This window comes from Kitasatospora sp. NPDC041988 (assembly GCF_055588525.1).
On the sequence record NZ_JBVJCO010000013.1, the window covers coordinates 121,956 to 169,989 of the forward strand.

General features: G+C 72.2%; 44 protein-coding genes and 1 tRNA gene (1 of these 45 running past the window's edge). 35 read left to right on the forward strand and 10 right to left on the reverse strand.

Features of this window, described 5'->3' with window-relative positions; translation table 11 throughout:
- From tmk to ACZ6NC_RS15870, 6 genes are all read left to right on the forward strand, one after another.
- A protein-coding gene (gene tmk / locus ACZ6NC_RS15845) for a dTMP kinase (protein ID WP_465732975.1) crosses the window boundary here: on the forward strand, positions 1–1,688 show its 3' portion. 1,753 nt of this gene lie to the left of the window's left edge; the window shows 1,688 of its 3,441 coding nt (coding positions 1,754–3,441); its start codon lies beyond the left edge, outside the window; its stop codon occupies positions 1,686–1,688.
- 231 nt (positions 1,689–1,919) lie between these two features.
- Positions 1,920–3,131 (forward strand): DNA polymerase III subunit delta', encoded by a 1,212-nt coding sequence (locus ACZ6NC_RS15850; protein ID WP_465732977.1) that lies wholly within the window; start codon positions 1,920–1,922, stop codon positions 3,129–3,131.
- A gap of 307 nt (positions 3,132–3,438) precedes the next feature.
- Entirely contained in the window at positions 3,439–4,596 is a 1,158-nt protein-coding gene (locus tag ACZ6NC_RS15855) for a hypothetical protein (RefSeq protein WP_465732978.1), read from the forward strand.
- A 127-nt stretch (positions 4,597–4,723) separates the two neighbouring features.
- Positions 4,724–6,382 (forward strand): alpha/beta hydrolase, encoded by a 1,659-nt coding sequence (locus ACZ6NC_RS15860; protein WP_465732979.1) that lies wholly within the window; start codon positions 4,724–4,726, stop codon positions 6,380–6,382.
- Positions 6,383–6,497: 115 nt separating this feature from the next.
- A complete protein-coding gene (gene leuE, locus ACZ6NC_RS15865) occupies positions 6,498–7,157 on the forward strand; it encodes a leucine efflux protein LeuE (protein WP_465732981.1) in 660 nt (219 codons plus the stop codon).
- 81 nt (positions 7,158–7,238) lie between these two features.
- Positions 7,239–7,312 (forward strand) — tRNA-Thr (locus ACZ6NC_RS15870).
- 183 nt (positions 7,313–7,495) lie between these two features.
- Here ACZ6NC_RS15870 and ACZ6NC_RS15875 read toward each other — a convergent pair.
- Together ACZ6NC_RS15875 and ACZ6NC_RS15880 are read right to left on the reverse strand one after the other, a co-directional pair.
- Complete coding sequence (locus ACZ6NC_RS15875; protein WP_465732983.1) at positions 7,496–8,164, reverse strand: TetR/AcrR family transcriptional regulator; 669 nt, start codon at positions 8,162–8,164, stop codon at positions 7,496–7,498.
- Between the two features lie 143 nt (positions 8,165–8,307).
- Entirely contained in the window at positions 8,308–8,925 is a 618-nt protein-coding gene (locus ACZ6NC_RS15880; protein WP_465732985.1) for a TetR/AcrR family transcriptional regulator, read from the reverse strand.
- Positions 8,926–9,149: 224 nt separating this feature from the next.
- On the opposite strand from ACZ6NC_RS15880, the gene ACZ6NC_RS15885 reads away from it, so the two are divergent.
- The 11 genes from ACZ6NC_RS15885 to ACZ6NC_RS15935 all read left to right on the forward strand — a co-directional run bounded on the left by ACZ6NC_RS15885 (position 9,150) and on the right by ACZ6NC_RS15935 (position 22,247).
- Positions 9,150–9,737, forward strand: a complete 588-nt coding sequence (locus ACZ6NC_RS15885; RefSeq protein ID WP_465732987.1) for a hypothetical protein — start codon at positions 9,150–9,152, stop codon at positions 9,735–9,737.
- A gap of 34 nt (positions 9,738–9,771) precedes the next feature.
- The gene (locus tag ACZ6NC_RS15890) at positions 9,772–10,314 is read left to right on the forward strand and encodes an ester cyclase (RefSeq protein WP_465732989.1); all 543 of its coding nucleotides are present in this window, start codon (positions 9,772–9,774) and stop codon (positions 10,312–10,314) included.
- Complete coding sequence (locus ACZ6NC_RS15895) at positions 10,311–10,871, forward strand: ester cyclase (RefSeq protein WP_465732991.1); 561 nt, start codon at positions 10,311–10,313, stop codon at positions 10,869–10,871. The genes ACZ6NC_RS15890 and ACZ6NC_RS15895 overlap by 4 nt, the downstream gene beginning before the upstream one ends.
- Before the next feature lie 90 nt (positions 10,872–10,961).
- On the forward strand, positions 10,962–13,280 hold the full coding sequence (locus ACZ6NC_RS15900) for an MMPL family transporter (RefSeq protein ID WP_465732993.1): 2,319 nt from the start codon (positions 10,962–10,964) through the stop codon (positions 13,278–13,280).
- 20 nt (positions 13,281–13,300) lie between these two features.
- Positions 13,301–14,860: an MFS transporter gene (locus ACZ6NC_RS15905; RefSeq protein ID WP_465732995.1), complete on the forward strand. Its 1,560-nt coding sequence runs from the start codon at positions 13,301–13,303 to the stop codon at positions 14,858–14,860.
- Entirely contained in the window at positions 14,857–15,840 is a 984-nt protein-coding gene (locus tag ACZ6NC_RS15910) for an ester cyclase (RefSeq protein WP_465732997.1), read from the forward strand. Before ACZ6NC_RS15905 ends, ACZ6NC_RS15910 begins: the two co-directional genes overlap by 4 nt.
- Before the next feature lie 107 nt (positions 15,841–15,947).
- A complete protein-coding gene (locus ACZ6NC_RS15915) occupies positions 15,948–17,054 on the forward strand; it encodes an FAD-dependent oxidoreductase (protein ID WP_465732999.1) in 1,107 nt (368 codons plus the stop codon).
- 120 nt (positions 17,055–17,174) lie between these two features.
- Positions 17,175–18,689 carry a phytoene desaturase family protein gene (locus ACZ6NC_RS15920; RefSeq protein ID WP_465733001.1) on the forward strand — a complete coding sequence of 505 codons (1,515 nt, stop codon included), beginning with the start codon at positions 17,175–17,177 and terminating at the stop codon, positions 18,687–18,689.
- Positions 18,690–18,752: 63 nt separating this feature from the next.
- Positions 18,753–19,301, forward strand: a complete 549-nt coding sequence (locus ACZ6NC_RS15925; RefSeq protein ID WP_465733003.1) for an ester cyclase — start codon at positions 18,753–18,755, stop codon at positions 19,299–19,301.
- 28 nt (positions 19,302–19,329) lie between these two features.
- Entirely contained in the window at positions 19,330–20,724 is a 1,395-nt protein-coding gene (locus ACZ6NC_RS15930; RefSeq protein WP_465733005.1) for a cytochrome P450, read from the forward strand.
- Positions 20,724–22,247, forward strand: coding sequence for a cytochrome P450 (locus ACZ6NC_RS15935; RefSeq protein WP_465733007.1), 1,524 nt, complete (start codon positions 20,724–20,726; stop codon positions 22,245–22,247). Before ACZ6NC_RS15930 ends, ACZ6NC_RS15935 begins: the two co-directional genes overlap by 1 nt.
- 69 nt (positions 22,248–22,316) lie before the next feature.
- Here ACZ6NC_RS15935 and ACZ6NC_RS15940 read toward each other — a convergent pair whose 3' ends face one another.
- Both ACZ6NC_RS15940 and ACZ6NC_RS15945 read right to left on the reverse strand, forming a co-directional pair.
- Positions 22,317–22,649: a non-heme iron oxygenase ferredoxin subunit gene (locus ACZ6NC_RS15940; RefSeq protein ID WP_465733009.1), complete on the reverse strand. Its 333-nt coding sequence runs from the start codon at positions 22,647–22,649 to the stop codon at positions 22,317–22,319.
- Positions 22,650–22,727: 78 nt separating this feature from the next.
- Entirely contained in the window at positions 22,728–24,035 is a 1,308-nt protein-coding gene (locus tag ACZ6NC_RS15945) for an ABC1 kinase family protein (RefSeq protein ID WP_465733011.1), read from the reverse strand.
- 278 nt (positions 24,036–24,313) lie between these two features.
- Between ACZ6NC_RS15945 and acpS the strand changes: the two genes are divergently transcribed.
- The 11 genes from acpS to fabD all read left to right on the forward strand — a co-directional run bounded on the left by acpS (position 24,314) and on the right by fabD (position 34,905).
- Complete coding sequence (gene acpS, locus ACZ6NC_RS15950) at positions 24,314–24,781, forward strand: holo-ACP synthase (RefSeq protein WP_465733013.1); 468 nt, start codon at positions 24,314–24,316, stop codon at positions 24,779–24,781.
- Complete coding sequence (locus tag ACZ6NC_RS15955; RefSeq protein WP_465733015.1) at positions 24,766–25,230, forward strand: hotdog family protein; 465 nt, start codon at positions 24,766–24,768, stop codon at positions 25,228–25,230. Before acpS ends, ACZ6NC_RS15955 begins: the two co-directional genes overlap by 16 nt.
- Positions 25,227–26,504, forward strand: a complete 1,278-nt coding sequence (locus ACZ6NC_RS15960) for a beta-ketoacyl-[acyl-carrier-protein] synthase family protein (protein ID WP_465733017.1) — start codon at positions 25,227–25,229, stop codon at positions 26,502–26,504. Before ACZ6NC_RS15955 ends, ACZ6NC_RS15960 begins: the two co-directional genes overlap by 4 nt.
- Entirely contained in the window at positions 26,501–26,947 is a 447-nt protein-coding gene (locus ACZ6NC_RS15965; protein ID WP_465733019.1) for a 3-hydroxyacyl-ACP dehydratase FabZ family protein, read from the forward strand. The genes ACZ6NC_RS15960 and ACZ6NC_RS15965 overlap by 4 nt, the downstream gene beginning before the upstream one ends.
- The gene (locus ACZ6NC_RS15970) at positions 26,944–28,245 is read left to right on the forward strand and encodes a beta-ketoacyl-[acyl-carrier-protein] synthase family protein (RefSeq protein WP_465733021.1); all 1,302 of its coding nucleotides are present in this window, start codon (positions 26,944–26,946) and stop codon (positions 28,243–28,245) included. Before ACZ6NC_RS15965 ends, ACZ6NC_RS15970 begins: the two co-directional genes overlap by 4 nt.
- Positions 28,246–28,464: 219 nt before the next feature.
- A complete protein-coding gene (locus ACZ6NC_RS15975) occupies positions 28,465–30,855 on the forward strand; it encodes a beta-ketoacyl synthase N-terminal-like domain-containing protein (RefSeq protein WP_465733023.1) in 2,391 nt (796 codons plus the stop codon).
- Positions 30,852–31,619 (forward strand): 3-oxoacyl-ACP reductase family protein, encoded by a 768-nt coding sequence (locus ACZ6NC_RS15980; protein WP_465733025.1) that lies wholly within the window; start codon positions 30,852–30,854, stop codon positions 31,617–31,619. Before ACZ6NC_RS15975 ends, ACZ6NC_RS15980 begins: the two co-directional genes overlap by 4 nt.
- 73 nt (positions 31,620–31,692) lie before the next feature.
- Positions 31,693–32,097 carry an acyl carrier protein gene (locus ACZ6NC_RS15985; protein ID WP_465733027.1) on the forward strand — a complete coding sequence of 135 codons (405 nt, stop codon included), beginning with the start codon at positions 31,693–31,695 and terminating at the stop codon, positions 32,095–32,097.
- Between the two features lie 48 nt (positions 32,098–32,145).
- Positions 32,146–33,228 carry a 3-oxoacyl-ACP synthase III family protein gene (locus tag ACZ6NC_RS15990; protein WP_465733030.1) on the forward strand — a complete coding sequence of 361 codons (1,083 nt, stop codon included), beginning with the start codon at positions 32,146–32,148 and terminating at the stop codon, positions 33,226–33,228.
- Positions 33,228–33,779, forward strand: coding sequence for a flavin reductase family protein (locus tag ACZ6NC_RS15995; RefSeq protein ID WP_465733032.1), 552 nt, complete (start codon positions 33,228–33,230; stop codon positions 33,777–33,779). The genes ACZ6NC_RS15990 and ACZ6NC_RS15995 overlap by 1 nt, the downstream gene beginning before the upstream one ends.
- A gap of 112 nt (positions 33,780–33,891) precedes the next feature.
- Complete coding sequence (fabD, locus tag ACZ6NC_RS16000) at positions 33,892–34,905, forward strand: ACP S-malonyltransferase (RefSeq protein ID WP_465733034.1); 1,014 nt, start codon at positions 33,892–33,894, stop codon at positions 34,903–34,905.
- A gap of 271 nt (positions 34,906–35,176) precedes the next feature.
- Here the strand turns inward: fabD and ACZ6NC_RS16005 are convergent, their stop codons facing one another.
- Entirely contained in the window at positions 35,177–35,809 is a 633-nt protein-coding gene (locus ACZ6NC_RS16005; RefSeq protein WP_465733036.1) for an RNA polymerase sigma factor, read from the reverse strand.
- Between the two features lie 311 nt (positions 35,810–36,120).
- Between ACZ6NC_RS16005 and ACZ6NC_RS16010 the strand changes: the two genes are divergently transcribed.
- The gene (locus ACZ6NC_RS16010; protein ID WP_465733038.1) at positions 36,121–36,885 is read left to right on the forward strand and encodes a TetR/AcrR family transcriptional regulator; all 765 of its coding nucleotides are present in this window, start codon (positions 36,121–36,123) and stop codon (positions 36,883–36,885) included.
- A 174-nt stretch (positions 36,886–37,059) separates the two neighbouring features.
- On the opposite strand, the gene ACZ6NC_RS16015 is transcribed toward ACZ6NC_RS16010, so the two are convergent.
- Positions 37,060–38,571: an MFS transporter gene (locus ACZ6NC_RS16015; protein ID WP_465733040.1), complete on the reverse strand. Its 1,512-nt coding sequence runs from the start codon at positions 38,569–38,571 to the stop codon at positions 37,060–37,062.
- A 128-nt stretch (positions 38,572–38,699) separates the two neighbouring features.
- On the opposite strand from ACZ6NC_RS16015, the gene ACZ6NC_RS16020 reads away from it, so the two are divergent.
- A complete protein-coding gene (locus ACZ6NC_RS16020; RefSeq protein ID WP_465733042.1) occupies positions 38,700–39,701 on the forward strand; it encodes an Lrp/AsnC family transcriptional regulator in 1,002 nt (333 codons plus the stop codon).
- Positions 39,702–39,881: 180 nt separating this feature from the next.
- Positions 39,882–40,718 carry a sterol desaturase family protein gene (locus ACZ6NC_RS16025; protein ID WP_465733044.1) on the forward strand — a complete coding sequence of 279 codons (837 nt, stop codon included), beginning with the start codon at positions 39,882–39,884 and terminating at the stop codon, positions 40,716–40,718.
- 77 nt (positions 40,719–40,795) lie between these two features.
- Here ACZ6NC_RS16025 and ACZ6NC_RS16030 read toward each other — a convergent pair whose 3' ends face one another.
- Together ACZ6NC_RS16030 and ACZ6NC_RS16035 are read right to left on the reverse strand one after the other, a co-directional pair.
- Positions 40,796–41,371: a TrmH family RNA methyltransferase gene (locus ACZ6NC_RS16030; protein WP_148644107.1), complete on the reverse strand. Its 576-nt coding sequence runs from the start codon at positions 41,369–41,371 to the stop codon at positions 40,796–40,798.
- Positions 41,368–42,009, reverse strand: a complete 642-nt coding sequence (locus ACZ6NC_RS16035; protein ID WP_396322017.1) for a class I SAM-dependent methyltransferase — start codon at positions 42,007–42,009, stop codon at positions 41,368–41,370. Before ACZ6NC_RS16035 ends, ACZ6NC_RS16030 begins: the two co-directional genes overlap by 4 nt.
- Positions 42,010–42,288: 279 nt before the next feature.
- Between ACZ6NC_RS16035 and ACZ6NC_RS16040 the strand changes: the two genes are divergently transcribed.
- A complete protein-coding gene (locus ACZ6NC_RS16040; protein ID WP_465733047.1) occupies positions 42,289–42,483 on the forward strand; it encodes a hypothetical protein in 195 nt (64 codons plus the stop codon).
- Between the two features lie 22 nt (positions 42,484–42,505).
- On the opposite strand, the gene ACZ6NC_RS16045 is transcribed toward ACZ6NC_RS16040, so the two are convergent.
- Entirely contained in the window at positions 42,506–45,100 is a 2,595-nt protein-coding gene (locus ACZ6NC_RS16045; RefSeq protein ID WP_465733049.1) for a lysylphosphatidylglycerol synthase domain-containing protein, read from the reverse strand.
- Positions 45,101–45,242: 142 nt separating this feature from the next.
- Positions 45,243–46,004 (reverse strand): SDR family oxidoreductase, encoded by a 762-nt coding sequence (locus ACZ6NC_RS16050; protein ID WP_465733051.1) that lies wholly within the window; start codon positions 46,002–46,004, stop codon positions 45,243–45,245.
- A gap of 221 nt (positions 46,005–46,225) precedes the next feature.
- Here ACZ6NC_RS16050 and ACZ6NC_RS16055 point away from each other — a divergent pair, with 221 nt between their 5' ends.
- The 3 genes from ACZ6NC_RS16055 (at position 46,226) to ACZ6NC_RS16065 (ending at position 47,852) form a co-directional block, all read left to right on the forward strand.
- The gene (locus ACZ6NC_RS16055; RefSeq protein ID WP_465733053.1) at positions 46,226–47,098 is read left to right on the forward strand and encodes a helix-turn-helix transcriptional regulator; all 873 of its coding nucleotides are present in this window, start codon (positions 46,226–46,228) and stop codon (positions 47,096–47,098) included.
- A 72-nt stretch (positions 47,099–47,170) separates the two neighbouring features.
- Positions 47,171–47,437, forward strand: coding sequence for a UBP-type zinc finger domain-containing protein (locus ACZ6NC_RS16060; protein ID WP_465733055.1), 267 nt, complete (start codon positions 47,171–47,173; stop codon positions 47,435–47,437).
- A gap of 148 nt (positions 47,438–47,585) precedes the next feature.
- Positions 47,586–47,852, forward strand: coding sequence for a hypothetical protein (locus tag ACZ6NC_RS16065; protein WP_465733057.1), 267 nt, complete (start codon positions 47,586–47,588; stop codon positions 47,850–47,852).
- The last annotated feature ends 182 nt before the right edge of the window (positions 47,853–48,034 follow it).

Consider the following 48,034-nt stretch of genomic DNA (forward strand, 5'->3'; position numbering starts at 1 on the left):
ACGTCGGCAACACCGGCCTGTCGCACCGCGCCGAGGCGCTGATCTACGCCGCCGACCGCGCCGAGCACGTCGAGAACGTCATCCGCCCGGCGCTGGCCCGCGGCGCGGTGGTGATCACCGACCGCTACATGGACTCATCGATCGCCTACCAGGGCGCGGGCCGGGATCTCGCCGCCACCGAGGTGGCCCGGATCTCGCGCTGGGCGACCGGCGGGCTGGTGCCCGACCTGACCGTCGTCCTGGACGTCGACCCGACCAGGGCCCGGGAGCGGTTCACGGAGGCGCTGGACCGGCTGGAGTCCGAGCCGACCGAGTTCCACCAGCGGGTCCGGTCCGGCTTCCTCGCCCTGGCGGCCGCCGACCCCGCGCGCTACCTGGTCGTCGACGGCAGTCAGCAGCCCGGTTTCGTCACCACCGCGATCCGCCACCGGCTCGACCGCGAGCTGCCGCTCTCCGAGCAGGAGAAGGCCGCCCGCGCCGAGCAGGAGCGGCTCGCCCGCCAGGAGGCCGAGCGCCGCGCGGCCGAGGAGGCGCGGCAGAAGGCCGAGGCGGAGGCCGCCGAGCGCAAGCGGCAGGAGCTGCTGGAGCAGCTCCGGGCCGAGCAGGCGGAGAAGGAGCGCCTCGCCAAGGAGGAGGCCGAGCGCATCGCCGCGGAGGCGGCGCGCAAAGCCGCCGAGGAGGCCCGCCGCAAGGCGGAGGAGGAAGCCCGCCGGCGTGCCGAGGAGGAGGCGAAGCTGCGTGCGGCCGAGGAGGCCCGGCTCGCCGCCGAGGCTGCCGAGCGCAAGCGGCTCGCCGACGAGGCGGCCGCCCAGGCGGAGCTCCAGCGGCAGCGGGAGCTGGCGCGCGAGGAGCAGCGGCGGCGTGCGGAGGAGGCGCTGCAGCGGGCCGAGGAGGCCCGGCTGGCACAGGCCGCGGCGCTCGCCGCGGCGGCTGCGGCGGCCGAGAGCGCGGCCGACCGGGCTGACCGGGCCGACCGTCCGGTGCCGGGGGATGCGGTGACCACCGAGCTGCGGATGGTGAAGGACCCGGACGACGTCACCCAGGAGATCTCCGAGCGGGACCGCCGGGCGGCGGTCCGGGCGGCGGAGGCGGGCGGTGCGGACGCCTCCGGTACGTCCGAGGTCGACGCGACGACGAAGCTGCCGGTCGTTCCCGCCGCTCCGGCGGACGAGACGGCCGTGCTGCCCCGGGTGCCCGCGGCGGACGCCGGCCGGGGCCCGGGCGACCGTTCTGTGGCCGACCGTTCCGTGGCCGACCGGACCGAGGTGCTGCCGCGGGTCGAGCCGGCCGGACCGGCCGACCGGGTGCCGCCGGGCCTCTGGCGGGACGACCAGGCCGGCCGGGCCGCGCAGGAGCAGCCGGTCGACAGCACCCGGGAGCTGCCGGTGGTCGACGAGCCGCAGCAGGCCCCCGAACCGCGTCCGCGGCCGTCCTGGGCCGAGGAGACCCCGATGGACGACCTGCCGAGCCTGACCGACACCCTGCTCGGCTCGCGCGACGAATGGGCCCGCTGGGATCACACCGGCCCGGCCGGGCCGGGCCCGCAGGACCCGCGCCTCGCCTACGGCGGCGACGCGGCCGGTCACGGCGGCGCCGATGGCGGCGGTCCGGATGGTCAGGACGGCCAGGACGGTCCGGACGACCAGGGTGGCAAGGGCAAGGGCCGGCGCTGGCGGCGCCGGGGCTGACCCGGCCGGGGCGGACGTCCCAGGGCGGTCACCTCAGGGCGGTCACCTTTCACGACGGACGGATGGACGGATGGACGGACGGCGGGCGGTGCGGCCGGGGCGGTGCTCCGGCGGCACCGCCCGCCGTCGTACCGGGCACGTATGCTCGACCGCGGGGAGCGGAGACCGGGCCGGGCAGTGGGCACCGGGGCGGTCCGCACGAGGCAGTCCGTACCGAGCTTGGGAGCAGCAGTGGCCGTCTGGGACGACCTGGTGGGCCAGGAGCGGGTGGTCGAGCAGCTGACCGCCGCCGCCCGGGCGGCCGGGGCGACGGTCGCCGCCGGCCGCGGGACCGCGGCCGAGCCGGGCGGCAACGCCTCGCTGATGACACACGCCTGGCTGTTCACCGGGCCGCCCGGGGCCGGCCAGACCACCGCCGCCCGCGCCTTCGCCGCCGCCCTCCAGTGCACCAGCCCGGACCTCGCGCTCGGTGGCACACCCGGCTGCGGGTTCTGCGACAGCTGCCACACCGTGCTGGCGGGCAGCCACGCGGACGTGAAGTACGTGCGCACCGACGGCCTGTCGATCGGCGTCGGTGACATGCGAGACCTGGTGCTGCGCGCCTCCAGCTACCCGACCGGCGGCCGCTGGTCGGTGATCCTGATCGACGCCGCCCACCGGCTCACCGAGGCCGCCGCCAACGCCCTGCTCAAGGGCGTCGAGGAGCCCTCGCCGCGCACCGTCTGGCTGCTCTGCGCGCCCTCCGTCCAGGACGTACTGCCCACCATCCGCTCGCGCTGCCGCCTGCTGGTGCTGCGCCAGCCCGCCGCCGAGGCCGTCGCCGACATGCTGGTCAGCCGCGATGGCGTCGACCCTGGGACGGCCCGGCTGGCCGCACTCGCCGGCCAGGGGGACATCGAGCGCTCCCGCCGGCTCGCCGTCGACGACGAGGTCCGGACCCGCCGGGCGGAGGTGCTGCGGATCCCGCTGGAGGTCGCCGACATCGGCGGCTGCCTGGCCGCCGCCCAGCGGCTGGTCGACACCGCCAAGGCCGACGCCGAGGCGCTCGCCGAGACCCAGGACGCCAAGGAGACCGACGACCTCAGGGCCGCGTACGGCGCCGCCGAGGGCAGCAAGGCGCCGCGCGGCATGGCCGGGGCCGTCAAGGAGCTGGAGAAGCGGCAGAAGAGCCGCGCCACCCGTACCCGCCGGGAGACGCTCGGCGTCGCCCTGCTCGACCTGCTGAGCTTCTACCGGGACGTGCTCGCCCTGCAGCTCGGCTCGACCGGCGCGCTGGCCAACGAGGACCAGCGGCCAGCGCTGGACCGGGTCGCGCAGGCCGGTCCGCCGGAGGGCACGCTGCGCAGGATCGAGGCGGTGCTCGCCTGCCGGCAGGCGCTGGACCGCAACGTCGACCCGCTGCTCGCCGTCGAGGCGATGACGGTCGCGCTGCGGGCGGGTTAGCGCGCGACGCCTCGCGGCGGGCTGCGGGGCTCCACGGGCCCGACAGCGCTCAACGGTGCGTCAACGGTCTCCCCAGGACTCCCCAGGGCTCAGCGGGACTCGGCGGCGCTCCGGGGTAGGGCTTCCCGCGCTAGTGGCGTGTCCCACCTTCGAGTGAACGGGCCGTACGCGCCGAGCACACCCACGTGTGACCGCCGGGTCGTCTTGCACGCTGGGGCCGACTGCGCCCCGACGCCGGGGCCGTCGCGTCCCGTCCGGCACCGGGCCCCACCGGTCGTCCGGCCCTCCTCCCGAGGCGGTGCGTTCCATGGTCCGTTCGCTCCTCGTCGTTCCCCTGCTGGCCGCCGCCGGGGGCGGTGTCTGGCTCGCGCGCGGCGCCCTGCTGCGCTGGCGCGACCTGCGGGCCGCCGAGACCTACGAGCTCACCGGTGACCAGCGGCCGATGCTGGTGCGCGCGGCCGGGGCGATGGTGTGCGGTGTCTGCGTCACGGCGCTGACGCTGCTGACGGCCCTGGGGACGTTCGGCGGCCTCGGGTCCCAGGACCCGCGCTCCGGCTCCGCGGAGTTCGGCGCCGATTCCGACGCCGCGCCGGGCAGCGGCGCCGAAGGTGGGCGGCCGGCGGCTCCGCCGGTCCCCGAGACCGCGCCGGTGACCGCCTCCGCCGCCCCGGCCGGTGCCACGACTCCCGCCCCCGCGCCGGTGCCCAGCCGGTTCGACAGCGTCGGCCACCCGGCCGGCGGCGAGCTGCTGCAGTCCGCCGTGCTCGGCCCGGACGGCCACCCGCGCAACGTCCGGGTCTGGCTGCCGGCCCAGTACGCCAAGGACCCGGACGCGCGCTTCCCGGTGGTCGTGATGCACGCCGCCACCCCGCGGAAGACCGCCGACGTCGAAGTCCCCGACGTCTTCGAGGGCCTCGGTTCCGCCGTCCAGACCGGCAAGGCCCGCCCGTTCATCCTGGTCGCCCCGGAGGCGCCGAACGGCACCGCGCACCCCTGCGAGCTGGTCGCCGCCGCCCCGCAGGCCGTCGCCGACGACGCGGTGCTGCGCACCACCATCGCCGCCACCTTCCGCACCCTGCCGCCCGGCCCGGCCTCCTGGGGCACGCTCGGCGTCGAGGGCGGCGCACCCTGCGCCGCGGCCGCCGCCCTGGCCCGCCCCGACCTGTACGGCGCGGCCGCCGCGGTCTCCGGCCGGTACGACACCGCCGCGCTGGCCCAGACGGGTGCCGAGGCCCCCGCCAACGCCGCCCCCAAGCTGCTGCTGGCCGCGGCCAAGGCCGACAGCGCCGGGCTGGACGCGGCCCGCAAGCTGCAGGCCGCGCTGCGCGGCGGCACCGGCGCGGCGGCCCGCGCCGACGTGCGGATCTCCGACAACGTGCAGGACTACACGGCGGACCGGGAGCGGCTGCGGCTGGTCCGGCAGGCCGCGCAGTACCTGGCCGAGACGCTGGCCAAACCGTCCTGAGCTGCGGCCGAGCCGTCCTGGGCAGGGCGCCGGCGGGCACTACGCTTCGCCGTACCCGGACGCCGGCAGCGGCCGCGTTCCCGTACCCGAGTGCCGAGGGGAACAGATGAGGGCGGAGCGGGACCGGATGAGGGCGGAGCAGGAGCGGATGAGGGCGGAGCGGGACCGGCGCGGGCGGGCGGTGGCCGCGGTGCTGGCCGCCGGGCTGCTGATCGGCGGGTGCGGCTCCGGCTCGTCCACGCCGCACGCCTCCTCCTCGGACACCGTCGCGCCCCGCTCGCCCTCGTCCCCGTCCTCCCCCGGTGCGGCGACCGCCTCCCGGCCCGGGGTCACACCGCTGGAGCCGCTCCCGGCGGCCGTCCCCGCCGCGCTGGCGCCGTACTACGGGCAGCGGCTCGCCTGGCAGCCGTGCGACGACGGATTCGAGTGCACCACCTTCACGGTGCCGCTGGACTACGAGCACCCGGCGGGCGGGGACCTCACCCTGTCGGCCGTCCGCGCCCCCGCCGTCCCGGCCGGCTCCGGTACGGGCGCCGCCGGCCGGCTCGGCTCGCTGCTGCTCAACCCCGGCGGCCCCGGCGGCTCGGCGGTCGACTACGTGGAGGCCGTCGCCAGGACGTACGACAGCGGGGTGCGCGCCCGGTACGACCTGGTCGGCGTCGACCCGCGCGGCGTCGGCCGCAGCTCCCCGGTGACCTGTCTCGGCGGCGACCGGATGGACGCGTACACCGCCGCCGACATCACCCCCGACGACCAGGCCGAAATCGACGCCCTGGTCGCCGCCGACAAGGAGTTCGCCCAGGGCTGCCGGCAGCGGGCCGGCGACCGGCTCGGCCATCTGAGCACCGTCGAGACCGCCCGCGACCTGGACGTGCTGCGCGCGCTGCTCGGCGACGAGAAGCTCAACTACGTCGGCAAGTCGTACGGCACCTTCCTCGGCGCCACCTACGCCGGGCTCTTCCCGGGCCGAACCGGCCGGATCGTGCTGGACGGCGCGATGGACCCGTCACTGGACGCGCTCACCGGCAACCGCACCCAGGCCGGCGGCTTCGAGACCGCCTGGGCGGCCTTCGCCAAGGACTGCGCCAAGCGTGAGGACTGCCCGCTCGGCCGGACCGAGCAGCAGGCCGGCGAGCAGCTCACCGCCCTGTTCAGGACGATCGACGCCCAGCCGCTGCCCACCACCGACGGCGGCCGCCGGCTCACCGAAGCCCAGGCCACCACCGGCGTGATCCAGGCCATGTACGCCGACTTCCTCTGGCCCAGGCTGCGCACCGCGCTCGCCGACGCCAAGACCGGCGACGGCACCGGCCTGCTCAAGCTGTCGGACTCGTACTACGAACGCGGCTCGGACGGCTCGTACCCCAACCTGATGTTCGCCAACATGGCGGTGAACTGCCTGGACCTGCCCGCGCCGTTCGCCGGACCGGCCGGCGTCCAGCAGGCGGTGCCGCAGTTCGAGCAGACCTCGCCGCAGTTCGGCCGCGTCATGGCCTGGATGGCGCTGACCTGCACCTACTGGCCGGTGAAGGCCACCGGAGCGGCGCACACCATCCGCGCCGCCGGCGCCGCGCCGATCGTCGTCGTCGGCACCACCCGCGACCCGGCCACCCCGTACGCGTGGGCGCAGTCCCTGGCCGGGCAGCTGGAGTCCGGCCGGCTGCTGACCTACGAGGGCGACGGGCACACCGCGTACGGCCGGCACGACGCCTGCGTGGACGGCGCGGTCAACCGGTACCTGCTGGGCGGGGAGGCACCGGAGCAGGGGAAGCGCTGCGGCGGGTAGGGCGGGCGTTGAGCGCGGCGCGGCCCGCGGGGTAATTTCCGCTTCAACTGTCGGCCGGTGCGAAGTTACGATGAGCGGCCCCCTGCCATCCCGCCACCCTCACCGGAGCCCCACCGTGCTCGGAGTCAACGACCTGGCGACGTACATCCTCGGCGCCCTCGTCATCATCCTCCTCCCCGGCCCCAACTCCCTCTACGTGCTGTCCGTCGCCGCCCGCAAGGGCGTCCGGACCGGCTACACCGCCGCCGCCGGCGTCTTCGTCGGTGACCTCACCCTGATCAGCCTCACCTCGCTGGGCGCCGCCTCGCTGCTGGAGGCCAACCCGGCGGTCTTCGCCGTGGTGAAGTTCGGCGGCGCCGCATACCTGCTCTGGATCGGCATCGGCATGCTCCGCGCCGCCCGCCAGCTCTGGCGCGAACGCCGCGCCGCCGCCACCGCGGACCCCGACGCCACCGCGCCCGCCGCCGAGCCCACCGAGCGTCCGTTCCGCCGCGCCCTGGTGATCAGCCTGCTGAACCCGAAGGCGATCCTGTTCCTCCTTTCGTTCTTCACCCAGTTCGTGGACCCCTCCTACGGGCAGCCCGCGCTCTCCTTCGCCCTCCTCGGCGGCATCCTGCAGACCTTCAGCCTGCTCTACCTCTCCATGCTGATCTTCGCGGGCACCACCCTCGCCACCGCCTTCCGTCGCCGCAGGCGACTCTCCGCCGGTCTCACCAGCGGCGTCGCCGTCCTCTTCGCCGGCTTCGCCGCCAAACTCGCCGTCTCCTCCGCCTGACCGCCCACCCCGGCAACCCGTTACGGATCACCCGCGAACCTGTGTAGACTGGCCCGCGTTGCGACCACGCGTTGCAGCGGCGCCGCCTTAGCTCAGTTGGCCAGAGCAACGCACTCGTAATGCGTAGGTCATGGGTTCGAATCCCATAGGCGGCTCAAGATGAACCCCAGGTCAGGTCTCTGATCTGGGGTTTTCTCGTTCTCGTGACCATGGGGGCGCCCAGAGCCGGCGCGGTGAGGCTGTTCGTGGCGCGCGTAGGCGACGCCTTTCGGACGCTCGGTTGCGGTGGAGCTGATTCCTGCGCCGGACTGTCGAGCTTGACCCGCGCACCCGGCGATTCACGGTGCTCGCTCGGCGGTGGGCCTGGCCGTGATGCCCAGTGCGCGGCAGGTGTCGGCGAGTTCACGTTCGAAGAAGAGTGAGCCGTCGTCCAGGGCGAAGTGCAGATGGCCCAGGACGTCCATGCAGATCAGGCCGTACAGCCGGACCCAGCACCGCAGAATCACGGCGATGGCTTCCACCGGAACGTCTGCGTGGCGGTTGGCGCGGAGTCGGTCGAGCTGGTCGGCCAGCCGGGGCGCCATGGTCCCTGGGGGCTGGACGGGAAAGGGCCGGGTGCGCCACAGGTCCGACATGAGGTCGGCGAAGACCAGGCCGAAGACCCATCCCGGATCCTGGTCGAGATCGGACTCCGCTGCGCCGACCGGTCCTGGTGCACCGGAATCCAGTAGCAGGCCGAACTCGCGCGGGTGTTCCAGGCCCCAGCGTCGCAGCGCGTGGGCGGCGGCGATCAGCCGTCCCGGTGCGTCGTTCGCCGGCAGGGCATCGCACGACTTCGCCAGGCAGTCGGCGACTTCGGTGAAGATGTCGGTCCGGACGGCCTGCAGCAGTCCTTCATGGTTGTCGAAGTAGCGGTACACCGCGGGGGCGGTCATCCCCATTTCGCGGGCGATGGCGCGGATGGTGACGTTGCCGATGCCTTCGCCCACCAGCAGTGCCCGGGCCACGTGTTTGATCTCTTCGATGGTCCCCCGGCGCTGCCGTTCCCTCCGCGAGGTTCCCGGTCGCGCTATCTGCCCCTGACTCATGCCGCTCCACTGCCCCCTCTCTCCCTCTCCCGGATGCCGTGCCGGAGCATCTCGCACGGAAGTTAACAGGTGTCACCCGATCTTGGGGAGCGGGCCTGCGCGATGAGTCCGGCGGCGAGTACGTCGGCCAGGTCGTCCAGCAGTGGCTCGTCCACCGGCTGGTGGAAGGCGAGCAGCGCGAGGAACAGGGGTCCGCCCAGCATCAGATGGGCAAGGAGCGGGTCCAGTGGCCGGGCCATCTCGCCGCGCCGCTCGGCACGTTCGAGGATCGCCGTGAGGTCTCTGCGTTCCTTCGCGATGAAGGTGTTCTGAAACCGGGTGACGAGTGCGGGGTCGCGAGCCATCTCCGCCATCAGAGCAGATGTCACATCGCGCGCCGCGGGGTTCGACAGGCGCTCGTGGATCAGCCGCGCCATCGCACGCAGGTCCGCGCGCAGTGAGCCGGTGTCCGGCGGCGGCTCGATGTCCATGCCGTGCACGGCGGCGGCGAAGAGCAGTTCGGCCTTGGAGCCGAACCGGCGGTAGATGGCGGCCTTGCCCACCCCCGCGCGGGCAGCGGTCGCGTCCATGGTGACGCGACTGTACCCGGTCTCGACGAGGAGCTCGCGGGCCGCCTGGAGCACCGCCTGGTCGATCTGTTGGTCGCGGGGGCGGCCCTTCCGCTGTTCCGGGTTCTGCATGACGGCAGTATACGATACCGGAGTTCCGGAACTCCGGTATCGTATGAAGCCAGGCGTCGGCAACCCAGGCGTCAGCAACTCGGACGCCGGCAAGCCCGACGTCGGCGACCCAGCACAGAACGTTCCCCCCGAGGTGTATCCGCGGCGGGTGCGGATGGATCTCATCCAGCGAATGCCGGGACCGGACTGCGGGCCGGAGCCGGCCACGACGAAAGGCGGACGCGGTGAAGGACCGCAACCTCGATCCCGGGATCAGTAGTTGTGACGCTTGGCTGCCCGAGTACCAGTGGCGCACCCACCATGGGCGGACCGTGCGGGCAGAACCGTCCGTCACCGCCCGGGCGGTGCGCGACGTGGTGCCGGCGGACATGTACGTGATCCGTCCGCTGGTCTTCGTCCGCAGCATTCCGGCTCGTCTGATGCCCGGCAGTGACGAGCGGTACATGGACAAGCAGGCGCCTGTGCTCGACGGGCTGACCGAGGGAGTGGGTGCGTTCGGCCTCCAGGACGACCCGGACGGCGATCTGGTCGTCGGATTCGCGGGCCGGCCCTGGGCGTTGCGCCAGGAATGGCTTTCCCTCACCCCGGAGGAGTTCCTGGATTTCGACGAGCCGGGAAACATCAAGGGCCTGATGGCCTTCTCGGCCACCGCGCACGGCACGGGGACCCGCCTGCGCACGGAGACCAGGGTCTATGTGACCGACCCCGACTCGGCCCGCAGGTTCCGGCGCTACTGGCTGCTGATCGAACCCTTCAGCAGCCTGATCCGCCGCGACTGGCTGGCCGCGGCGGCGCGCAATGCAGAGAACTGAACTGCGAAAGAGAAACGGAGAGACGATGCCAAGCATGACGGTGCCCATCGCGCCGGACATCAAGCGAATTGCGCCGCGTGTTCTCGACGAACTGTGGAACAAGCGCGATCTGGGCGTCATCGACGAGCACTTCAGCCCCGGCGTGGTGACCCATGTGCCGCTGCCCGGCCAGCCGGAGATCCATGGCATCCCCGGCCTGAAGGACCTGGCCAGGCAGATGTTCGAGGCGATACCCGACCTGGCGCGCCGCTCCCACGAGGTTCTGGCCGATGGCGACAAGGTCCTGGTGCGGGGTGAGTTGACGGGTCACCAGCGCGGCATGCTGATGGGCATTCCGGCCACCGGACTGCCCACCCGGCTCTCCGAGCACGTGATCCTGCGCTTCGAGGGCGACACGATCGTTGAAATGTGGCAGCAGGCCGACTACCTGGGCGTGCTCACCCAGCTGGGCATCACGCCGCCCGAGGACGCCGGACCGCTCGGCAGCGTCGCGCACACCTTCAAGACCGTCGGCCGGCTCGGCGCCCTGATCGCCAAGGACCGGATCAAGCAGCGAAGGAAGGGTGCGGCCCGATGACCGTCGACGAGCAGCTGCAGGGTGTCGGGAACAGTGCGGCGGGCGGCGGATTCAAGCTGACCCGCGAGCACATTCTGATGGTCTCCGACCTGTCCTGGTCGAGCGACAACTCCCGGGCGCTGCCCTGGTACTCGCCCGACTACAAGTGCTACCTGCCCGGACGCCCGATCCTGAACGGCGGACAGGAGTTCCTGGACACGCTGAACCTGGTCAAGGCGGCGAAGCCGGACGTGCAGATCGACTGGCACAACATCCTCATCGACGGCAATGAGGCAGTGCTGCACGTGACCTTTCGCGGCACTCATCTCGGCCCGCTCTTCGGGATTCCGCCGACCGGGCGCCGGCTGGAGATCGGCGAGATCATCATCGAGAAGTACGACGACGAGGGCCGCATGCGCGAGTTCCGGCAGGAGGGCGACTACGCCGGGATGCTGACCCAGATGGGCATTGTCCCGCCGCCCGGCACCGGACCGCTCGGCACCCTGGCCCACTCGGTACGCACGGCCGTCCGGTTGTCCTACCTCGACCGCAAGTACCGCAAGGCACAGGGCCGGTAGCCCGACGCGCGCAGGTGCGGGGGCCGTCACTTCGGTACGCGCCCGAGCATCCCACCCCTTGAGATCGGATGAGATCGGAGCATCATGCTCGTGCGTATCGGGAGGGCTGTGACGGCCCGCCCCAAGAGGTTTCTCCTCGCCATTCTCGGGTTTGTCGTACTGAGCGCAGCCCTCGGCGGCGGGGTGGTCAGCAAGCTGGCCGCCGGCGGCTTCGACGACCCGGCCGCGGAATCCACCCAGGCTCGCCAGGCACTGGCCGACCAGTTCCACGTCCAGGGCATCAACCTCGTCCTGGTGGCCACCGCGAAGTCCTCGGTGGACGCCCCCGAGGCGACCTCGGACGGCACGGCGCTGGCCGGGCGGCTGAGCCGCGAGCAGGGCATCGAGCAGGTGGCCTCCTACTGGACCAGTGGCAAGCAGCCGGCGCTGAAGGACGGCGACGGGCGGGCCGCCCTGGTGCTCGCCCACATCTCGGGCGACGAGACCGCCGCGGCCAAGCGGATCGACGGGCTGCGCAAGGAGTACGCGGGCACCCAGGGTGCCCTGGAGGTCAAGCTGGGCGGCAGTGTGGCCGCCGCGCAGGACACCGAGGCCGCGGCGCAGCAGGACCTGATGGCCATGGAGCAGATCGCCTTCCCGGTGCTCCTGGTGGTGCTCATGCTGGTCTTCGGCAGTCTGGTGGCCGCGCTGCTGCCGATCCTGATGACCATCCCCGTGGTCGTCGGCGTCCTACTGTTGCTGCGGGTCATGGCGATGTTCATGGACGTGTCGGTGATCGCGCTCAACGCCACCACCATCATCGGCCTGGGCCTGGCCATCGACTACAGCCTGTTCGTCGTCTCGCGCTACCGCGAGGAGCTGAACGCCCGAGGCGGTGACATCACCGACCGGGCTGTGCGTTCGGAGGCCATCGTCGCCGCGGTCCGCACGGCGGGGCGCACGGTGCTCTTCTCCGCTCTCACCGTGATGCTGTCGCTGGCCGCGCTGGCGATCTTCCCGCTGTACTTCCTGCGCTCGATCGCGGTGGCCGGCATCGGGGTGTCCCTGTTCGCCGCACTGGCCGCCATCATCGTCGTCCCGACCCTGCTCGCTCTGTTCGGCGCGAAGGTCAACAGCCTGGACGCCCGCAGGCTGCTGCGCCGCACTCGGGCGCGGGGCGCGACGGCCGCCGGCCGGACGGCGCCGGAGCACGGCCTCTGGCACAGGGTCGCCACCCTGGTGATGCGCTTCCCGGTGCCGGTCGCAGCCGTGGCCGTGGTCGCCCTGGTGGCCCTCGGATCGCCCTTCGCCGGCGTCAAGTTCAGTCTGCCCGACGACCGTCAGCTGCCCAAGAGCTCACAGAGCCGCCAGGTCGGCGAGACGGTCAGGACCGCCTTCGGCTCGCGCTCGGCGGACGAGATCACGGTCGTGGCCACCGGGATCGGCGACGGCAGGACCAAGACCGGCGAGATCGGCTCCTACGCCCAACGGCTCTCCCAGGTGGCCGGGGTGGCCTCGGTGAGTTCGTACGCCGGTGAGTACCGGGCCGGCACTCTGGCCGGCGCCCCGGGCCCCGCCGACCAGGCCACCGCCACCGAGGCCGGAACGTACCTGCGGGTGGTGCCGTCGGTGGAGACGTACTCGGACAGCGGGGAGCGCCTGGTGCGGGACCTGCGCGCGGTGAGTGCGCCCTGGCCGGTGAAGATGACCGGAGCCGGGCCGGCCCTCGCGGACACCAAGCAGACCCTCGGCGACCATCTGCCGATGGTGCTCGGGTCTGTGGCGGTCGCGATGATCGTGCTGCTCTTCCTCTTCACCGGGAGCGTGGTGCTGCCGCTGAAGGCGCTGGTGCTGAATGTGCTCAGCCTCAGCGCGACGTTCGGCGCGATGGTGTGGGTCTTCCAGGACGGACACCTGTCGGGGCTGCTCGACTTCACCGCCACCGGCGCACTGACCGCGGTTGCCCCCATCCTGATGTTCTGCCTGCTGTTCGGGCTCTCCATGGACTACGAGGTGTTCATGCTCTCGCGGATCAAGGATGCCCACGACGCGGGTGCCGACGACGTGACGGCCGTGGCCGGCGGGCTGCAGCGCACCGGTGGGCTGGTCACCTCGGCGGCCGCCCTGATGGGTGTGGTCACCGTCGCGGGCCTGTTCACCAGCACCATCGCCTTCCAGAAGATGTTCGCGCTCGGACTCACGCTGGCCCTGGTGATCGACGCCCTGGTGGTCCGTGGTCTGCTGCTGCCCGCCTTCATGCGGCTGCTCGGGCCGGTCAACTGGTGGGCGCCCGGGCCGCTGCGCCGCTTGCACCGTCGCTTCGGCATCGCCGAGGCGCCGGTTGCGACCACCGAGGGTCCGTCAGCCGGCGACAGCGACTCGCGCGGCCTCACCGACCCCCGCCCCCTAACCGGCCGCTCGGCCCAATGATCCAGAGGGAAGCCGTTGCCGTGAACTCTTCTGCCGTGCACCGAAGCCGCTGGCGCATCCTCGCCGTCCTGTGTCTGAGCCTGATCGTCACCGGCATGGACAATCTGATCCTCAATCTCGCGCTGCCCCGGGTCCAGCACGACCTCGCGGCCACCGGCGGGGAACTGCAGTGGATCATCGACGCGTACACCCTGGCCTTCGGCGGGCTGCTGCTGCTCGCCGGCGGGCTCGGCGACCGTTTCGGGCGCAAGCGGGTGCTGCTCGCCGGCCTGGTGCTGGTCCTCGGTTTCAGTCTGGCGGCCGCGTACGCGAGCAGTCCCACCCTGCTCATCGCCATGCGGGCCGGCATGGGCATGGGCGGTGCGTTCGTCATGCCCGCCACCCTGTCCATCATCAAGAACATCTTCCCGGCCGGGGAACAGGCGAAGGCGATCAGCATCTGGGCCGGCTCCGGTGCCATCGGCGTGCCGCTGGGACCGGTGCTCGGCGGGCTGCTCCTCGAGCACTTCTGGTGGGGCTCGGTCTTCCTGATCAGCGTGCCGATCGTGCTGGTCGCCCTGCTCGCCTCGGCGGTCATGGTGCCCGAGTCCCGCAACCCCGAGCGCACCGCGCTCGATCTGGTCGGCGTGCTGCTCTCCGTGGCCGGTCTCGGCGTGCTCGTCTACGGCATCATCGAGGGCCCCCAGTACGGCTGGACCGATCCGGTGACGCTGTCCGCGCTCGGGGCCGGAACGGTCTTCCTCGCTGCGTTCGTCTGGTGGGAGCGGCGCACCGCGCACCCGATGCTATCCGCCGCGCTGTTCCGGGCTCCCCAGTTCGCGGGGAGCGCCGTCGCGATGTTCTGCGTGAACTTCTGTCTGTTCGGGCTGCTCTTCGTGGTCACCCAGTATCTTCAGTTCGTCCGTGGCCACGGGCCGTTGGCGGCGGGGGTGCGGCTGCTGCCGGTGCTGACCGCGATCATCGGCGCCGGCCTCGGCGGCAAGCTGGCCGAGCGGATCGGCATCAAGCCGGTCGCCGTCACCGGTCTGGTGGCGCTCACCGGGAGCATGCTGCTGATGGCGCGGGCCGACGCCGGTGCGGAGCAGCTCGCGCTCGGAGCCCTCGCGCTGTTCGGCTTCACCATGGGCCTGGTGCTGCCGCCGTGCGCCAACGCCATCCTGGCTGCCGCGCCCGAGGAGCAGGGCGGCGCCGCGTCGGCGGTCACCGATGCGACCCTCCAGGTGGGCGGCTCGCTCGGGATCGCGGTGGTCGGCAGCGTGCTGACCACCGCGTACCGCGACGGTCTGCCGGACCTCGGCGGACTGCCCGAGCCCGCCGCCAGTGCGGTCCACGACTCGCTCGGCGGAGCGGCCGAGGTGGCCTCCCGGATCGGCGGTGAGGCCGGCGGCGGCCTCCTCGCCCTCGCATCGGACGCCTATGTCGGCGCGCTCGCCGACGCGATGACGGTTGCCTCCGGGGCGGCCGCAGCCGGAGTGCTGGCCACCTTGCTGCTGCTGCCCGGTCGAGCCCGGCCGGACGGCGCCGCCGCACCCGTTCCGGCTCCTCAACTGCACGACCGTGAAAGGAATCCAGTCGCATGAAGGAAAGTCAGCCGAAGGAAGGTGTCGAGATGTCGGACGGCAAGCGTGTGAAGAAGAAGAGCAAACTCCTGCGGGTCCTGATCGTGGCTGTGGTCGGGGTGTTGCTCGCCGTCTTCACCTGGGGCAACGCGAACGCGGCGCAGGACGCCGCGGGCCGGCGCGACCAGCGGGTCGACACGCAGGGCGAGGCGAGCAAGAAGGTGGTGCTCGGCTTCTACACCGAGATCCTCGCGAAGCACCAACTGGAGCGCGCCGGCGAGTACATGCGGGATGACTACATCCAGCACAGCCCCGGTCTCAAGCAGGGACTCCAGGGTTATTTCGAGGACTACCACCTGTTCCACAGCATCTTCCCCGACCTGACCGCCACCATCCACACGGTGGTGCCGCAGGGCGACAAGGTCATGCTGCTGGCCACCTTCACCGGACACCAGGTGCAGACCGGCAAGGAACTGGTGTTCGAGACCGCCGAGTTGTACCGGGTGCAGGACGGCAAGCTCGCCGAGCACTGGGACGCGGTCGACTACGCAGCCATGCAGGCCTTCGGTGTGAACCTGCCCGGCGGTGACGAGCCCGGCACCCCGGTCGACTGGCGCGGCACCCGGCAGCAGCGGCAGAACCAGGTCGCCCTGCTGTGGACGGTCGACCTCTTCTACCGCAACCCGGGCCTGTCGCTGCCCGGCGCGATCGCCCCGGACCTGATCGAGCACCAGCGCGGTGTCGCGCCCGGCGCCGAGGGCCTGCAGGAGAACCTGCGCAGCTACCGGGAGCGTTTCCCCGACCTGAGCTTCGAGATCAAGCACACGGTCGTGGACAACAACCAGGCTGTCGTCTTCTGGGTCTGGCACGGCCACGAGAAGGGCACCGGCAAGGAGTTGCGGTTGAACCGGGCCGATGTCTTCCAGGTGAAGAACGGCCGGTTCGTCGAGCACTGGAGCCGGCTCGACTATCGGGCGGTCAACCCCTTCGGCCTGGTGTGACCCCGGCCGAGGACAGCTGAGACCACACGGGTGCCGGTCCGGGAGACACGCTCCGGACCGGCACCCGCGGTTATGAACAACTTCCGCGAGAGCAAGGGGAATCCGGCATGGCACGACGGTCAGTGATCATTGTGGGCAGTGGAGTGGGCGGCCTCGCCCTGGCCGGGATGCTGACCCGGCAGGGCATGGACGTCACGGTCCTCGAGCGCTCTGCGGCGCGCCGGGACGGACTGGCGATCACCATCTGGCCCAACGCCCTGCGCGCGGTGCGTAGTTCGGGCGGCGAGGAGATGTACGAGGCGCTCCTGAAGATCTGCCAGCCGATCGGCTCCGCGCGGATGTTCAACGGCGCCGGAAAGCAGCTGGCCGCCATCGACCTGGGCTTCCTGCAGCAGGACTACGGCGTCACCGGCCAGGGGGTGACCCGCGCGGAGTTGCTGGACACCCTGATCGAACAGGCCGGCACCACCGTCCGGTTCGGCGCGGAGGTCGTGCGGTGCACCGCCGACGGAACCGTCGTACTGGCGGACGGGGAGCGTCTGCGCGCCGACCTGATCGTCGGCGCCGACGGCGTGGGCTCCACCGTCCGCGCCGGACTGCTGCCGCCGGGCCAGGACGAGCGCCGGGAGAACCCGTTGGAGAGCTGGCAGGGCGTGGTCGACCGGGGCAGCGTCTGGACGTACCAGGGAACCGACTTCCACTTCGGAGCCAAGGGGACCTGCGGCATCATGCCGCTGACCCGGGACCGGGTGTACTGGTTCGTCGACGGCTCGATCGACGAACCACCCACCGGGGAGGGCTGGCCCGAGGTGGTGCGCGAGTTGGTCTCCCGCACGCCGGCCGACCAGCTCTTCCCCGGCCAGGCCTGGGATCGCCGGCCGGTGCGCAACTGGGGGCGCGGCCGGATCACCCTGCTCGGAGACGCGGCCCATCCGATCCTGCCCACCATCGGCCAGGGGGCCTGCATGGCCCTGGAGGACGCGGCGGTGCTCGCCGCCCGCCTGGCCCGCACCGACGACGTGGAGGCGGCGCTGCGCAGCTACGAGGACGACCGCTATCCGCGAGTCCTGAAGCACTTCGAACGAGCCCGGGGAATGCTGCGGATGCGTTCGCTGCCGTCGCCGCTGCGCGACCGGATGATGGGCGGCATGCCCCGGCCGCTGCTGACCCGCCTGTTCACCCGGTCGACGCTGCCGCTCACCGAGTTCCGCTGAGCCCGGGCGGGCGTGAACAGCAGGCCGGATGAGAGCGCATCGGCCAACTGCCTGTATCCAGCGGGGCGGTGGCCGGATCTTCCTGAGTGAAGAGAGCACCGCACACCTCCTGGAGGTTCGATGACCAGCACAGCACCACCTCTGACGGACACGGACTTCGATGTGATCGTGGTTGGCAGCGGTCTCGGCGGCCTGTCGGCGGCGGCCTATCTGGCCAGGTTCGGGCGCCGGGTCCTGGTCGCCGAGCGGGGCGCCGGGATCGGCGGCTACGCCCATGCCTTCCGGGCCGGCGAGCGCTACTACGACCCGGCCATCCACGTGGTGCCGGGCGCGGCCGAGGGCGGCACCATCGACGTTCTCCTGCGCTACCTGGGCGTACGTGAGATGTGTGACTTCGTCGAGTCCGACGCCCTGTACCGGGTGGTCATCGACGACGACGTCCTGGACGCGCCGTTCGGCTCCGAGGAGTTCATCGCCGCGCACGTCAAGCTCTTTCCGCACGAGGAAGCGGGCATCCGGGGCTTCTTCGGGCTCTGCGAGCAGTTTCTGGCCGAGGCCCATCAGGTCCCGGTTCAGCTGTCGCCCAAGGAGCTCAGCGAGGCGGTCGAGCGCTTCCCCACGCTGTTCGGGCACCGGCTGTCCACCCTCGGAGAGGTGCTCGACCAGTACATCTCCGACCCGCGCTGCAAGGCGTTCTGCAGCGCCGGCTGGCCGTACATGGGGCTGCCGCCGTCCCAGCTCTCCTTCGAGCTCTTCGCCCGGTTCCTGTACACCCAGATGCACGGCCTCTACCACTGCAAGGGCGGCTTCCAGCACCTGGTGAAGGCCTTCACCACGGCGATCGAGCGCGACGGCGGCGAGATCGTCACCAATTCACCCGTCGAGAAGATCCTGATCCGCGACGGGCGCACCGAGGGCGTCGTGCTGGCCGGCGGCCAGGAACTCCGGGCGCCGATCGTCATCTCCAACGCGGACGCCACCCACACCTTCCAGGACCTGGTGGGCCTGGAGCATCTGCCGAAGGCGTACAACCGCCGACTGCGTTCGCTCAAGGGATCCATGTCGATGTTCGTGGTGTACGCGGCCACGACCCTGGACATCGCGGCGGCGGGCGGGGCGCACGAAACCTTCATCTACGAGTCCGACGATCACGACCGCAACTTCGCCGGTTTCTCCGAGGGTGAGGCGCCGGCCACCGTGGTGGTCGTCCCCACGCTGCTCGACCCCAGCCTCGGCCCGCCCGGCGAGCACCTGGTCACCTCGACGGCGCTGGCTCCGTACGAGGGTCCGGAGCCGTGGGAGGAGCTGAAGCCCAAGCTGCAGGAGAAGTACCTCAACCTGATCGAGCGGCTCTACCCGGGGTTCAAGGCCGGACTCACCTTCGTCTCCAGCTCGACTCCGCTGACCCTGGAGCGCTTCACGGGCAACCACCGCGGTGCGGCCTACGGCTGGGAGAACACCCCGATGCAGGCCGGCAGCAAGCGGCTGACCTACCACACCCCGATCGAGGGGCTCTACCTCTCCGGCCACTGGGCGCAGGCCGCCAGCGCACTGCGGGTGATCGTCTCCGGCAGCCACACCGCCCAGGAGATCCTCCGTGCCGCCGGTGTGACCGATGTCGGCCCGGAGCTCTGAACGCGCCCGGTTGCGCACGTTCACCCATCCCGTCACCAGTATTCGCTCCCGAAAGGACCGCTGATGTCGCGTCCCGCCCGCATCGACACCCAGTCCGCCGCCAACTCCGACGGATCGCTCGACAAGACCTACCACGAAATGGCCCGCCGCTACATCGAGGAGGTCTGGGACAAGAACAACGCCGAGACCGAGCGCGAGCTCCTCTCCACTGACTGGAAGGACCACATGCCGCTGCCCGGCTGCCCGCAGGGCCCGGCCGGCCACCGCGCGGCCGTTCAGCTCATGCACGACGCCTTCCCGGACCTGCGGTTCTTCCTGGACGACGTGGTGATCATGGGGGACAAGGTCATCGACCGCTGGACCGCCACCGGGACCTTCCACGGCGAGCTGTACGGATTCCCCGGCACCGGCCGCCGGATGACGATGACCGGCCTGGACTTCCACGTCGTCCGGGACGGGAGGTTCTCCGAGCTGTGGCACGAGGAGAGCACCGCCTCCATGGTCGAGCAGTGCGGCATGGCCCCGGAGCCGGGCAGTGGTCCGGGCGCCATCCTCAAGCTCACCTTCGGGAACATCCTGCACGTCGCCCGGCACAAGATCCGCAACCGCTGACGACATCTCACCAGTAGAGCGAGGCAGCATGAGTCTGACCCTGAGCGGCCGCGTCCGCCAGGCCCCGGGGCCGCAGGGCTATCCCGTGGTCGGCTGCGGCCCCGACCTCGTCCGCGACCTGGTCGGCACCTTCACCCGGGCCTGGCGCGACTACGGCGACATCGTCCGGTTCCGGCTTCCGGGCAAGCGCAACCTGTTCCTGATCGTGCATCCCGACCACATCAAGCATGTGCTCGACGACCGGCAGCCCAACTACCCCAAGGACCCGCTGTCGGTCGGCAAGTTCGAACCCTGGGTGGGGCAAGGGCTGTTCACCAGCAACGGCGAGTTCCACTTCCGCCAGCGACGGCTCGCCCAGCCCGCCTTCAAGGGGTCGCGGATCTCCGGGTTCGGGCCCGCGATGGTCGACGCCACCAGCCAGCTGGTCTTGGACTGGCACGGGAGGGCCACCCGCGAGGAGACCTTCGACATCACGCCCGAGATGTTCCGGCTGGCGCTGACCATCGTCATGCAGACGCTGTTCAGCACCGATGTGAGCGGCCGGGCGGGCGAGTTGGCTCGAGCGGTGCGGATCTGCAACGCGTACACCAATGTGCGCCTGCAACGCTTCGTGGAGCTGCCCCAGTCGCTGCCCAGCCGGGCGCGCACCCGGTTCCTCCAGGCGCGCGCGACCCTTGACTCCTTCGTCTACGGGCTCATTTCCGAGCGCCGCCGGGACAGTTCACCTCCGGACGACCTGCTGACCCGGTTCCTGAACGCCCAGGACGAGCAGACCGGCGAACGGATGTCCGACAAGCAGCTGCGCGACGAGGTCGTCACCATGTTCCTCGGCGGCTACGAGACCACGGCGCTGTCACTGGTGTGGGCCTTCTCGCTGCTCTCGCGGCATCCGGAGGCCGAGCGCAAGGCGAGGGCGGAGATCGCCGAGGTGTGCGGGGACCGTGAGCCGCAGGCCTCGGACCTGCCCAAGTTGCGCTACCTGCGGGCCTTCTACCAGGAGGTGCTGCGGCTCTACCCCTCGGTGTGGACGCTGTCGCGCAGCCCGCTGGAGGACGACGAGATCGGTGGCTACCACATCCCCTCCGGGTCCCAGGTGTTCATCAGCCCGTACCTGATGCATCGCCACCCGCAATTCTGGGAGAACCCGGAGGGGTTCCGTCCGGAGCGGTTCGAGAAGAACGCGACCGGTGGCGCCCCGCTCTACGCGTACATCCCGTTCTCCCGCGGGCCCCGGCTGTGCCCGGGATCGTCGGTGGCCGTGCTGGAGGCTCCCCTGGTCATCGCGCGGATCCTGCAGGCCTACCGGCTGACCCTGGCCGGCGGGCATGTCTGCGAGCCGACGTCGAATGTCTTCCTCTATCCGCGCGGTGGGATGCCGATGCGATTGCAGCACTTCACGGCAGCCGTGGAAGGAGCGCTCTGATGCCGGGGGAACGCACGGTAGGGCGGCGGCCACCCGGCCCGCGCGGACTGCCGCTACTCGGCTCCGCGCTCGACTTCCGCCGGGATCCGCTGGGCACCTTCATCGCCGCCTGGCGCGAGCACGGCGACCTGGTCCAGTTCAGAGGACCGGTGCCCGTCGTCCTCGTCACCCACCCCGACCACCTCAAGCACATCCTCGCGGACCGCTTCGACAACTATCCGCACCCCGAGGACTTCAACCGCAAGGTGGGAGTCTCGGTCGGCCAGGGGCTCGTCACCAGCGAGGGCGAAGTGTGGCGCGCCCAGCGGCGCACGGTGGCGCCGACCTTCCGCAGGGAGCCGCTGGAGCAGTTCGCCGGTGTCATGGCGGACAGCGCCGCCGCGATGCTCGACCGGTGGGAGCGGACCGCGCGCTACGGGGAGGTGATCGACGCCAGGACCGAGATGCAGAGCCTCACCCTGGAGATCCTCGCCCGCTGTCTGTTCCGTGCCGACTGGTCGAGCGACGCCTTGTCGCTCGGCCACGCGGTCGCGGTCCAGCTGGAGCACATCAACAGCAAGCTCATCGCCGTGGCCGACATCCCGGAACGGGTGCCGACCCCGCGCAACCGACGCTTCCGCGCGGCCCGCGCGCTCCTTGACGACACGGTGTACCGACTGATTACCGAGCGGCGCCGGCTGCCGGCCGAGGGGGAGGCGCAGGACCTGCTGTCCATGCTGATGCGCACCCCCGACCCGGAGACCGGGCGGCTGATGACGGACGAGCAGCTGCGCGACCAGGTGATGACGCTTTTCATCGCCGGGCACGAGACGGTCGCGGCCACCCTGTCGTGGATCTGCCATCTGCTCTCCACCCGGCCCGCAGAGACCGAGCACGCCAGGCAGGAGGTGCTCGACGTCCTCGGGGACCGCCCGCCGACCATGGAGGACCTGCCGCAGCTGAAGTACCTGAAGCTGTTCATCCAAGAGGCGCTGCGGCTCTACCCGCCGCTGTGGCAGGTGGCACGGATGCCGCGTGAGGACGACGTCCTGGGTGGCTACCACATCCCGGCGGGCTCCTTTCTCCTGCTCAGTACGTACATCACGCACCGCAATCCGGAGTTCTGGGACAACCCCGAGGGCTTCGATCCGCTCCGATTCACCCGCGAGCGGTCGGCCGGCCGGCCCAGGTACGCCTACGTCCCCTATGTGGGAGGGCCCCGCAACTGTGTGGGACTGGCCTTCGCCAACATGGAGTTGACCATCGTGGTGGCGTCGATCCTGCAGCGCTTCCACCTGGACATGGTGCCGGGGCATCCGGTGGTCATCCAGCCGGACATCTCACTGCGGGCCAAGCACGGCATCAAGATGACGCTGCGCCCGGTGCCGGCGCGCGGCGCGGCGCCGGGCATCACCGAACCGGCCGCCGCGACGGAAGCGGTGCGGGAGCCGGCCGCCGAGCCGGACGGGGAACCGGCGGCCGGCTGCCCTCTCGGACACGGGGCGGCGCCGGCGGAGGTCCCGGCTGAGGTTCCGGCCTCCTGAGACGACCGAAGGCCGGGGGTGGGTGCGCATCGTGCGCGACCGCCCCCGGCCTTCTTGGTTCCGGCTTTCTCAGTCGGCGGTGTGTGCGGTGGGCGAGAGATAGATGTCGCTGCCCTCCACCCGTGCCGTGAACGCCGGCACCGCCTCGGTCGCGGGCAGGTCCAGGGCCTCGCCGGTGCGCAGGCAGAACCGGCTGAAATGCCACGGGCACTCGATGGTGCCGTCCTCCACCTCGCCCTCGGACAACTGGGCTCCCTCATGGGAGCAGAGCCCGCTGATCGCGTGGACCGCATCGCCGACCCGGCTGAGCAGCACCGGACTTCCGCCCAGGTCGACGGTGAGGATTCCATCCGGCGGGATCTGTTCTGTGCTCGCCACCAGTATGTCGTTCTGGGTTTCCACAGTGGTCCTCTCAACTCTGTTTGGACGGGAAGTTGGACAGGAAGTCGGACGGGAAGCCGGGCGGAAGGCGGGCCGGGTCTAAACGAAGCCGGGCAGGCCCGCCAGCGCCTCGGCGCGGATCTCCACCTGGGCGCCGAGCTGGCAGAGCATGGCCAGCGTGGCCAGCCAGACCCGCTGGACCAGCGCATGCTCGGGAGGCATCCGGACGTGCGTCCGAATGGTCTGGGACTCCTTGGTGAGCGTCGCGGAGCGCATCACCTCGCGCATCCAGTCCCGATCGAAGGCGAAGATCTTCTCGGAGAGCGAGGCGGCCATCGGGGCCATCGCCGTGTACAGCCAGTCGAAGTCCTGGTGGCGATCGTCGGGTTTGAGCATCCCGTGCGCGCGCAGCACCTCGGCCATGCCGTCCGGATCGCCGTTCGCGCAGGCGCTCATCACGCCGCCGATCCATCCCGGCAGGCCGTCGGGGAGGCGGGTGACGGCTCCGAAGTCCAGCACGCCGAGCCGGCCGTCCTCGCGGAGCCGGAAGTTGCCGGGGTGCGGGTCCGAGTGCAGCAGGCCGATCCGCTGCGGTCCGGCATACATGAGGCGCACCAGCAGCAGGCCCAGCCGGTCGCGTTGCTGCTGGGTGCCGGCGTCGATCACCGCGGCCGCGGGCGTGCCGTCCAGCCACTCGGTCACCAGCACCCGTTCGGTACCGAGCACGACGCGCGGCACCACGAAGTCGGGGTCGTCGGCGAAGGCCTCGGCGAAGGCGGTCTGCGCCTCGGCCTCCTTGCGGTAGTCGAGTTCCTCCAGCATCCGCTCCCGGACCTCGCGCAGCAGGTCGCTGATCGGGAGCCCGTCGGCGAACGGCGCGATGACCAGGCCGAGCCGCTTGAGATTGCCCAGATCGGAGTGCAGGGCGCGGTCGGCGCCGGGGTGTTGGACCTTGACGGCGACCTGCGTCCCGTCCCGCCAGACCGCCCGGTGGACCTGGCCGATCGAGGCCGTGGCGACCGGTGTGTCGTCGAATTCCCGCATCGGCGAACGCCAGTCGTCCCCGAGCTCGGCGCGTAGCACGTTGTTCACCACCGACCTGGGGAGCGCGGGTCCGGCCTCCTGCAAGCTGGTCAGGGCGGCGCGGTAGGGCGCGGCCACGTGCTCTGGCAGGCCGGCCTCCATCACGCTCAGCACCTGGGCGAACTTCTGTGTGCCACCCTTGAGTTCACCGATGATGGCGAACAGCTGCTGCGCGGTGCGCTCCTGGACCTGGGCGCGGACCGCCTCCTGGGCTCCGCCGGCGATCCGGCGGGCGAGGCCGAACGCGCTGCGCCGGGCGTGCCCGATCGGCAGCGCCGCGACCTTCAGCGAACGCCGCAGTGGTCCGTGCGGCAACCCGTTCATGTACCTACCGCCACATGTTTCCGGTCCCGAGTGTCCATCGCTGTCGTTCCTCCCTGGACGCCGGCCTGTCCGCCGGACACCGGGCGCCAACGCCCGCTCCCCCGACAGATCCGGGCCCGGCCGAGCTGGATACACCCTGTCGGTCGACGGGCGCGGCCCGGCGAGGACACCTTCGTAATCCGGTCAATTGCCTGTATCCACCGCCGTGCGGTGTGGATCTGTCCAACTGCAGCGCCGCCGACCAATGGTGCGGTGCACCGACGGGAGGGGGGCCCGGCGTGCGGATCGCGATCGGGGTCGATCTGGTGGAGATCGACCGAGTAGTCAGCCTGCTCGCAGTGAACGAGCAGGCGGAGCGGGACATCTTCACCCCCGGTGAGCTGGCCTACTGCGCGGGCAAGCGCAACCGGCAGGCCCATCTCGCGGGCCGGTTCGCCGCCAAGGAGGCGCTCCTCAAAGCACTCGGCACAGGGCTGGGCCGCGGGCAGGCATGGACGGACGTGGAGGTGGTTGCCACGCCACTGGGGCCTCCGCGGCTGCGCCTGAGCGGCGTGACCGCGCTGCGCTGCGCCGCCGACGGCTGGGGACAGGCCAAGGTCTCCATCTCGCACACCGGCGGCTACGCCATTGCCCAGGCCGTGCTGCTCCCGGCACAGGACGGCACCCACGATCAACCGCAGGACTCGGCGCAAAACGACCCGCGCGCCCGCGCTCTCGACGAAGGATCACCATGCGCTTCCATCTGATCGACCGGATCGACGCCCTGGAACCGGGCAAATCAGTCCGTGCTCGCAAGGCGACCTCCAGGCTGGAGGACCACTGGCGGGACGCCGGACGCGGCCCCGAGATGCCGGCCCCGCTGGTGCTGGAGGCACTGTGCCAGGCCGGTACGTGGCTCATCATGATCACCACGGAGCTGCGTCAGCGCGCCGCCCTGCTCTCCGTCGAGGGCGTCGTCTTCCACAGCCCGGTCCGGCCCGGCGACATGCTCACGCTGGTGGGCGCGGTCGAGTCGTTCGGCGACGAGACGGCCGTGCTGAGCGGCACCGCCTCGGTCGGCGGACGCGTGGTGATGACGGCCGACGCCATCATGTGCGCGCTGCTTCCGGCGGACGAGCTGGAGGACCTGGAGTCCACCCGGCTGCTCCAGCGCCGCCTGACCCGCGCGCTGCCCGAACTGGCGAGCGCCCGATGACCCGGGTGGCGATCACCGGGATCGGCGCGGTCACCCCGCTGGGCACCGACGCGCGGAGTACCTGGAAGGGCATGGTCGCGGGTCGCAGCGGCGTGGGTCCGCTGGAGACCTTCGACGCCGCGGCGATGCCGGTGCGGGTCGCCGGCCAGGTCCGGGACTTCGACCCGGCCGCCGCAGGACCGGCCCGCAGCCGCCGGCACCTGTCTCGGGCCGCACTGTTCGCCGCGGCCGCCGCCCGGGAGGCGCTGCGGGACGCCGGACAGGGCTGGGAGCAGACCGATCCGTACCGGCGCGCGGTCGCCGTCGCCGGTACCGTGGGTCGTCCGCCGCTGCAGGAACTGGTCGACATGTCACACCAGTTGGAGGCGAGCGAGTACCGCGACCTGTACCGGCAGGCACCCGCCGATGTGCTGTTGCGCAACCAGAACCTCGGCAGCAGGGCGGTGGCCGAAGCGGTCGGCGCCCGAGGCCCGATGCTGAGCCTGAGCACCGCTTGCGCCGGAGCGGCACACGCCGTCGGCGAGGCCTATCGGGCGATCCAGGACGGCGAGGCCCAGCTGGTGGTGGCCGGTGGCTTCGATGCCCTGACCACCTGGATGGACGTGGTCGGCTTCTCGCTGCTCGGCGCGCTGACGGACCGTTGGAACGACGAGCCCGAGCGGGCCTCGCGTCCCTTCGAGGCGGACCGCTCCGGATTCGTGCTCGGCGAGGGCGCGGTCTTCGCGGTCTTGGAGGACTGGGATGGCGCGGTGGCCCGCGGCGCTCGGATCCACGCCGAACTGATCGGCTACGGCTCCTCGCTGAACGCCTACCGGATCACCGACTCGCCGCCCGACGGCAGCGGGGCGATCGACGCGATGCGCGCTGCGATCACCGAGTCCGGGCTGGCGCCCGAGGAGATCGACTACGTCGTCGCGCACGGCACCGGCACCCCGGGCAACGACCTCAGCGAGACTCTCGCGATCAAGCAGGTGTTCGGGGAGCACGCCTACCAGCTGGCCGTCAGCTCGCCCAAGTCGATGACCGGGCACCTGACCTCGGCCGCCGCCGGGGTCAACCTGCTGGCCGCGCTCGGTGCGCTGCGTGAGTCAGTGGTGCCGCCCACGATCAACCTCGACCACCCCGATCCCAAGCTCGACCTCGACTACGTACCGCACAAGGCACGCAGCCGCCCGGTCCGCGCCGTCCTGGTGAACGCCTTCGCCTTCGGCGGCACCAACGCCTGCTTCGTGGTCCGCGGCGCCGCTGCCGGGCCGTCCCAGGAGGAAAGATGAGCACCGCAGCAGAGTTGTACGACACGGCGCAGCCGGGCGAGCACCGGATGGACGGGATCCTGGAGCTGGTCCCCGGCCTGCGCGCGGTCGCCGTCCGCAACGTCCCCGGCACCCTGCCGCTGTTCGCCACCCACTTCCCGCGCTTCCCGGTGCTGCCCGGGGTGCTGATCCTGGACGACATCGCCGAGACCGCCCGGCTGGCGGCCGGTCCGGGCGACTGGACCATGGCCCAGGCCTCCCGGATCCGCTACCGGCGCTATGTCGAGCCGGGCGACCGGATGGTGATCGCGTTCGAGGTGGCCGAGGCCGACCGCGACTCGGTCCGTGGCTCGGCCACGGTGAAGGTGGACGGAAACACCGTCACCACCGTGCGCGACATCCGGCTGGTCCGGGTCGGCAGCCGGCTGACCGCGCTCAGCGGTCTGGACGGGGTGACCGCATGACCCGGACCGGCCGCCGGGTGGCCGTCACCGGTATCGGCCTGGTCACCGCTCTCGGCGAGGGCCGGGCGGAGACCTGGAAGGGCCTGCTGGAGGGCCGCAGCGGGGTCGGCCCGATCCGTGGCTACGACGCGCACGCGCTGACCACCCGGCACGCCGCCGAGCTCGAGAACTTCCGTCCCGAGCTCTACGCCGAGAAACGCGCGCTGCGGATGACCACGCACAACGACCGGCTGGCCATCGCCGGCGCGGCGCTGGCCATGGAGGACGCCGATCTCGACCTGCTGGAGAGCGGGTACCGCCCCGAGCGGGCCGGTCTCTTCATCGGCGGAAACAAGGAGATCTCCAACCCCGAGCGCCTGCTGGCCGGCAGCCTGGCGGCCCGGGACGAGCAGGGCCGGGCCGACTTCCGGCTGCTCGGGGAGCGGATGACGTCCGCCTTCCACCCGCTGTACTACGTGGAGGGCCTGCAGTCGGCCGCGCTCTTCCACCTCTCCCACGCGCATGGTTTCACCGGCCCCAACTCCTACTTCCACGGCACCGCCGACGCCGGCGCGAGCGCCATCGCGCGCGCTTACCGGTCGATCCGGCGCGGCGAGTGCGATGTGGCCTTGACGGGCGGGTCGGACGACGCCGCCTCCTGGTGGAGCATGACCAAGATGGACGGCCTCGGCGTGCTGGCCACCGGCGATCTGCCGTCCGATCGGGTCTTCCGCCCGTACGACCGCGAGCGCAGCGGCTCGGTGCTCGGCGACGGCGCCGCCTACCTGGTGCTGGAGGAGCTGGACGCGGCCCGGGCGCGCGGCGCGACGGTCTACGCCGAGATCCGGGGCACCGCCGCCACCCGCGACGCCGACGGCCTGATCACGCCCGAGCCGGACGGCCACCCGCTGGCGAACGCGATCACCCGGGCGCTGGCGGCGGCCGAGGTGGCCGCCGAGGACGTCTCGTACGTGGCCGCGCACGGCTGCGCGACCCGGCTGGGCGACCAGAGCGAGGCACGGGCGCTGGCCCTGGCCCTCGGCCCGGGGCGTACCGCCGTGGCCAGCAGCGTCAAGCCCGCCACCGGACACCTGGTGGCCGGGGCGGGAGCCCTGAACACCGCCATCTGCGCGCTCGCGCTGGACGGCGGCGTGGTGCCGCCGACCCTCAACCTCGAAGACCCGGACCCGGACTGCCACCTCATGGACTGGGTGCCGGGCCGGGCCAGGGAGCTGCGGCTGCGCCACGCGGTGGCCGTCGCGCGGGGGCTGGAGGGCCAGCAGGTGGCCATGGTCCTGAGTACACCGGAGCAACGATGACAGAACCCCAGGCAGTCGGCCCGGCTGGCGCCCAGAGCTCGCATCAGAGTGCGACCTGGCGTCAGGACCTGCTGCCCCCGCTCGAAATGACGCTGTCCGCGATCGGTTGGAACCCGCTGGCCGCGGCCTCGCAGCACAGCCGGGGCAGCCGTCCGGGCCGCCATCGCAGGGCGGCCCAGCCGGCGGCCCACCGAACCTGCAGGAGAGGAGAGACGAGCGATGCCTGAGTCGTCCACGACGCCGGACTGCTTCGAGGCCGGCGTGGCGATCGTCGCCGCCGGGGCCGTGACCGCGTTCGGCGCGGGGGCCGATGCGCTGTGGGAGGGTGCCCGGGCCGGTCAGGTCGCGATCCAGCCGATCCAGGCCCTGTCCACCGATGGGCTGAGCACCAAGCTGGCCGGCGAGGTCACCGTCCCGGTCCAGCGGCCCGGCAATCACCACCGTCCGAACGGCTTCCGGGAGCGGGCCATCGAGCTCGCGCTGGTCGCCGCCGAGCAGGCGCTGGCGGCCCTGCCGCCGGGCCTGATCGCCCCGGAGCGGTTCGGCATGGTCCTCGGCACCTGCAACGCCGGGCTGCTCTCGGCCCGGGAATGGCTGGCTCAGCAGGCCCTGGGCGAGCCGGATCCCCGGCTGCTGACCTTGGTCACCCCGCAGGCGCTGGCCGAGGCGGTGGCCGCCGCGCTGCGGCTGCGCGGCCCGGTCACCACGGTCAACACCGCCTGCGCCTCCGGCGCCAACGCGATCGGCTGGGCGGCCGACCAGCTCCGTCTCGGCCGGGCCGACGCCATGCTGGCCGGCGGCACCGACGCGCTCTCCGACGTGGTGCTGGCCGGTTTCAACTCCTTGGAGTCGCTCGCGCCGGAGCCGGCCCAGCCGTATTCGGCCGATCGGCAGGGGCTCTCGCTGGGTGAGGGCAGCGGCATGGTCGTGCTGGTCCGCTCCGACCTGGCCGAGCAGCACGGACTGACCGTGCTGGCCGAGGTAGCCGGCTATGGGCTCTCCGCAGACGGATACCATGTGACGGCCCCGCGCCCGGACGGTTCGGGAGCGGCAAGGGCGATCCGCGCCGCACTGCGCCACACCGGGCTGGCCGCCGCCGATATCGGCTACATCAACGGGCACGGCACCGGCACCCCGAAGAACGACGCGGCCGAGAGCAACGCCATCCGCAACGCGCTCGGCGACGAGGAGGCCGCCCGGATCCCGGTCAGCAGCACCAAGTCGGTGATCGGCCATCTGTTGGGCGCCGCCGGGGCGGTGGAGGCCATCGTGACCGCCAACGCGCTGGCCGCGCAGACCGCGCCGCCCACAGCCGGCTACCGGGTGCCCGACCCGGACTGCCCGCTGGACTACGTCCCGGGCAATGCGCGACCGATCACGGCCCAGGCGGCCCTGTCCAACAACTTCGCCTTCGGCGGGGCCAACGCGGCCCTGCTGCTGACCCGGCCGGGCTCCGGCCTGCGCCCACCGGCGCCGCACCGCGATGAGGTGGTTGTCACCGGCATCTCCGTGCTCAGCCCGGCCGGTGACGGTGTCGCAGCGGCATGGCAGCAGATCAGCGGGCTGACCGAGCCGGTCGACGTGGAGTCCGGGGTTCGGGTGGGCCGGGTCGACCTTGACCCGGAGCCGTACCTGAGCCGCAAGGAGCGGCGGCGGATGGACCGGCTCGGTGTGCTCAGCGTGGTGGCCACCGCCAAGGCGCTGGCCGATGCCGGGATCGAGCCCGGCAGCGGGCCGGCCGCAGCAGTCGGTGTGGTCTTCGGCACCGGCATCGGGCCGATGGAGGCGATGGAACGGTTCACCGTGCCGGTGCTCAGTGACGGACCGGCCGCGGCCGATCCGGCGATGTTCCCGAACACCGTCTACAACCAGGCGGCCGGTCAGATGGCCCTTCATCTGGGCCTGCGCGGTCCCACGTCGACGGTCTCGGTCGGCCACGCCACCGGCGCGGCAGCGCTCGGCTACGCCGCCGACCTGCTGGCGGCCGACCGGGCCGAGGCCCTGGTGGTGACCGCCACCGACGCGCTCACCGCCCAGGTGGCGCGGGCCTACGCCGCGATCGGCGCGGCCACCACCCGCTCGGTGGGCAGCGCACCGGACGGCAGGTTCCTGCTGGCCGAGGGCAGTGTGTCGCTGGTGCTGGAGCGCCGCTCCGCGGCCGAGGCGCGCGGCGCCCGGATCCTGGGCACGATCCTGGGTCACGGAATCGCCTCGGACGCCAGCCGGGCCCGGGTCTGGGACCCGCGCGGCGACGGGATGGAGCGGGCCATGCGGGCTGCCCTGCGGGACGCCGGCCTGGCCCTGGACGAGGTGCGTGACCTCTGGCTCTCCGCCGCCGGCCTGGCCTCGGCCGACCGGGCGGAGGCAGCAGCGGTGTACCAGCTGACGGCCGGCGGCACGCAGCTCAGGCTGCATTCCCCCAAGGCCGTGCTCGGTGAGCCGATGGGCGTCGGTGGCGCGCTCGCCACGGCGCTCGCGCTGCACACCGGTGACGGCGCCCCCGTGCTGGTCAACAGCTCCTCGCTGGGCGGCACACACGTCACCCTGGCGGTCCGCGCAGCCCTGCCGGACCCCGCACAGAGCAATGAGACGGAAGGAACCCACTGGTGAAGCTGACCGGACAAGTCGCCCTGGTGACAGGCGGATCGCGCGGGATCGGCGCTGCGGTTTGCCGGGCGCTGGCCGCCGACGGCGCGGCCGTGGCGGTCAACTACCGCACCTCCGAAGGGCCGGCCAAGGAGCTGGTGCGCGAGATCGAGGCGGCCGGCGGCCGGGCCATCGCGGTGGCCGGCGACGTGGCCGAGCACCAGGACGCCGAGGCGATGACGGCCCGGACCGTCGAGGAACTCGGCGGCCTGGACATCCTGGTCAACAACGCCGGGATCGCCCAGGACGCGCTGATCTACCACATGGGTCCGGACGACTGGCTGGACACCATGCGGGTGAACTTCGGCGGCGTCTTCCACTGCACCAAGGCGGCCTTGCCGCACTTCATGGCCAAGGGCGCGGGCGTGATCGTCAACGTCTCCTCGGTGATGGGGGAGCGCGGCTGGATCGGCGAGTCCAACTACGCGGCCTCCAAGGGGGCGGTGAACGCCTTCACCCGCTGCTGCGCGATGGAGTCCGCCCGGTTCGGAATACGGGTCAACGCGGTGCTGCCCGGCTTCTCGCCCACCGAGCTGGTCGCCGGGCTGACCGAAGGCGAGACCGGACGGTCCATCAAGAAGCAGATCCCGATGCGCCGTTTCGGCCCGGTGGAGCAGATCGCCGAGGTGGTGCGGTTCCTGGCCGGCCCTGAGTCCGCGTACATGACCGGCGCGCTGGTCAACGTCGACGGCGGCGCGATGACCGCACTGGGCCTCGGCCGTCCCTGACGGTGTATCCCGCCGCACCGACGACGGATCTGTACTACCAGACACCCCGAAAACAAGCGATGGAGCACTTCTCATGTCTCTGACCCAGATCACCGAAGCAGTCCACGCCGCCGTCGCCGACGCGCTGGCCGCCGAGCCGGACGAGGTCGTGGACGAGGCGACCCTGCTGGACGACCTCGGTGCCGAGTCGATCGACCTGCTGGACATCCTGTTCCGGATCGAGCGCGGCCTCGGCATCAAGATCCAGGCCGCCGAGCTGGCTGAGTACGTCCAGGGCGGCATCCCGGAGGAGGAGTTCGGCGACGAGAACGAGATCGTCACCGAGCGGGCGCTGGCCCAGCTCAAGACCGTGATGCCGCAGATCGACGTCGAGGAGCTCACCGGCCGGCTCAAGGCCACCCAGGTGATGAGCCTGTTCACGGTCGGCAACCTGGTCCAGCTGGTCGCCACCAAGGCGTCCCAGCCGGTGTCTTCCTGACCTCTTCCTGGCCCCCCGCGACCTGCAGCGAACCGAAGGAGCGACCGCGTGACCTCGATCCGCATCATCGGGACCGGCGGTTACCAGCCCGGTGACCCGATCCCGACCGAAGAGATCACCCGCCTGGTCGGGCCACTGCCCGACGAGGTGCTCGAAGGGCTCTCGATCGAGCAGCGGTACTGGCTGATCGACCCGGCCACCGGCGAGCACCGGGAGAACAACTCGGACATGGCCTACAAGGCGGCTGTCCGGGCGCTGGACGCGGCGGGCCTGGAGGCCGCCGAGATCGATCTCCTGGTGCTCGCCACCGGGACTCCGGACTACCCGCTGCCGGGCGTGGTCAACATGGTGCAGGAGCGGCTCGGCCTGGTCCGCTGCGCGACCATGGAGCTGCGCTCGGGTGGGGCCGGAGTCGTCCAGGGCCTGGACATCGCACGGCTCTACCTGCAGGCCGGCACCTACCGCACGGCCCTGGTGATCGGCAGCGAGGCGATCTCGCCGGTGCTCGCCCCGGTCTTCCTGGGACAGGACCCCAACCGGATCCGGATGCGGGACCGGATGCCGGTCTACATGTTCGGTGACGGCGCGGGAGCCATCGTGCTGCGGGCCGAGGGGGGTGAGGGCGGCTTGCACGCCGGCGCCACCAAGGCCATCGGCGGCGACCGCAAGCCGGGCATCCACTCGGTGGGCGGTGGCACCCACGCCCCGATCCACGAGCAGCTCAAGGCCAAGCGACTGGTCGACCTCCGGGTCGACGTGGTCGGCGCCGGCGACTTCACCCCGGTCATGGTCACCGAGGCGATCCACGACACGCTGACCAGCAGCCGGGTGCCAGTGGAATCGGTCGACCTGTGCCTGGTCCCGGAGGGCAATGTCGGGTGGATGCTCGACTCGCTGCACGAGCTCGGCCTCGACACCACCGAGTGGAAGGCGCTGGACGGCAAGATCTTCGACAGCCTGTCCACCATGGGCGCGGTCGGCTGCGCGGCAGTGCCGCTCTTTCTGGACGCCGCCTGGCGGGCCGGCCAGGTCAAGCCCGGTGACCGGCTGATGCTGGTCGGCGTGGAGAGTACCAAGTGGATCTACGCAGGGGTGGTCGTGGACTGGACCGCCCAGGCCCCGGTCCGCTGATGTCCACGCTCGCCACGGCAGGCCAGCCGACCTGCCCGCCCGCACAGCCGGATGAGCCCTCCTTCCGGCGGGCGATGGGGATGTTCGCGACCGGGGTCGCGGTGGTCACCACCGATGGTCCCGGCGGCCCCTTCGCCACCACGGTCAACTCGTTGACCTCGGTCTCCCTGGCGCCGCCGCTGCTGCTGGTCTGCCTCACCCGGGGTTCCAGGACCGCCACCGCGATCTCCGCTGCGGGCGCTTTCGTGGTCAACGTCCTGCACCAGCGTCAGACCGATCCGGCCGCCAGGTTCGCCAAGTCCGGCCGCCCTGCGGGCGAGCAGGCCCTTGCGGGCATCCTCCACCGGCCGGGCTGGCGCGACATCCCGGTACTGTCCGAGGCCATCGCCCAGTTCGGCTGCCAGGTCGAACGGGAGATCCCCGGGGGCGATCACACGATCTTCCTCGGTCGCGTCCACGAGTTGACCTCCTCGCCCAGCGACGACCCGCTGCTCTACTACCGCGGGCAGTTCGCACGCCTGAACCAGGCACTTCTCGGCCCGTCGGTCTGAGCCCGGCGGGACATCGCGCAGTGCCTACCCCACGAACCGGGGGCTGACCGCGAGGTCGGCCCCCGGTTCTGCCTCCACCCCCCAATCCGCCGCATCACCCATGAGGAGCGAAATGACCGCCGTTGCCTTCCTGTTCCCCGGGCAGGGGTCGCAGCGGCCCGGAATGGGCCGTGACCTGGCCGAGCGCTTCCCCCACTTGGTGGATCGGTACTACCGACCCGCCGAAGAGCTGCTCGGCCTGCCGCTCGCCGCGATCTGCTGGGAAGGCTCGGCCGAGCAGCTGCGACAGACCGAACTCACTCAGCCGACGGTCTTCCTGACCTCTCTGGTGGCGCTGGACGTGCTCCGCGCGCACGGCGTCCGGCCCGCGGTCACCGCCGGGCACAGCCTCGGCGAGTACACCGCGCTGGTCTGCGCGGGCGTGCTGGAGTGGACCGACGCGCTGCGCCTGGTCCGCCGGCGCGGTGAGCTGATGGCCGCCGTCAACAAGCACACGCCCGGTGCGATGGCCGCGCTGATCGGCCTGTCCGCCGGACAGGCCGAGGAGTTGTGCGCGCGGGCCCGGGAGCAGGGCTCGGGTGTGGTGGAGGTCGCCAACGACAACGAGCCCGCCCAGCAGGTGGTTTCCGGCACCCGTGCGGCGGTTGAGCAGGTGATGGCCGCGGCAAAGGATGCGGGCGCCACCAAGGTCGTCCGTCTGGAGGTCGGTGCGCCGTTCCACTGCAGCCTGATGGCCGAGGTGGAGCAGGAGTTCGCGAGCGCGCTGGACGCGGTGGAGTTTCGCGACCCGCAGATCCCGGTGTTCGCCAATGTCACCGCCGAGCAGGTCCACACCGGGGACCAGGCCCGCGAGCGGCTGCGCCGCCAACTCGCCGGTCCGGTCCGCTGGACCGCGACGTTGCGTCAGCTGCCCGCGTACGGGGTCACCGCGCTGGCGGAGGTCGGACCGGGGCGGGTGCTGGCCGGGTTCTCCCGTGCGGTGCTGCCCGACGTCCCGCACTACGCGGCCGGCGAGTGGCGGCGCCTGTCCGCCGCTGTCGCCGCGTTTAAAGAAACTATGAATACGGTGGAGTTCGGCCCGTCCGTTCTTGCCGGGACAGGCCTGGACCTCTATCCTACTGAGTAGTCATTGACTCATAAACTACTGCGTGGGAGGCGAGGTTGAGCGACTCGGAGCAAGGGCTGGAAAGGCTCAGGAGTGCCATCGGTCCGATGCCTGCCGACCTGACCGCCAAGGTCAAGCTGGTGATCGCGGAGCAGCTCGATGCTGCGTGTGCAACCGAGGATCAGCCGGCCACTGAATTCCCAGCAGACTCTCAGGATTCGCAGTAATTCCCAGCGGACTGGGGATCGCCTCGGGTGGCCCGATGTCACCAGGGCCACCCGAGGCGGTGCGGCTAGCCGGTCTGCCGCATGGCGAAGACCTGCAGGCCTGTCTCCCGGACCGTCTGTACGAGTCGGGCGTCCTCGGCGGACTGCCCGGCCCGTTGCTTCATGATCCGCTCAAGATGGGCCAGGCAGCGGGACCGAATGGGGCCGATCGAGCCTCGGGCCATGCCGAGGGTGGCGCTGATCTCGTCGTACGGCGTGGGTGGATCGGTCACCAGCAGGCTCAGCAACATTTGGCAGCGTGGTGCCAACTCGCAGAACGCCAACAGGACTTCGTCGTCCCGTTCACTGGCGAGGACACGCTCCTCCGGGTGGTTGTCGCTCGGCTCCGGCCGATCGAAGACGGCCGGCTCGCCGACCGGCACGCTGCGCCCGCGCTTCTCCAGGTGCTTGAGGCTCTCGCGACGAGCCGAGGTCGCGATCCACTGGGCGATCCGGTCGGGGGAGTGCAGCTTCCCCAGGTACTGAACGGCCCTCAGCCATGTTGTCTGGACAACATCCTCGCAGTCCGCCGGACTGAGTCGGTGCCCTCGCGCAATGGCGAAGACCAGCGGTGTGTAACGGTCAACGAGCTGACTCCAGGCAGCCTGATCCCCAGCCAGGCATTTCGTAACCAACTCGGATGGTGCGGCGATCTCCACGAATCCCCCGTAGAATGGTCGACCTCTCCCCGATCTCTCGCAGCGTCGCGAACCCCTGTTATCAGCTGCAAGGTGTAACTGTCGACTAGTAACTTGCGTGACAGTACTATCACTTCGGCTACTAGTGTTTACTATACGGGCCAACCCGGATCTGCTGTCAACCATCACCGTGCGTCGTCACACAACTGTGGCAGAGGCACTTGACCGTGTTCATCCGATCGGTGAACCGTCGCTGCGTTATCCCCGGTTACTTTGGCAATTGCCAACTAGGCTCACGCGGGAACCAATTGCGCGGGCAGAACGGAGTCGCCATGGCGACCAGTCCAGCGAGCGTCGCCCGTCCGACCCGGCGGGAGCGCTACCGCCTGGCGGCCATCACCGAGATCAAGTCGGTGGCCCGCGACTTGCTCGCTGGGGAGGGCGAGGCCGCCGTCACCGTTCGTGCCATCGCCCGCGAGATGGGGATGACCGCCCCCGGGGTATACCGCTACTTCGATTCCCATGAGGACGTGGTCAAGGCATTGCGCAGCGATATCTTTGCCGAGGCTGCACAGGCCGTTCGCACCGGCGCCGAGTCTGCGGCCGGCTCCGACGAACCGCTGGTCCGTCTGCTGGGCGGTGCCAGGGCACTGCGGCACTGGTCGATGGCGAATCGTCATGAATTCGCCCTGATTCTGGGCGCCTCCCCACTGAGTACCCGAATTGCCCACGACGATGCGATGCAGAACGCGGGCTGGGTCTTCGGCTCGACCTTCGCGGCCCTGATGATCGACCTCTGGCAACGCGGCCCGTTCCCGATCCCCACCGATGCGCAGCTCTCCGCAGAACTGCGGCAGCAGCTGGAGGTGCTGCGGAGCGAGCGGAGCCTCGACCTCCCGGCCGGGGCGATCGTCGTCATGCTCGGCGGCTGGGCCCGGCTGCACGGTCTGATCTGCCTGGATGTCCTCGGCCACCTGACCTTCGCGCTGCCCAACAGTGAGGCGCTGTTCGAGCACGAGCTGGCCCGCCTCTGCGCGGATCTCGGTCAGCCCGACGGTTACCGCGCCCCGCACCCATCGAGCCCCCGGGCTTCGTAGCGAGCCGCGAGGAGAAGCAGCAGCACGGCGGTGTCACCGGTCGGTTGGGCGGGATGAAACGTCAGGGCCGGAGGCGGCATGCCGCCTCCGGCCCGTGTCGCACGAGGAGATCCGGGTGCAGCCGGACGCTCGGGGGGCTTCGGCCTGCACCGGGTGGAGTGGGGGGTGGGGGGCTCAGGCCGTCTGGTGCTGCCTCGTGGCCGGTTCCGGGCCGGCCGGCGGGGGAGTGTCCGCCGGGCGGTTGGCGGTGGGGCGCAGCAGGACGGCGACCACGGCCGCACCCGCCAGCGCGGTGAGGGCCGCGACCAGCATCGTGTGGTCCAGTGCGGTGGCGAAGGCCGTCCGGATCAGGGACTCCGGGGTGCCGGCCGGGGTCTGGCCGGTGCTCAGGGCGCGGGCGGCGGCGGCCGGGTCGGTGACGCCGGGGCGGCCGGCCAGGGTGGTGCGCAGCCCGTCGTCCAGGATCAGGCCGAAGACCGCGATGCCGAGGGCCTGGCCCAGCTGGCGGAAGGTGTTGAGCGCGCCGCCGGCCATGCCACCGCGCTCGGGCGGGACGGCGGACATCGCGCTCGCGGCCAGGACGGGGCTGACCGCACCGACGCCGAGGCCGGTCAGGGCCAGGCCCGGCAGCAGGGCCGTCCACCCGGAGGAGCCGTCCAGGGTGCACTGGAGGAGGGCACCGGCGCCGATCACGGCGAGGCCGCCGGCGAGCGGGAGTGCGGCCGGCAGGGTGGCCAGCCGGCGGCCGGCCACGGCGGAGACGACGAAGGCGACGGCGCTCATCGGCAGCATGGTGAGCCCGGCGGCCAGCGGGCCCTGGCCGAGCACCGCCTGCAGCCAGAGCGAGGTGTAGGGGAGGTAGGAGAACGCGGCGGCGGAGTAGACCAGCCCGCAGAGCATCACACCGGTGAAGGTCGGGCGGCGGAACAGCGCGAGGTCCAGCAGCGGGTGCGGGCTGCGCGCCTCGATCAGCAGGAACGCCGCGAGGGCGACGACGGCGAGCGCGGCGAGGGCGAGGACCGGCGTCGAGGTCCAGCCGTCGGCGCCGCCGCGGACCAGCACCAGGACGAGCGCACCGGCCGCGACGGTGAAGGCGCCGGCGCCGGGCAGGTCGGTCCGGCGGGCGGCGGGGTCGCGGGACTCGGGCAGGGTGCGCAGGGTGAGCGCGACGGCGGCGACGCTGATGGGCAGGTTGACCAGGAAGATCGACCGCCAGCCCAGGTACTCCGTCAGCAGCCCGCCGGCGATCGGCCCGATGGCGGCCGCGGCGCCGCTGACGGCGCCCCAGACCCCGAAGGCGACGGCCCGGTCGCGGCCCCGGTAGGCGAGGTTGAGCAGGGCCATCGCGGTGGCGAACATCGCCGCGCCGCCGGCCGCCTGGACCACCCGGGCGGCGACCAGCACCGGGCCGTTCGGGGCCAGTCCGCAGGCCAGCGAGGCCAGCGCGAAGACGACCAGCCCGGTGAGGTAGACCCGGCGGCGCCCGTGCCGGTCGGCCAGCGCGCCGAGGCCGAGCATCAGGGCGGCCAGCGCGAGCGCGTAGCCGTCCAGCACCCACTGCAGGCCGGCGAAGTCCATGCCCAGTGCGGTGCCCATGTCCGGCAGCGCCACGATCACGATGCTGACGTCGGTCAGCAGCATGAAGACCCCCAGGCTGACCGCGACCAGCGGCCACCACTTCCGCATCCCCGTACTCCTTGTTCCGGTGCCCGGCCAGGGCGGCCGGGGCTCCGCCACTCTGAGCCCGGGGCGCGAGGCCGCGCCGGGTACCGGTGCCGATTCGACGGATCTCGACACCAGGTAGCGTCCGGCTGGTGGAAATCGTGACGCTGGACGATCTTGACCGTGCGCTGCTGCACGCCCTGCACGTGGACGGCCGGGCGCCGTACCGGCGTCTCGCCGAGGTCCTCGGAGTGTCCGACCAGACCGTGGCCCGCCGCTACCACCGGCTGCGCGCCGACGGCGTCCTGCGGGTGGTGGGGCGGACCAGGGCCCGGATGCTCGGCGAGGTCGACTGGCTGACCCGGGTCCGCTGTGTGCCGGACGCGGCGGCGGCGATCGCGGAGGCGCTGGCCCGCCGGCCGGAGACCTCCTGGGTGAGTCTGCTCTCGGGCGGCGGCGAGATCGTCTGCAACACCCGCTCCCCGGCCCGGCCGGACCGGGAGGAGCTGCTGCTGGGCAAGCTGCCGCGGACGCCCCGGGTGCTCTCGGTCAGCGCGCACTACCTGCTGCGGACCTTCGTCGGCGGGACGGCGGCGTGGAGCGGGCGCACCTCGGCGCTGACCGCCGCACAGGTGGCCAGGCTGCGCTGCGCCTCGCGGGCCGCGGACGGGGACGGCGCGGAGGCCTCGGTGGTTCCGGCCGTGCCGGTGGTGCCGGACGAGCTGGACCGCGGGCTGCTGGCGGCGCTGGCGGAGGACGGGCGGGCGCCGCTCGCCGAACTGGCGGCCCGGACCGGGGGGTCGGAGGCGACGGTGCGGCGCCGACTGGCCGCGCTGACCCGGTCGGGACTGCTCTATTTCGACGTGGACGTGGAGCCCCGGCGGCTCGGCTTCGAGATCGAGGCGTTCTGCTGGCTGACGGTGGCTCCGGGCCGCCTGACGGCCGTGGCCCAGGCGGTGGCGGACCACCCCGAGGTGGGCTTCGCCGCCGCGACCACCGGGCCGACCAATCTGGTGGCGGGCCTGGTCTGCCGGGACATCGAGGCGTTCTACGGCTACCTGACGGACCGGCTGGGCGGACTGGACGGGGTCGGCGCGCTGGAGACGGCACCGGTGATCCGCAGCGTCAAACGGGCGGGGCTGCTCATCCGATAAGCGAAGGTATTTGCTCGTATCCTTCGCCATTCTGGCCAATAGTTTGCCTACCTATTATCCGACAAATTTTGACGCTTGGGATTCTTCCCTAAAATCCCTCGCATCGGCTTCCGGCTACCGTTAGTATCGGAACGATTGCTTTCGGTGATCACTCGGTGCTGGGCCGCGAAGGGGGTAGCCGTGAGTAGGACGCTGCGCGCCGTGCTGCGTCATGTCGCCTATCCGACCCTGCTGGTCACCGTTGTGTCGATATCGGTCGCGGCCCTGCGCTGGCGCTGGGATCTCGGGCGGACGAGCCAGCGCTTCCTGCTCGGCACCATCGGCTGTCTGATGGTTCTGGAGCGGCTGATTCCGTACGAATCCGAATGGCAGCCGAACCTCACCGAATGGGGCTGGTACGGCGTCTACTTCGTCCTGACGATGATCGGCGGGGCGTTGGCGCAGCTGCCGGTGACGGCCGCGGTCGGGTGGCTGGCACCGCCCCATCCGACGCTGCCGCTCTGGGTGGAGATCCCGGCTGCCCTGCTGATCGGCTCGCTGGCCAACTACCTGATGCACCGCTGGAGCCACAGCAACCCCTGGCTCTGGCGGCTGCACGGGGTGCATCATGCGCCCGAGAAGGTCAACGTCGCCAACAACGGGGTCAAGGTCAACCACATCATCGATGTGCTGGTCTCCCAGGGCGCCGTCCAGCTCTCGCTCGCGCTGGCGGGATTCTCGGCGGAGGCGGTGTTCGTGGCCGGCCTGTTCGTGGTCGCCCAGGGGTACTTCGTGCACGCCAATGTCGACGTCCGGCTCGGCGTGCTCAACCACGTCTTCGCCGGCCTGGAGCAGCACCGGCTGTTCAACGAGCCGGAGCTGGCCGCGATGCACGAGGACCTCGGCGGGCTGGTCCGGCGCGGCGAGATCCGCTACCACCAGACCGTGCACAAGGGCTTCGACGCGATCCCGCAGGCCTACCGCAGCCTCTACGTGGACCGCGAGGCCAACCGGGGCAAGGTGCTGGTCGAGGTCTGAGCCCGGAAGGCGGGAGGGGCCCGTCAGCCCCTCCCGCCCGGAGGTCACGTACCCCGAGCGTTACGCACCCCGGGGGGTCACTCGTCGTCGAGGTCCAGGCCGCCCGCGTCGCTGCCGTCCGGGGTGCCGCTGATCGCGTACCCCTGGCGGCGCGCCTCGTAGCAGGCCACCGTCGCGGCGGCGGAGACGTTCAGCGAGCCGACCCGGCCCAGCTGCGGGACGAAGACCACCTGGTCGCAGAGGGCCAGCGCGTCGGGGGTGATCCCGCGGTCCTCGTGGCCCAGCACGAAGGCGACCGCCGGGGTCAGCTCGGCGGCGAACATCGGCACCGCCTCGTCCGCCAGCTCCAGGCCGACCACCTTGTAGCCGTCCGCCTTGGCGGAGGCGACCGCCTCGGCGACGGTGGGGAAGTGCTCCACCTTGAGGTACTTGTCGGTGCCCATCGCGGCCTTCTGCGCGCCGGACGAGCGCACCGACGGGGTGTCGCCGGTCAGGTACAGCTTCTCGGCGCCCATCGCGGCGGCGGTCCGGACCACCGAGCCGACGTTGAACGGCGACTGGAGGTTCTCCAGGATCAGCGCGAGCCGGAACTCGTTGCTGCGCCGCCACTGGCGGTGCAGCCGCTTCAGTTCGGTCCCGCGGAGCTGCTTCACGACGTCGTACCTCGTCCACTCTCGGGGCCCGCACCCTCGGGGCGGGGCCGCGCTTCCAGAATCCGGAACCCGTTGACCGAGGTGACCCGGCCGGTCGGGTAGCCCTGGTCGTTCAGCCACTTCTGCAGCGAGTCCGAGCCCAGGTTCTTCTGCACCACCAGGAACGCCGAGCCGTCCGGGGTCAGCCGGCCGAGCCACTGGTGCAGCAGCCGGCGCAGGGCGGCCTTGCCGATCCGGATCGGCGGGTTGGAGTAGATCGCCGCGAACCGCAGGTCCTCGGGGACGTCCTCCGGCAGCGACGCCTGCACATTGCCCAGCCCGAGCGACTCCGCGTTCAGCCGGACCAGCTCCAGCGCGCGGGTGTTCACGTCCACGCCCCAGACCGGCAGCCGCTTGCGCCGGCTCGCCCAGGTCAGGGTGATCGGGCCGTAGCCGCAGCCGACGTCCAGGATCGGGCCGCGGACCCGCGGCGGCGGGGCGTGCTCCAGCAGGACCCGGGTGCCCGGATCCAGCCGGTTGCGGGAGAACACCCCGGCGTCGGTGGTCAGTTCCAGGGTGAGGTCCGGCAGGGTGACCGTGATCGGACGGCGCTCGCTGGCGACCTCGGGTGCACCGGTGAAGTAGTGCGAGCCGGACATGATTTCCCCGTCGTTCGTAAGGCTTCGGGGCCACCGGGTGGGTGTGGGTAAGCCCTGCTGGTACGGCATTGATCGTACCCCCGGCGGCCCGGGCGCCGGCAGCACGGGAAAAGGGGCCCTGCTGCCGGGACCGTGCGCTCCGCGCCGTCCGGACCGTCGCGGCGGCTCCGGCAACACGCCGGGGGGTGGGCGGCGCATCGCGCCCGGGCGGCCGCCGACGGATACTTCGAGTACCCGGGGCGGGCCCGTGGGAGCCTCCGAGCAGCGAGGACGGATGCCATGCCGCAGAATCACGAGGACTACCTGGACGAGGTCGCCGAGGCGGTGGAGCCGGACGACGAGGCCGAGGAGGGCGACGAGTACGACGAGCTGGCCGAGCGCCGCGCCCTCGGCGCCGACCCGGCCACCGAGGTCGCCGACGTCGCGGAACAGAGCAGGATCGTCCAGCTCGACGAGGACGAGTACCGGGAGTAGGCGCGTGCCGGGGGGTAGGCGGCTAGAGTGCGCCGCGCCGCTGGAGCCAGGCGAACGCCGCCCAGCCCGGCAGCACCGGCAGGACCAGGGTCAGCAGGCGGAAGAGCGCGACGGCGGCCAGCGCGCCGCCCTCCTCCATCGACGCGGTGTGCTCCATCAGCGTCACCAGCGCGCTGTCCACGGCGCCGGCCCCGCCCGGGGTCGGCGCCGCGTTGCCGACCGCGTTGCCGATCAGGAAGACCACCGCCACCGAGGCGAAGGCCGGTTCCCGGCCGACCGCCCGCGCGCAGCAGTACAGGCACGCCACCAGGCAGAGTGAGACCAGCAGCTGGCCGGCGATGCCCACGGCCAGCCGCTGGGGGCTGCGCAGCAGCTCCAGCAGCCGGGGCAGCACCTCGGAGGTCAGTGGGCGGAGCCGGGCGGTCAGCCACCGCCGGGCCGGCGGCACGGCGGAGACCCCGGCCAGCAGCACCGCGGCCCCGGCCAGGCCGCTCACCACGGCCGGCAGCGCGTCCAGCTCGGACCCGCCCGGTTCGAGGCCCAGCAGGTAGACGAAGGCGCCCAGCTGCAACAGGTGCAGCACCAGGCCGAAGAGCTGGCACACACCGACGCTGGACAGCGCCTGGGCGGTCGGGAGGCCGGCCCGCTGGAGAAAACGCGTGTTCAGGGCCACCCCGCCGACGCCGCCGGGCGAGACCAGCTTCACGAAGGAGCCGGCGAGCTGGGCGAGGACGGCGTGGCGGAAGTTCAGCCGCTCGGGGACGAAGCCGACGAAGCCCATCGCGGCCGTGAAGTGGCTGGCCGCCGCGGCCAGCAGGGCGAGCACCAGCCAGAGCGGGTCGGCGTCGGCCATGGTGGCGATCGGGTTCTGCTCGCTCGCGAACAGCTGGGGCAGCAGCAGCCACCCGGCCACCACGCCGCCGCCGACGGCCAGCAGGGTGCGGGGGCGCAGCCGCTCCAGCCGGACCGCCCGCACCGGCGCCTGCGGCCTGGTCCGGAGAACCTCGGCGCGGATGGCGTCCAGCAACTCGACGGGCGGTGCCGCGGGAGCGGTGGTGGGGGCCGCCGTGGCCCCGGGCCCGGCCGGACCGGCGGCGGCGCGCCGGGCGGCCGCGGCGCGTTTGAGGGCGGTGCGGGTGGTGCGGGCGAGCGCGATGGGCTGGAGCAGCGGGAGGGCCGCGCCGACGGCGTCCGGGCCGAGGACGGTCACCGCGCTGCGCACGGCCCGCTCGGCGCCGGTGCGCAGGGCGAGGGTGGTGAGCAGCTGGGCGATGTCGCACTGCAGGACGAGTTCGCTCGCCGCGATGTCGCCGTCCGCGAGGTCGACCAGGTGCACCGCGCCGGCCTCGTCCACCAGCAGGGCGGAGGGGACGAGCGCGCGGTGGGAGATCTCCCGGCGCTGGAGGAGCGAGAGCTGGGTCCAGGCGTCGGTGAGCAGCGCGTCGGTCAGTTCGTCGTCGGCGAGCCGGTCCAGGGTGCGGCCGGGCAGATACTCGTAGGCGACCAGGGCGGTGTCGCGGCCGAGCTCGACGGTGACGGCGATCCGGCGGGTCCGGACACCAGCGGCGACGGCCGCGTACGAGACCAGGGCCTCGTGCTCCAGCCCGGTGCGCAGCGAGCGCAGGGCCCGCGGGTGCGGGGCGGTGCGCAGCCGCAGCCGGCGCCAGACGCGCTGGACCAGGGCGGCGGTGACGGCCTGCCGGTCGAGCAGCTGGACGTCGAGGTCGGGGCGGCCGGCCTCCTGGCGGACCAGGTAGCGGTCGGGGCCGGCGGGCCGGGCGGTGACCGGGCGCAGCCCCGCCTCGCGCAGGCTGCGCAGGAGCCGGGCGGGCCGGGGCCGGGGGTCGGGGGCGCCGACGGCGTAGAGGGTGCCGTGGGCGGTGGTCCAGCCGATCAGCAGGCCGAGCAGCACCGCGGTCGGGGTGGCGTACCCGGCGGCCAGCCCGGCGAGGCCGGAGACGGCGAGGAGGACCCGGGGGACCCTGCGTTCGCGGGCGCCGGAGGCGGTGAGGAAGGCGAGGACCGGGGCGAGGTAGCCGTAGACCGGTTCGGTGTGGGCCAGGTAGCTGTGGCCGGGCCCGGAGTAGGCGAGGCCGTCGGCGGGCAGCGGCAGGGTGAGGGCGGTCAGCAGTGAGCGCGGGGCGGCCCCGTCGATCCAGAGGTCCAGGGCGAGCGAGACCCCGTAGGCGAGGACGGCGGCGAGCAGCCCGTCGGAGAGGTGCTGGAGGGTGCGCCGGCGGTCGGGTGCCGGGCCCAGGAGCCGGCGGACCGCCGAGTACGCCGGGACGAGCAGCAGGGCCGCGGTGGAGAGCCCGCCGGCGATCGCGGGGAGCGGGAGCGGCACCAGCAGGACGGCCTGGGCGACGTCGGAGGCGATGCCGCTGGTCGTGGAGCGGGCGTACTCGGCGAGCAGCAGGGTGAGGGTGAACGCGGTGAGGCCGACGAGGAGCCGGATCAGCGCGACCGGCTGACGGATCCGGCCGGTGCCCGCCGCGCCGACGCGAGCCGATCCGGTGCCCGCCGATCCTTTGCGCCCTGGGCCGGAGAAATCGGGGCCGGAGGAGTGCGGGCCGGGACCGTCGGCAGGGTCGGAGGTGTCCGGTATGTCCGGCGGCATACCGGGGCCTGCCTGTCCCGGTATGCCGCCCGCCCGGGCACCGCCGGTGTCGCTGTCTGTTCCCCCCGTTACAACCGCCACGGTTGGCATGCTCCCATGGCGCCTTCCGGGCCCGCCGGGGAACCCGGGCGGGCGGCCCTCGTCAGGCCTGCCGGGTCGGCAGGGCGACCAGGTGGCGCAGGTTGACGTGCCGGGGCCGGGTGACGGTGTAGCCGATCAGGTCGGCGATGTCCTCGGAGGTCAGCGCGGGGATCGCGGCGAACATCCCGCCGAGCTGCTCGCGCAGCACCGGGTTGTCGATGTGCCCGCCCAGCTCGGTGTCGGTCAGCCCGGGCTCGATCGCGCTGACCCGGACGTCGCGCGGGCCCAGCTCGCTGCGGAGCGCGGCGGAGAGCTGGGTGAGCGCGGCCTTGGTGGCGCCGTAGACGGCGTAGTCGGGGAAGACGATGTGCGAGGCGATCGAGGAGACGTTGACGAGGTCGGCGGTCCGGCCCTCGGCGGCGGCCGCGGTGAGGTCGGCGGTGAAGGCGCGGACGATCCGCAGCGCGCCGGTGAGGTTGGTGTCGATCATGCGGGTCCACTCGTCGATCCGGCCGTCGCCGAGGGGGTTGGGCAGCATCACGCCCGCGTTGTTGACCACCAGGTCGACCGGGCCGTACGCGTCGTGGACGGCCTTGGCGGCGGCGTCCACCGAGGCCTGGTCGGTGATGTCGGTGGTGACGGCGATCGCCCGGCCGCCGGCGGCGGTGATCTCGGCGGCCAGCGCGTCCAGCCGCTCGGTGCGGCGGGCCAGCAGCGCGACCCGGGCGCCGCCGGTGGCGAGCAGACGGGCGGTGGCCTCGCCCATGCCGCTGGCGGCTCCGGTGACGACGGCGGTGCGGGTGGCGAGGGCGGGGTGGTTCATCGGGCGCTCCTGGGTGGTTCCGTCGGGGCTGGCGGGGCTGACGGGGACCACTCTGCGCGCCTCGCGGCCGGCCACCCAGGGCTGCGCCGCACCTGGGAAAGCCGTGCCCGGGAAAGCGCAACCCGGGAAAGCGCAACCTGGGAAGTCCGTTCCTGGGAAAGCCGTTCCTGGGAAAGCCGGTACCACCCTCACGGCGGCCCTCCCGGTCTACGCTGCCGGGCATGGAGAACACCGTCGGGGACTTCCTCCGCTCGCGCCGTGCCCGGATCCGGCCCGAGGAGGTGGGCCTGCCCTCGCACGGCCGCCGCCGCGTGCAGGGGCTGCGCCGCGAGGAGGTGGCCCAGCTCGCCGGGGTCAGCGTCGACTACTACGTCCGGCTGGAGCAGGGCCGCGGCGGCAGCGCCTCGGACGCGGTGCTGGACGCGGTGGCGCGGGTGCTGGGGCTGGACGAGGTGGAGGCCGCGCACCTGCGGTCGCTGGCCCGCCCGCCCCGGCCGGCCGCGTCGCCGCGCGGCCGCCAGCAGGTGCGGGAGGGCACCCGGCTGCTGCTGGACCTGATGCCCGGGGTGCCGGCCTTCGTGCTCGGCCGCCGGATGGACGTGCTGGCCTGGAACGACCTCGGCGACGCGGTGAACGGCTTCACCGCACGTTCGTCCGGCGAGGTCAACGCGGCCCGCCACGCCTTCCTCGACCCGGCCGCCCGGGAGTTCTACCCGCAGTGGGAGGCGGTGGCGGCCGAGACCGTCGCCTACCTGCGGCTGGACGCCGGCCGGTACCCGGAGGACGCCCGGCTGGCCGCGCTGGTGGGCGAACTGTCGGTGCGCAGCGAGGAGTTCCGGCGGCTGTGGGCGGACCACCAGGTGAAGCAGAAGACCCACGGGGTCAAGCTGATCCACCATCGGCTGGTCGGCGGACTCGACTTCGGCTACGAGACGCTGGCCGTCAACGGCTCCCCCGACCAGTTGCTGGTCGTCTACACCGCCCCGCCGGGCTCGCCGACCGCGCAGAAGCTGGCCCTGCTGGCGAGCTGGACGGCGCGGGACGCCCCGGCCGAGAGCGCCCCGGCGCGGGACGCCCCGGCCGCCGCGGACTGACCCGGGGGCAGGTCCGACCTGCGGGGCGTGTCTTGGGCGGTGGGCCGGGGCGGCCGTCACTACCCTGCGTGCATGAGCGCCTGCGAAGACCTCACCGCGGCACCCCGGGACATCGAGCCCCTCCCGCCGGCGGACGGCTGCGCCGACTGCCTGGCCCAGGGGCGCCGGGACTGGGTGCACCTGCGGGTCTGCCTGGACTGCGGCCACATCGGCTGCTGCGACTTCTCGCCGCAGCGGCACGCCACCGCGCACTTCCACAACAGCTCCCACCCGGTGATCCGCTCGTACGAGCCGGGGGAGGACTGGCGCTGGTGCTACGTCCACGAGGTCATGGGCTGAGGGGCTCCGGGCCGTGCCCCTGAGGTTCCGGAGTGGGCGAGGTGGCAGGACGACCTAGGTGTAGGGCGGCTAAAATCCGGACATAACGCCCGTGCGGTCCTCCCGGCCGACGCTTGTTCGGCCGGTGACCGCCGAAGGGAGGCCGACGATGACCAAGTCGATGCCGAGCAGCACCCACAAGCTCCGCCGGGGCACCCAGGAGCTGCTGGAACGCCGGGGCATGGCGATGAGCCCCAGGTCGCTGCCACCACGGCTGCGCACCAACGCGCCACCCGCGGCCACTGCCGCCGCCGGCTCCGCCTTCCGGCACGGTGGGCGCGACGCCGAGGTGGCGGCCATGCACTCCGCCCCGGCGATGCACGCCGAACTGAAGGGCCACCGCCACCGCGGCGCGGAGAAGCACTCCGCGCACTGAACCCTCTGCGCACTGAACCCTCCGCGCGCCGGGCGGGGCGGGGGGGGGGGGGGGGGGGGGGGGGGGGGGGGGGCAGGGGGGGGGGGGGGGGGGAGGGGGGGGGGGGGGGGGGGGGGGGGTGTCGGCGGGTGGGGGGGGGTGTGGGGGGGGGTGGGGTGGAGGGGGGGGAGGCTCGGGGAGGA

Bases quoted from the DNA above. Each gene is read 5' to 3' on its own strand.
- ACZ6NC_RS15855 (WP_465732978.1), top strand. From the start codon at position 3,439: ATGGTCCGTTCGCTCCTCGTCGTTCCCCTGCTGGCCGCCGCCGGGGGC.
- ACZ6NC_RS15860 (WP_465732979.1), top strand. From the start codon at position 4,724: ATGAGGGCGGAGCAGGAGCGGATGAGGGCGGAGCGGGACCGGCGCGGG.
- ACZ6NC_RS15880 (WP_465732985.1), bottom strand. From the start codon at position 8,925: ATGCAGAACCCGGAACAGCGGAAGGGCCGCCCCCGCGACCAACAGATC.
- ACZ6NC_RS15890 (WP_465732989.1), top strand. From the start codon at position 9,772: ATGACGGTGCCCATCGCGCCGGACATCAAGCGAATTGCGCCGCGTGTT.
- ACZ6NC_RS15895 (WP_465732991.1), top strand. From the start codon at position 10,311: ATGACCGTCGACGAGCAGCTGCAGGGTGTCGGGAACAGTGCGGCGGGC.
- ACZ6NC_RS15910 (WP_465732997.1), top strand. From the start codon at position 14,857: ATGAAGGAAAGTCAGCCGAAGGAAGGTGTCGAGATGTCGGACGGCAAG.
- ACZ6NC_RS15915 (WP_465732999.1), top strand. From the start codon at position 15,948: ATGGCACGACGGTCAGTGATCATTGTGGGCAGTGGAGTGGGCGGCCTC.
- ACZ6NC_RS15920 (WP_465733001.1), top strand. From the start codon at position 17,175: ATGACCAGCACAGCACCACCTCTGACGGACACGGACTTCGATGTGATC.
- ACZ6NC_RS15925 (WP_465733003.1), top strand. From the start codon at position 18,753: ATGTCGCGTCCCGCCCGCATCGACACCCAGTCCGCCGCCAACTCCGAC.
- ACZ6NC_RS15930 (WP_465733005.1), top strand. From the start codon at position 19,330: ATGAGTCTGACCCTGAGCGGCCGCGTCCGCCAGGCCCCGGGGCCGCAG.
- ACZ6NC_RS15935 (WP_465733007.1), top strand. From the start codon at position 20,724: ATGCCGGGGGAACGCACGGTAGGGCGGCGGCCACCCGGCCCGCGCGGA.
- ACZ6NC_RS15945 (WP_465733011.1), bottom strand. From the start codon at position 24,035: ATGAACGGGTTGCCGCACGGACCACTGCGGCGTTCGCTGAAGGTCGCG.
- ACZ6NC_RS15955 (WP_465733015.1), top strand. From the start codon at position 24,766: ATGCGCTTCCATCTGATCGACCGGATCGACGCCCTGGAACCGGGCAAA.
- ACZ6NC_RS15960 (WP_465733017.1), top strand. From the start codon at position 25,227: ATGACCCGGGTGGCGATCACCGGGATCGGCGCGGTCACCCCGCTGGGC.
- ACZ6NC_RS15965 (WP_465733019.1), top strand. From the start codon at position 26,501: ATGAGCACCGCAGCAGAGTTGTACGACACGGCGCAGCCGGGCGAGCAC.
- ACZ6NC_RS15970 (WP_465733021.1), top strand. From the start codon at position 26,944: ATGACCCGGACCGGCCGCCGGGTGGCCGTCACCGGTATCGGCCTGGTC.
- ACZ6NC_RS15975 (WP_465733023.1), top strand. From the start codon at position 28,465: ATGCCTGAGTCGTCCACGACGCCGGACTGCTTCGAGGCCGGCGTGGCG.
- ACZ6NC_RS15985 (WP_465733027.1), top strand. From the start codon at position 31,693: ATGTCTCTGACCCAGATCACCGAAGCAGTCCACGCCGCCGTCGCCGAC.
- ACZ6NC_RS15995 (WP_465733032.1), top strand. From the start codon at position 33,228: ATGTCCACGCTCGCCACGGCAGGCCAGCCGACCTGCCCGCCCGCACAG.
- fabD (WP_465733034.1), top strand. From the start codon at position 33,892: ATGACCGCCGTTGCCTTCCTGTTCCCCGGGCAGGGGTCGCAGCGGCCC.
- ACZ6NC_RS16010 (WP_465733038.1), top strand. From the start codon at position 36,121: ATGGCGACCAGTCCAGCGAGCGTCGCCCGTCCGACCCGGCGGGAGCGC.
- ACZ6NC_RS16015 (WP_465733040.1), bottom strand. From the start codon at position 38,571: ATGCGGAAGTGGTGGCCGCTGGTCGCGGTCAGCCTGGGGGTCTTCATG.
- ACZ6NC_RS16035 (WP_396322017.1), bottom strand. From the start codon at position 42,009: ATGTCCGGCTCGCACTACTTCACCGGTGCACCCGAGGTCGCCAGCGAG.
- ACZ6NC_RS16040 (WP_465733047.1), top strand. From the start codon at position 42,289: ATGCCGCAGAATCACGAGGACTACCTGGACGAGGTCGCCGAGGCGGTG.
- ACZ6NC_RS16045 (WP_465733049.1), bottom strand. From the start codon at position 45,100: ATGCCGCCGGACATACCGGACACCTCCGACCCTGCCGACGGTCCCGGC.
- ACZ6NC_RS16050 (WP_465733051.1), bottom strand. From the start codon at position 46,004: ATGAACCACCCCGCCCTCGCCACCCGCACCGCCGTCGTCACCGGAGCC.
- ACZ6NC_RS16055 (WP_465733053.1), top strand. From the start codon at position 46,226: ATGGAGAACACCGTCGGGGACTTCCTCCGCTCGCGCCGTGCCCGGATC.
- ACZ6NC_RS16060 (WP_465733055.1), top strand. From the start codon at position 47,171: ATGAGCGCCTGCGAAGACCTCACCGCGGCACCCCGGGACATCGAGCCC.
- ACZ6NC_RS16065 (WP_465733057.1), top strand. From the start codon at position 47,586: ATGACCAAGTCGATGCCGAGCAGCACCCACAAGCTCCGCCGGGGCACC.